The organism is Bradyrhizobium sp. UFLA06-24, from assembly GCF_054967145.1.
Window position 1 is genome coordinate 1 of the sequence record NZ_JADFUE010000011.1, and the last position, 55,192, is coordinate 55,192.

Here is a 55,192-nt window from a genome sequence, read left to right on the forward strand (position 1 = left end):
TTCCGCGCGCTCGATCTCGACCGGCTGAAGACCACCATGGCGCAGCCCATCATCGTCGACCTGCGCAACATCTACCGCCCCGAAGACATGGCTGCCGCCGGCTTCACCTATGAGAGCGTGGGGCGGTCGCCCCAGGCCTGATCCACCACCGCACGTAATTCCGTCATGGCCGGGCTTGCCGTCTTCGCTTAGGCTTCGCCGGCCCGATTCTGTAGCCCGGCGATGCGTTCGCGGAGCCGGCTCCCCGCCATCCACGTCTGTTTTCTAGTCGAAGACGTGGATGCCCGGCACAAGGCTGGGCATGACGAGTGGATAGACCTTGCCCCGTAGCTTCGACACGCCCCTCCCGATCGATGCCGTGCTCGACGACCTCTCGCGCACGCTGGAGGCGCACAATGCGGCCGTGCTGGTCGCCCCTCCGGGCGCCGGCAAGACCACACGCGTGCCGCTGGCGCTGCTCGATGCGCCCTGGGCCAAGGGCAAGAAGATCATCGTGCTCGAGCCGCGCCGTATCGCCGCGCGCGCCAGCGCCGATCGCATGGCCAAGTCGCTTGGCGAGCGCACGGGGGAGACCGTCGGTTATCGTGTCCGGTTCGGTTCGAAGATCTCGCGCGCCACGCGCATCGAGGTGGTGACCGAGGGGATCTTCACCCGCCAGATCCTCGACGATCCCGAGCTCTCCGGCGTTGCGGCAATCTTGTTCGACGAATTCCACGAGCGCTCGCTCGATGCCGACATGGGCCTCGCGCTGGCGCGGGATGCGCAAACCGGTCTGCGCGAGGAACTACGAATCCTGGTGATGTCGGCCACGCTCGACGGTGCGCGCGTGGCCAAGCTGCTGGGCGATGCTCCCGTCGTCGAAAGCGAGGGCCGCGCCTTTCCGGTCGAGACGCGCTATCTGGGCCGCAAGGCGGATGCGCCGATCGAGCGGCAGATGGCGGATGCGATTGCCTCGGCCCTGCGCGCCGACAGCGGCTCGGTGCTCGCCTTCCTGCCGGGGGCGGCCGAAATCCGCCGCACTCAGAATTTCCTCAGCGAGCGCGTGCAGGACGCCAGCACCGAAATTGTGCCGCTGTTCGGCGCGCTCGATGCCGCCGTGCAGGACCGCGCCATCTCGCCTACGCCAAAGGGCATGCGCAAGGTGGTGCTGGCGACCTCGATCGCCGAGACCTCGCTGACGATCGAAGGCGTGCGTATCGTCGTCGATTCGGGGCTCGCCCGCGTGCCGCGCTATGAGCCCGACATCGGCCTGACGCGGCTCGAAACCGTGCGTGCGTCGCGTGCTGCAGTCGATCAGCGCCGCGGCCGCGCCGGCCGCACCGAGCCAGGCGTCTGCTACCGGCTCTGGGACGAGCCGCAGACCGCCTCGCTGGCGCTCTATACGCAACCCGAAATCCTGAGTGCCGACCTGTCCTCGCTGGTGCTCGACCTCGCGCAATGGGGCGTTGCCGATCCCTCCGCGTTGTCCTTCCTCGATCCACCGCCGCAGCCGGCCTGGAAGGAGGCCAAGAGCTTGCTCTCCGAGCTTAATGCGCTCGATGGCGATGGCCGCATTACGGCGGAAGGCAAGAGCCTGCGCGCGCTGGCGCTGCCGCCGCGGCTGGCCCGCATGATCGTGGATTCGCATCGTGCAGGCTGCGGCGAAGAGGCGGCCGAGATCGCCGCCATCATCACCGAGCGCGGGCTCGGCGGCGACAGCGTCGATCTCGAGCACCGGCGTGACCAGTTCCGCCGCGACCGCTCGCCGCGGGCGGCGAGTGCGCGCGATCTCGCGCGACGCTGGGCCTCGCAGGTCGCAGCGTCCGAGAAGCCGGGACCGCAGGAGGATCTCTCCACCGGCCTGATGCTGGCCTATGCCTTCCCGGACCGCGTCGCCCGCAACCGCGGCAACGGTAGTTTCGTGCTCGCCAACGGCCGGGGCGCCGCGGTGGAGCAGAGCTCTTCGCTCGCGCGAGCGCCTTACATCGCGATCGGCGAGATGACCGGCACGGCTGCGAGCGGCCGCATCCTGCTCGCGGCGCAAATCGCCGAGGACGATATCGAGCGGCATTTCGCCGAGCATATCGAGAGCGCCGACGAGATCTCGTTCGACCGCGGCGCGATGGCACTGCGCGCCCGCCGCAAGCGCATGCTGCACGCGATCACGCTGTCCGACGCGACGCTTCCTGTATCGCCATCGGAGGATACTGCGCGCATCTTCGCAGATGGTCTCATCGCCGCCGGCCTCGACCGGCTGCCATGGTCGAAGGCCGCAAAACAATGGCGCGATCGCGTGATGTTCTTGCGCAAGGCCGAGGGCGAGAGCTGGCCCGATCTCTCCGATAGCGAGCTGATCGCGCGGCGTGACGATTGGCTGGTGCCTGTTCTCTACGACAAGATCGCGCTGAAGGACATTTCCGCGGGCGACCTCTCCGATGCGTTGATGGCGCTGTTGCCGTGGGAGATGCGCGCGCGGCTCGACCGCGAGGCGCCGACCCATTTCGAGGCGCCCACGGGAAGCGTGCTCGCGATCGACTACGAGGCCGAGCAGGGACCGACTATCGCGGTGCGGCTGCAGGAACTGTTCGGCCTCAACACCCATCCCTCGATCGCCGCCGGCAAGGTGCCGCTAGTGCTCGAATTGCTGTCGCCGGCGCAACGCCCCGTGCAGGTGACGCGCGATCTCCCCGGCTTCTGGCGCGGCAGCTATGCGGCGGTCCGTTCCGACCTGCGCGGCCGCTATCCGCGCCATCCCTGGCCGGATGATCCGGCCAGCGCGATGCCGACCCGGCGCGCAAAGCCGCGCGGCACCTGAAGCCATTAACCGTCCGCTCATCCTTTTCGTCAAAATAGCGCCGGCTCCGCCGGGCGTTCGCTCGCGGGCGGGCGTGCCGCGTGGTGAAATCGAGCTCTCCGGCTCGGAAGTGGTGTGATGCGTAACATTATGATCTTCGCGGCCATCATGATCGGCCTCGGCACCTTCATGGCGCAGATGGCGGACAGGGTGAGCTCCGCGTCCGCCACCTCAGTGCCACGCACGACCGTTGCGGTCGCGGCGACCGCGCCAGCTGGCGGCCGCAGCCTCAACATCCCCCGCGACATTCGCGGCCACTTCCAGGCCGAAGGCCGCATCGACGGTCAGCGCATCGGCTTCATGGTCGACACCGGCGCCTCCGTTGTGGCGCTGAACGAGACCTCGGCCGCGCGCTTCGGCCTACGTCCCTCGCGCAGCGAATACAACGCCACGGTCACCACCGCGAACGGCACCATCAAGGCCGCGCGCACCCGCATCGCGATGCTTGATGTCGGCGGCCTCATCGTGCGCGACGTCGATGCCATGGTGCTCCCCGACGCGGCGCTGTCGGAGAACCTGCTGGGCCTCTCCTTCCTGTCGCGTCTCAGGCGTTTTGAATACGCCAACGGCCAGATGGTGCTGGAGCAGTAGGGTCGGGCAGTAGCGCCCGGATAGTTTGGTCTTGCGCTGACCATCCGCGGGCCCCGCTTTTCGTTGCCAAACTGCCGCAATTGTCAGCCATAAGCCTTTATTCCTGCCTTCCGCTGCGGCCCGGCATTCGCTAAGGCTGCACCAATTCAAGCCCCTTTCACGAGACCGTCTCCATGTTTCCCAAGCCGAAATCCGTGCTTTTGCCCAACACCTACGCCTTCGAATCCGAACCGATGGTGAAGCCGACCGGTTTTCGCGAATACGACGCGCGCTGGCTGTTCCAGAAGGAAATCAACCTGATGGGGATCCAGGCGCTCGGCATGGGGTTGGGCGCGCTGATCGCCGAGCTCGGCGTCAAGCCGGAGATCGTCACAGGCCATGATTTCCGCGGCTATTCGGCCTCAATCAAATATGCGCTGATCTCCGGCCTGATGGCCGCGGGCTGCAAGGTGCACGACATCGGGCTTGCGGTGACGCCAATGGCGTATTTCGCGCAGTTCGACCTCGACGTGCCCGCGGTCGCCATGGTGACCGCCTCGCATAACGACAATGGCTGGACCGGCGTGAAGATGGGCGCCAACCGTCCGTTGACCTTCGGCCCCGACGAAATGACGCGGTTGAAGGAAATCGTGCTCAACGCCGCGTTCAAGAACAAGGCGGGCGGCTCCTACCAGTTCCACGAGAATTATCCGGCGCGCTACATCGCCGATCTCACCAATCGTCCGAAGCTCAAACGCAAGCTCAAGGTCGTTGCGGCTTGCGGCAACGGCACTGCCGGCGCGTTCGCGCCGCAGGTGCTGGAGGCGATCGGCTGCGAGGTGATCCCGCTCGACACCGAGCTCGACCACACCTTCCCGAAATACAATCCGAACCCCGAAGACATGGAGATGCTGCACGCGATCCGCGATGCGGTGCTGCATCACAAGGCCGATGTCGGCCTCGGCTTCGATGGTGACGGCGATCGCTGCGGCGTCGTCGACAACACCGGCGAGGAGATCTTTGCCGACAAGGTCGGCGTGATGCTGGCGCGCGACATGTCGGCGATCCACAAGGACGCGCAGTTCATCGTCGATGTGAAGTCGACCGGCCTGTTCATCACCGATCCGGTGCTGCAGAAGCAGGGCGCCAAAACCGCCTATTGGAAGACCGGCCATTCCTACATGAAGCGCCGCACCAACGAGACGGGCGCGCTCGCGGGATTCGAGAAGTCCGGCCACTTCTTCTTCAACAAGCCCTACGGCCGTGGCTATGACGACGGCCTGGTTTCGGCGATCGCGATCTGCGACATGCTCGACCGCGCGCCCGGCAAGTCGATGGCGGACCTGAAGAACGCGCTGCCAAAGACCTGGTCATCGCCCACGATGTCACCGCACTGCGCCGACGAGGTGAAGTACAGCGTCATCGACAAGGTCGTGAAGCACTTCGAAAGCCTGCAGGCCAAGGGCGCCAAGATCGGCGGGCAATCGATCCGCGATCTCGTCACGGTGAACGGCGTGCGCGTCACGGTCGAGGACGGCAGCTGGGGGCTGGTGCGTGCCTCCTCCAACAAGCCCGAACTGGTGGTCGTGGTCGAGAGCCCCGTCTCCGAGCAGCGCATGCACGACATGTTCGAGATGGTGAACAGCGTGCTGCGCACCCATCCCGAAGTCGGCGAGTACAATCAGAAGATTTGAGGTGAGGGAGGCGTGATGCAGGCCTCTCACACCGCTGTCATGCTCCGGCTTCACCGGGGCATCCAGTACGCTGCGGCTTCTCCGTATCCCCGCACTGTCTCTGGAAGACCGGATCGTCCGGTCTTCGCCGGGCGATGACAGCATCTGTATGGTGCGCCTTACGCCGCCACCACGGCAGGGATCGGCAGCGTCGTCACCGACTTGATCTTCTCCATCGCGAAGCGCGAGGTGACGTTCTTCAGCGGCACGGCGGCGATCAGCTTCTTGTAGAAGACGTCGTAGGCCTGCATGTCCGCGACCACGACGCGCAGCATGTAATCGACGTCGCCGGCCATGCGATAGAACTCCATCACCTCGGGCATCGCGCTGACCGCCTCGGCGAATCTCTTGAGCCAGGCGTCGGAATGATCGGAGCTCTCCACCGACACGAACACGGAGATACCCAGCCCGATCTTGTTCTGATCGACCAGCGCGACCCGTTTCAGGATCACGCCGTCCGCCTCCAGGCGCTGGATGCGCTTCCAGCATGGGGTCGAGGACAGGCCAACACGGTCGCCGATTTCGGCTACCGACAGGGAGGCATCCTCCTGGAGTACCATCAGGATCTTGCGGTCGATGGCATCGAGGCGGCGGCTGGTCTCAGGGATCTGGACGGCGGCATCGGTCATTTGAAGAACGTTGTTCCAATATGATGGCTGATTTCCGTCATATAGAGGAAAATCTTCTATCGCAAGCCCATAATCTCAGCGCGCCCCTGCAAAGGCTCTAACGGCGATCACATAAAAACTGTTCAACTTCAATGCGTTGGGGCGCGGCGGTGCCGCCGCCATGCCGGGTGCATTTCAGAGCTGCGGCGGCCGCGGCGAATCGCAGCGCGTCCGGCACCCCGGCGCCCTCGGCGAGCCGAAGCGTGAAAGCGCCGTGGAAGACGTCGCCGGCCCCGAGCGTATCGACCGCCTCGACCGGAAAGGCCGGCGTCTCCTCCAGCGTGCCCGTCTCGTTCAGCCAGATCGTGCCGCGTGGGCCGCGGGTGGCGGCGAGGAAGGCTGGCGTCAGCTTGGCCAAGCGCTTCAAGGCTTCGGCGTCGCCGGCGACGCCGGCGGTTTCCTGCGCCTGCTCGCTGGCGAACAGCAGATGCGAGGCGGCCTTCAGCAGGACGTCGGTCAGCGCCATCGCCCGGTCGACACCGACGATCACGGGAATGCCGCGCCGGTGCGCCTCGGTGCAAATATCGTTGCAAAAGGCGCCGCAGCGGCTCTCGACCAGGACGGCCTGGCAATCCGCGAGGAGTTCGGCTGCATCTGCTAGCTTCACGGTCCACAGCGCGGGATCGCGATAGATCGTCAGCGTTCGTTCGCCTGATGCGTCGATGATGATCGCGGAGACGGGTGTCGCCGCGCGCGGTATGCGCACGATATGTGCGGTGTCGATGCCCTCAGTCGCCATCTGGTCGAGAATGAAGTCGCTCGACGTTTCCCGCGCATCGCCCATCGGTCCGGCAAACGCGACGCGCCCGCCGAGCCGCGCGATGGCGATCGCAGCATTGAGCGCGTTGCCACCGCAGATCTCGGTCATATGCGTCGCATTTGCCTTGCTGCCGCGCGCCGGCACGACCTCCACACGAAAGGTGAGGTCGCGCACGGGCATGCCCACGCAGAGGATGCGCGGCGCGATCTCGGATGGCGCCATCGCCGGTCAGCTCTTGTCGTGCACCCAGCGGCCGAGCAGGTGATGGGCGATGGCAAACGGATGCGGGCCGGCGAGCCCGTCCGGGTGCGTCCGCTTCAGCATCAGGGCCGCTTCCTCGCGCGAGAACCAGCGCGCATCTTCCAGCTCCATGCGATCAACGACGATGTCCTCGCTCACCGCCCGCGCGCTGCAGCCGATCATCAGGGATGACGGATACGGCCAGGGCTGCGTCATGTAGTACTGCACGTCGGTGCAGCGAATGCCCGACTCTTCGAAGATCTCGCGGCGAACCGCGTCTTCGATGGTTTCGGCGGCCTCGACGAAGCCGGCGAGGCAGGAATACATGCCCGGCGGAAACTGCTTCTGTCGGCCGAGCAGGCATTTTTCGCCTGATGCCACGAGCATGATCACAACCGGATCGGTGCGCGGAAAATGCTCGGCCTTGCAGGCGGGGCAGTCGCGTTTCCAGCCACCTTCCTTCATCGCGGTACGCGTGCCGCAATTGGCGCAATAGCCGTGGCGCTGATGCCAGCTGACCATCGACTTCGCCATTGCGATCGCCGAGAGCTCGTCAGGCGGGATCGCGCCCTGCATCGCCATGCCGCGCAGTTCAGTGACGGTGTAGTCCTCGCGGCCGAGCAGCTTCTCGGCGGCGGCCTGGGCGAGACCCATGCCGAATATCGCCGCGCCATCGCGCAGGCCGAGGAAGATCGTGCCGGGATTGGCGCCGCATTTCAGCGCTTCGTCGATCGAGAGCAGCGCGCGCACCTTGTCGCCCTCGCGCTTCACCACGAGCGAGTCGCGGTAGACGACGTAGGCACGCGACGAGGATTTCTGCTCCATCGCGAACAGTTTTTCGTCGTCGCGGCGCAGATGCGCGGCGCGATCGAGGATGTTGGTAACGAAGGCTGGTTGCCCCAGCGGAAACGCGTCGAATGCTGACATTTCTTGTTCTTTCAACCCAACCAGATTTTTCGGCGAAGCGCGCTGATGAAATTCTGAACCTCTGCGGCATCATGGGCCAGCGGCGGCATCACGCCCCAGACCGGCCGCGGCCAGGCGGCATCGCTGGTGCGGCGCGCGATGATGTGGACGTGAAGCTGCGGCACGAGGTTGCCGAGCGCTGCGACATTGAGCTTGTCGCATTTGGTGATCTCCTTCAGCGCGCGCGAGACGCGGGAGATCTCCGTCATCAATTGCGCCTGCTGCACTTCGTCGAGATCGATGATCTCGACTGCATCCACCCGCGGCACCAGCAGCAGCCAGGGATAGTGCGCGTCCTTGATGACCAGCACCTTCGACAGCGGCAGATCGCCGATGTCGATGGTGTCCTCTTTCAGGCGGGAGTGCAGCGACCAGGTGGGTTCGGACATGGATGCTTCCGGATGGCCCGATGGGAGCGGGCGTGTTCGGCTCCGACCATACGATACCGATTCCCTGAGGGGAAGGATCGTGCCCCGCTGTCACCGCATACACGGTCGTCGTACCGGACAAGCGCGCCTCGAGCGCGCGGAATTGTTTCCGAATCGCTTCGAGATGTCGAGCAATGCCATGTCGGCCGATCGCGCCGCCGCTCGACGTCAGCTCCAGCAACACGCGCTAGACGATTGCTTCGGTCATGTCAGGCCTCCGTTGACGTGCCAGACCTGCCCGGTGACGTAGGATGCTTTTGCAGATGCCAGGAAGGCGACGACCGCGGCGACCTCCTCCGGCCGTCCTCGGCGGCGCATCGGGATCAGCGCCTCTGTCGCCGCGATCTGATCCGGCGATAGCCGGCTCTCGCTGGGCTTGTCCTTGACGATGAGGCCAGGCGAAACCGCGTTGACGGTGATGCCGTCCTTCGCGAGCTCCATGGCGGTGAGTCTCACCAGTGCTTCCAGCGCGGAGCGGCTTGCCGCGGTTGCCGCGAACGGCGCGAATTCGGGCCGGATCGCATGCGCCACGAAGGACGACACCGCCACGATGCGCCGGTCTTGTCCGGCACGCAGCAACGGAAGTGCAGCCTCGACCATGCGCGTGAAGGCCAGCGCGGATTCGTCCATCGCCTGGCGGAACTGATTCGCCGGCATGCCGATGGCGCTGCCGCGGCGGGCGTGGCCGCCGACCAGGATCAATCCGTCGAGGCGGCTGAACGCGACTTGCGCGGCGGCGATGGCATTGATGACGGCTGCTTCCTCTGCGAGATCGCCGAGGCACTTTGCAACGACCGCACCCTTTGCTTCGGCCTCAGCCGCGGTGGCATCGAGACCTTCCGCGTTCGCGCGCGTGTGCAACAGAAGCGCGATGCCGGGTGCGGCAAGTAGCTTTGCGGTGGCGCGGCCGATTCCGCTGGCGGCGCCGGTGACGAGATAGACGCGGGTGATGTCTGACATCAGGATGCTGTGATAGCCGGCGGCAGGGCGCCGGTGCGGTGGAAATGGCTGAGGAAGGTGCGCCTCGCCGACTCCTGCGGATTACGCTCGGATGGAGTTCCGGCGGCCGTTCTTAGCAAGGTGGTCCGACCAGCGAAAGCGTAAGCCTATCGGCTGGGCAGGTCAGGAAATGCCCGGATGCTGGGCAAACTCAACCTGTTCAAGCCGATACCCGCTTGCTTTCCGCGTCCTTTGGCCCCAAATAGGGACCGGGAGATTGGCGGTGGACGAGCCACTCGCCAACCGGGTCAGGTCCGGAAGGAAGCAGCCCTAACGAGGTCCGGATCGGGTCGCTCGTCAGTCTCCTACCTGTTTTTTCGAGCGAACCAGCGCCGGCGGGCCTCCCGCCAGCGCGCTCCTTTCCGCAAAAGCCGGCCGAGAGAGATTTCATTGCGGATCGACCGATGACCGACGCTGGCGCCCCTCAAAATCCCGACAGCGCCGGCCCCGCCGGCAACGCACCCTACCGGGTGCTGGCGCGCAAATACCGCCCCTCAAGCTTCGACGATCTGATCGGCCAGGAGGCCGTGGTCCGCACCGTCTCCAATGCGTTCGAGACCGGGCGGATTCCGCAGGCCTGGATCCTCACCGGCGTCCGCGGCGTGGGCAAGACCACCACCGCGCGCATTCTGGCCCGCGCGCTCAACTACGAGATGCCGGACGGCTCGGTGAAGGGCCCGACTATCCACATGCCGACGCTGGGCGTGCACTGCCAGGCGATCATGGAAAGCCGGCACATGGACGTGCTGGAGATGGACGCGGCCTCGCATACCGGCGTCGACGACGTCCGCCAGATCAATGACAGCGTGCGCTATGCGCCGGCCAGCGCCCGCTACAAGGTCTACATCATCGACGAAGTCCACATGCTGTCGACGGCGGCGTTCAACGCCTTCCTGAAGACGCTGGAGGAGCCGCCGGAGCACGCCAAATTCGTGTTCGCGACGACCGAGATCCGCAAGGTTCCGGTCACCGTGCTGTCGCGCTGCCAGCGTTTCGATCTGCGCCGCGTCGAGGCCGATGTGCTGATGAAGCACCTTGCCAACATCGCGGCCAAGGAAAACGTCGAGATCGAGCCGGAAGCGCTCGGCATCATCGCGCGCGCCGCGGAAGGCTCGGTGCGCGATTCGCTGTCGCTACTCGATCAGGCGATCGCGCATGCGGCGGGGCAGGTGAAGGCCGATGCAGTCAGGCAGATGCTGGGCCTCGCCGACCGCACCCGCGTCATCGACCTGTTCGAGTCGCTGGCGCGCGGCGATATCGCCGCGGCCTTCAAGGAATTCCGCGATCAATACGACGTCGGCGCCGATCCCATCGTTGTGCTCTCGGACCTTGCCGAGTTCGTCAATTTCGTCACCCGCGTGAAGATCGTGCCTGCTACGGCCGACAACGTCGCCTATGGCGAGACCGAGCGTGTGCGCGCCAAGGAATTTGCCGCGAAGATCTCGATGCGGGTGCTCTCGCGGATGTGGCAGATGCTGCTCAAGGGCATCACCGAGGTCCAGGGTGCGACGCGCCCCGCCGCGGCCGCCGAGATGGTGCTGGTGCGCATCGCCTATGTCGCCGACCTGCCGGCGCCTGACGAAGCGATCCGGATGCTGGAACAGAACGGCGGTGGCTCGCCGGTCGTGAGCGGAGGCGGTGCGGCACGCAGTAACGCGCCGTCTGCGCCGATGGCCTCAGCTGCATCCGTTACGTCAGCTGCGCCAGTTCGCATGCCGACGTCATCGCCCTCAGCGTTCGGCGGTGCCGCGCGGCCGCAAATGGCGGCGCCCGCGCCGGATCCGCAAGGTGCGGCTCCCCAGCTGCGCATCACGAGCTTCACCCAGCTCGTCGCGCTTGCCAGTCAGAAGCGCGACGTCATGACCAAGGCCGCGCTGGAAGGCGACATGCGCCTCGTCCGTTTTGAGGAGGGCCGGCTCGAAATCGCGCTCGAGCCGAACGCCTCGAAGGCCATGGTCACCGAGCTTGCGCGGAAATTCGAGACGTGGACCGGCCGGCGCTGGACCATCATCGTATCCAACGAGCAGGGCCAGCCGACGCTGCGCTCGGTAAACCAGGCGGCGAAGCAGGAACATGCGCGCACGGCAGAGGCCGACCCGCGCGTGCAGGAGGTGCTGTCGCGCTTCCCCGGTGCAAAGGTCGTCGAGGTCCGCAAGCTTGCCCCCGAGACGCCGGAATCCAATATTAACGCGGACTATGGCAGCGACGATCCGATCGACGGTTCCGACGACGATCTCTGAGCCACTCTTTCCAAGGACGAATACCCATGGCTGATTTTCTCGGCATGATGAAGCAGGCGGCGCAGCTGCAATCCAAGATGCAGGAGATGCAGGAATCTCTCGCCAATGTGGAGGTCGAAGGCATCTCGGGCGGCGGCCTGGTCTCCGTGCGCATGACCGCGAAGATGGACGTCAAGGGCATCAAGATCGATCCCTCGCTGATGAAGGCCGAAGAGCGCGAGGTTCTGGAAGATCTGCTCGTCACGGCGCTCGGTGATGCCCGCCGCAAGGCCGAGACCGCGATGCAGGAGAAGATGCAGTCGCTCACCGGCGGGCTCGGCCTGCCGCCGGGGCTGTTCGGCCAGTAACATGGGCGCGGTTGCAGGTCCTGAGATCGAGCGGCTGGTTCAGCTTCTCGCACGGCTGCCGGGCCTGGGTCCGCGCTCCGCGCGGCGCGCGGCGCTGCATCTGATCAAGAAGCGCGAAGCGCTGATGATGCCGCTGTCCTCCGCCTTGCAGGTCGCGCTCGACAAGGTCCAGGTCTGCAAGACCTGCGGCAACATCGACACGCAAAATCCCTGCACGGTCTGCACGGATCCGAAGCGCGACCCGGCGATCATCGTCGTCGTCGCCGACGTTGCCGATCTCTGGGCGCTGGAGCGAGCCAATGCGACGCAAGGGCGCTACCACGTGCTGGGAGCGACGCTGTCGCCGCTCGACGGCGTCGGTCCGCAGGACCTGACCATCCACGCGCTGGTCGCGCGTGCGCATGCAGCCGAGGTGCACGAGATCATCCTGGCGCTGAATGCGACCGTCGACGGCCAAACCACCGCGCATTACATCACCGACCTTCTTCAGGACGCCAACGTCAAAATAACCCGGCTCGCGCACGGTGTACCTGTCGGTGGCGAGCTTGATTATCTCGATGAGGGCACCCTATCGGCAGCGATGCGGCAGCGGACCCTGTTCTAGAGCGTTTTCGAGCGAAGTGGATCCCGGTTCGCGTGAAGAAAACGCGTCAAAACGAGAATCTCCATCCAGACTTACGGAACGGACGACATGACGAAACTTTTCGCCACACGCTTTGCTTTGGTCGCGACGATGCTGCTGCTGGTGACCCCGGCGATCGCCGCGCAGCAGGAGGACGAGGCGCCGCCGCCCCCGAAGCCCGGCAAGCCGATCAGCGCCGGCGAGGTGCTCTCGGGCGAGCTGAACGCCATGAAGATTCGCGACGTCAAGAACGCCGGCAAGCGGATAGCGATGTACCAGATCACCTCCGAGCCGCGCCGCCTGCCGGCGCCGAACGGGCTGTGCGATCTCGAGACCGGGCCCGAGACGTTCCAGCTCGTCACCTCCAGCGACGCGCAGGCCTCGCAGCTGAAATCGTTCGTGGGCAAGGAGATCTCGGTCAAGGTGGACGAGATCACCTGCGCCAGCGATCCCGGCCAGATGAGCGAGGCCGTGGTGACGAAGTGGAGCTTGGTGAAGAAGTAGTAGGGAGCGAACCGCTCTCTCCCTGTCATTGCGAGGAGCCCTTGCGACGAAGCAATCCAGAGTCTTTCCGCGGATGCATTTCTGGATTGCTTCGCTTCGCTCGCAATGACAAGGGAGAGCGCCGCGTCACACCCTCACTGGCCCCAGCGCCTCGAAGTGCCCGCGCTTCTGCAGCCAGGCCAGCAGCACCAGGCTCGGGATCGCCACCAGCACGCAGATCACGAAGAACAATGGCCAGCCGGTTGCGCTGGCGACGAAGCCGGCGCCCGACGAGAGATAGGTCCGTCCCACCGCCGCAAGTGCGGTGAGCAGCGCATATTGCGTCGCGGTGTGCAGCGGGTTCTGACACAGGGCGGAGAGATAGGCGACGAAGATCACGGTGCCGACTGCGCTGGTGAAGTTCTCGGCGCAGATCGCGAGCGCCAGCGCCCATTGATTGGTGCCGACCACCGCGAGCCAGGAGAAGGTGAGGTTGGCCAGCGCCTGCACCACGCCGCCCAGCCAGAGCGAGGTCGCCAGCGAATAGCGCCGCGCGACGAAGCCGCCGGCAAAACCACCGATCAGGGTGGCGGCGAGACCGACGCCCTTCACGATCGCCGCGTAATCGTTGCGGGTGAAGCCGAGGTCGATCACGAATGGCGCCGTCATGGTGCCGGAGAACGCGTCGGTGAACTTGAACAGCACCACGAAAGCGAGCGCGGCGAGCGCATCCTTGCGCGACAGGAATTCCGAGAAGGCGCCGATTGCCGCGTGCAGCACGCGCGTGAACGCGGTCTCGTCGTGCGTCGCCGCTTCCGCCTGCACGGATTGCTCAGGCTCGGTCGCGACCAGCGCCGTGACCGTTCCGATCAGCACCATCGCCGCCATCACCACATAGCCCCACATCCAGGCTGACGGACGTGGAATGCCGCTGCTCTCGAAGCCCGAGACGATGAACAGCGCACCCGCAGTCGAGACCAGCATGCCGATGCGATACGCCGCGACGTAAGACGCCATGCCGGCCGCCTGCTCGCTCTCCGGCAGGCTCTCGACGCGGAAGGCATCGACCACGATGTCCTGGGTCGACGACGTCGTCGCCACCAGCAGCGCGCCGAGTGCAACGTAGAATGGCGAACTGGCGGGATTGGTCATCGCCAGCAGCAGGATCGCGACGATCAGCAGTATCTGCGAGAACAGCAGCCAGCCGCGCCGCCGCCCGAAGGCGCGGGTGAACAGCGGCACATGCAGCGCATCCACCAGCGGCGCCCACAGGAATTTCAGCGTGTAGGGCGTGCCGACCAGCGCGAACAGCCCGATGGTCTTGAGATCGACACCGGCCTCGCGCATCCACACCAAGAGCGTCGATCCCGACAGCGCCAGCGGCAGCCCCGAGGAGAATCCGAGGAACAGCACGATCAGCACTCGCGGTTGCAGATAAACGGCCAGGCTGTCGCGCCAGGACGTTGCGGGGGCATCGGTGCCGGCGGGCGAAGTCGCGTCGGGTGCAGTCATAGGAAGGTGTTAGCAGATTCTGGGGGCGCTGCCTCATCTCCCTCTCCCCGTTCTTACGGGGAGAGGGTTGGGGTGAGGGGCATCTCTCCACACGGGAGGCGACGACGGACCTGTACCCCCTCACCCGGATCGCAAGAGCGATCCGACCTCTCCCCGCAAGCGGGGAGAGGTGAGCGGCTCACTCCCCCGCCTGGAGCTTCCTTGGAAACAGCTCGCCCGCTCCCGCCACCAGCCGCGGGCCCTCCGCCGGTGTGTCGGTCTTGCTGAAATCCAGCTCCTCGATCCGCCCCGCGCGCTTCTCGATCTTGTCGGCCGAGATCAGGATCTGTCGGACATCCTCGTTCGCGTCGGCGAAATGCTTCTGCAATTTCAGCACGCGGTCGCGCAGGCGGCCCAGATCATCGCCGAGCTTGATCACCTCGGTCTGGATCAGGTCGGCGGCGTCGCGCATGCGTGCATCCTTCATGATCTGCTGCATCACCTGGATCGCGAGCATCAGCAGCGAAGGCGAAACCAGCACCACGCGGGCGCGATAGGCTTTCTGGATTACGTCGTCGAAACCGTCATGGATCTCGGCGTAGACCGATTCCGACGGCACGAACATGAGCGCCATCTCCTGGGTTTCACCGGTGACGAGGTATTTTTCGGCGATGTCGCTGACATGCTTCATCACGTCGCCGCGCAGCCGTTGCGTGGCAAGGCGCTTCTCCTCGTCGGTGCGGGCGTCGTGCAGCGCGGTCATCGCTTCCAGCGGGAATTTCGCGTCGATGCAGAGCGGGCGCTGGTCGGGCAGGAATACGACGCAGTCCGGCCGCTTTCCGGTCGAAAGCGTGAACTGGAATTCGTAGGACCCTTTGGGAAGACCGTCCTGGACGATCGCCTCCATCCGGGCCTGGCCGAAGGCGCCGCGCGACTGCTTGTTGGCGAGCACGTCGCGCAAGGTCGTCACCTGCGTAGTGAGGTCGGTGAGGTTCTTGTGTGCGCTGTCGATAATTCCGAGCCGCTCATGCAGCGCGCGCAGGCTCTCCATGGTGTTGCGGGTCGAATGTTCCATGGACTGGCCGACCCGATGGGTCACCGAATCCAGCCGCTCGTTGACCGCCCGCGCCATCTCCGCCTGCCGGCCGGCCAGGGCCTGGGTCATGGCATCGACCCTGCCCGAGGCTTCGCTCTGGGCGTGCAGGACCTGGGCGAGCCGCTCCTCCAGCTCGTCGGCCCGGATCGCACTCGCCATCGCGAGTTCCGCGCCGCGGCGCCCGGATCGCGCGATCACGACGGCAATCACCACCAACAGGATGAGGACGAGCGCGCCGAAGCCGATCAGCGCATCGATCGTGCGCACCGGCCAGTCGCCCAGCATGAAAATGATATCGTTCATGGCTGCCCTTCTAGCCGATTCGGCGGCCAAGGGCGAACGAAGAGGGAACGGGCTCGGTTAACGGTCCCCTCGTTTTTATGGTTAACGAAAGCTGAAGTTTTATGGTTAGCGGAGCGTTAACGTGTTCCCGGCCGCATTGACCGCTTGTCGCGCGCGGCTTAAATCGCCCGCCATGGCCCTCAGAGAAATCATCATCCTGCCCGACAAGCAGCTGCGTCTGGTCTCCAAGCCGATCGAGAAGGTCACCTCGGAGATCCGCAAGCTTGCCGACGACATGTTCGAGACCATGTACGACGCGCCCGGCATTGGCCTGGCGGCGATCCAGATCGCGCAGCCGCTGCGGCTGATCACCATGGACCTCGCCAAGCCCAACCAGGACGGTGAGACCAAGCCGGAGCCGCGCGTCTTCATCAATCCGGAGATCCTCGCCTCGTCCGAGGAGCTCTCCACCTACGAGGAAGGCTGCCTGTCGATCCCTGAATATTACGAGGAGGTCGAGCGGCCGGCGAAGGTGCGCGTGCGCTTCACCGACCTCGACGGCAAGGTGCACGAGGAGGACGCCGAAGGCCTTTACGCCACCTGCATCCAGCACGAGATCGACCATCTCAACGGCGTGTTGTTCGTCGACTATCTGTCAAAGCTCAAGCGCGACCGCGTGATCAAGAAGTTCGAGAAAGCCGCCAAGCGCGCTGAGTGAGTCAATTGTAACCGACTGGTGTTGTCCCACGCTCCCCTGCGCTCCCTCCCCCTTGTGGGGGAGGGTGGGGGAGAGGGGTAGACCAGCAAATGGTGCTCTCGATTCTCGGAGTGCCAACAACAAAGCGCCCGCGCTCACGGCGAGAGAGCGCGTCGTGTGGCACCCCTCTCCCCCACCCTCCCCCACAAGGGGGGGGAACGCAGCGAGTTCTGTTGATGCCCCTCCGCCTGATCTTCATGGGCACGCCCGATTTCTCGGTGCCGACGCTGCTCGAACTGGTCGCGCACGGCCACGAGATCGTGGCCGTGTACACCCGTGCACCGAAGCCGGGCGGCCGGCGCGGGCTGCAGATGCAGCCGACCCCGGTCGAGGAGGCCGCGCGAAAGCTCGGCGTGCCTGTGCTGACGCCGAAGACGCTGAAGACGGAGGAAGCGCTGGAAGAGTTTCGTGGGTTCGACGCCGATGCGGCCGTCGTCGTCGCCTACGGCATGATCCTGCCGCAGGCGATCCTCGATGCGCCCAAACTCGGCTGCTACAATCTGCATGCCTCGCTCTTGCCGCGCTGGCGCGGCGCCGCGCCGATCAACCGCGCCATCATGGCGGGCGATGCCGAGAGCGGCGTCATGGTGATGAAGATGGATATCGGCCTCGATACCGGCGACGTCGCCATGGCCGAGCGCCTTGCCATCTCGGACAACATGACCGCGCTCGATCTGCATGATCGCCTCTCCCGCCTCGGCGCCGATCTGATGGTGCGCGCGATGGCCGCGCTCGACCGCGGCGGGCTCCAGCTGAAGAAGCAGAGCGAGGACGGCGTCACCTATGCGGCCAAGATCGACAAGGCCGAAGCGCGGATCGACTGGAGCAAGCCCGCGCACGCGGTGCTGCGCCACATCCACGGCTTGTCGCCGTTCCCCGGCGCCTGGGCCGAGCTTGAGAACGCTCGGGTAAAAATCCTGCGCTGCGAGTTGGCCAAAGGCTCGGGCGATCCGGGCACGGTGCTGGACGATCAGCTCACGATCGCCTGCGGGGAGGGCGCCATCCGCGTTCTCGAGCTGCAGCGCGAAGGCAAGGCGCGGATGCAGGCCACCGACTTCCTGCGTGGCGTCCCTGTGAAGCCGCCGATGCGGCTTTCCTGATGCCGCGCTACAAGCTCACCATCGAATATGACGGCGCGCCGTTCTTCGGCTGGCAGGTGCAGGACACGCTGCCCTCGGTGCAGGGTGCACTGGAAGCGGCCGTGAAGGCGATGACCGGCGCCGATCTGCGGGTGCACGGCGCCGGTCGCACCGATGCCGGCGTGCATGCGCGCGGCCAGGTCGCGCACGTCGATGTCGAGAAGCAGTTTCCGCCGGGGCGCTTTCGTGATGGCTTGAACGCGCATCTGCGCCCGCATCCGATCGCGGTGCTCGAGGCGGAGATCGTGCCCGACAGCTTCGAAGCGCGTTTCTCGGCGGTGAAGCGGCACTATCGCTATCGCGTCGTCAACACCCGCGCCAATCTCGCGCTCGACGTCGGCCACGCCTGGCGCGTGCCGCGCAAGCTCGATGCCGATGCGATGCATGCAGCAGCGCAGCGCCTGCTCGGCAAGCACGACTTCACCACCTTCCGCGACACCGAGTGCCAGGCCAAATCTCCGGAGAAGACGCTCGACCAGCTCGACGTGATGCGCGACGGCCGCGAGATCATCATCGTCACGTCGGCGCGCTCGTTCCTGCACAGCCAGGTGCGCTCGATGGTGGGCTCGCTGGTCTGGGTCGGCGAAGGCCGCTGGACCGCAGACGACCTCTCCGCAGCACTCGCCGCGCGTAACCGCTCAGCCTGCGGCATCGTCGCTCCGCCAGAGGGGCTGTATTTGATGAAGGTGGATTACTAGAGAGGCGCAAGCTGGCGCAGCCTTCTCGGTGTCATGCCCCGCGAAGGCGGGGCATCCAGTACCCCGCGCCCTCTCGGTTCTATCACTGCCGTCTCGGAGTACTGGATCGCCTGGTCAAGCCGGGCGATGACGGTGGTGGTCGATGCGGCAGCAGCGCCTCACCCAAAATACCGCGTCAGAATCCCGCGATAGACCTTGGTCAGCTTCTCCAGATCCGTCACCGGCACGCGCTCATCGACCTGGTGCATGGTCTGGCCGACCAGGCCGAACTCGATCACCGGGCAGTAGCTCGAGATGAAGCGGGCGTCCGAGGTGCCGCCGGAGGTCGACAGCTCCGGCTTGCGGCCTGTCACCTCCTCGATCGCCGACACCGCGAGATCGGTGAACGGGCCGGGCTTGGTGACGAACACGTTGGAGTTCGACGGCTCCCAGACGATGCGGGCCTTGATGCGGTTGCCGCAGGCTTTGGCGAGGCGGGTCTCGACCAGCTCGCGCAAGGACGCTTGTGTGTGGTTGTCGTTGTAACGGATGTTGAACCTGGCGCGGGCCTCGCCGGGGATGACGTTGAAGGCCTTGTTGCCGACGTCGACCGAGACGAATTCGAGATTGGAAGCCTGAAACTGCGCGCTGCCATGGTCGAGGGGCTCGTCCGAGATCGCCACGATGAGCCGCGAAATATCTGGCACCGGATTGGCCGCGCGGTGCGGATAGGCGACATGGCCCTGCACACCGTCGACGTAAAGCGTGCCCGATTGCGAGCCGCGCCGGCCGACCTTGATGGTGTCGCCGAGCGACTCGACATTGGAGGGCTCGCCCAGCACGCAATGATCGAATTTTTCGCCGCGCTCGGCGGCCCATTTCAAGAGCTTGATGGTGCCGTTGATGGAGACGTCTTCCTCGTCGCCGGTGATCAGGAACGAGATCGAGCCTTTACCATCCGCGCGCGGTTTGCCGCCGTTCGCCGCAAGATGCTCCAACACCGCGGCGACGGAGCAGGCAATGCCGCCCTTCATGTCCACAGCGCCGCGGCCGTGCAGGAAGCCGTCCTTCACCTCGCCGGAGAACGCGCCGACGCTCCAGGCGCTCTCGTCGCCCGGCGGCACCACGTCGGTATGGCCGGCGAAGGTGATGTGCGGTCCATCGGTGCCGATCCGCGCATAGAGATTGTCGACGTCGGCGGTGCCTTCCTCGCTGAAGGTCACGCGGTGACAGGTGAAGCCGGCTGCGATCAAGGCTTTTTCAAGCACGCCGAGCGCGCCGGCGTCTTGAGGGGTTACCGAGGGGCAGCGGATGAGGTCGCGGGCAATGGAGAGAGCATCGGTCATGCTTCCGGCTTAACACGCCATTGCGGCGGCGGGCCAGCCTTCTGCGCGGACATTTCGAGCTCGCGTTGCTGATCCCAACCCGGCTTGCCCGCGGGCGAGACGTAGAGCGGATCGGCGCCGAAGCGGTTGGTCTTCCTCGAGCCGCGGAAGAACAGCAGTTCGATCCCGCCCCAGGTCGCGAGCACGAATGAGATCAGGGCCAGCGCGAAACCGATATAGCCGTTGCCGATCCGGTCCACGAACTGGTTGATCAGTCCGGGAAGGACGAAAAAGGGCAGCACCCACCAGGCGCTCTTGTCGCGGTCATGCAGCCGCTTGATGGACGTTGCGGCGAACACCCACGCAAACAGCGGCGTGCCGATCACCTTGGCCACGACCAACGGGAGGTCGGTGCGCGACAGCGTGCGATAGTTGTCGGGATCGACGGCCTTGAAGATGTCGTCGACCGCGAAACCGAACGAGCGGGCACCGAGCGCCGCCACGATGGCCGCCAGGAAGATCATCCAGCAGACGATGATGAGCCCGGCCAGCCAATATTTGGCCCGGTTGATGCGGCCCTCGAAGCGGAAGAGATACCAGGTCCAGTCCATGCGAAAGGCTCCGGGCGAGAGAAAGCACCCAGGAATTGGTCGCGATGGAGGGAGAGAGGGTTCGATGAAGAAGGCCGCGCGGGCTTGCTTTACCTCGCCCCGCTTGCGGGGAGAGGTCGGATTGCTTTGGCGCGCGACTGCGCGCCTGAGCAATCCGGGTGAGGGGGTACAGGTCTCGTGGCCATCTCATTCGTTGAGAGAGGCCCCTCACCCCAACCCTCTCCCCGTAAGAACGGGGAGAGGGGGTGGAGGGAGGCTCAGTCCCGCAGCAGCTCGTTGATGCTGGTCTTCGAGCGCGTGCGCTCGTCGACGCGCTTGACGATCACGGCGCAGGCGGTGCTCGGGCCGATCTGGCCGTTCTTCATCGGCTTGCCGGGCAGCGCGCCGGGCACGACAACCGAATATTCAGGCACTTCACCCATGAAGACTTCGCCGGTCTCGCGGTCGACGATCTTGGTCGAGGCGCCCAGGAACACACCCATCGCCAGCACCGCGCCCTTGCGTACGATCACGCCTTCGGCGACCTCCGAGCGCGCGCCGATGAAGCAATCGTCTTCGATGATCACGGGCTCGGCCTGCAGCGGCTCGAGCACGCCGCCGATGCCGGCGCCGCCGGAGATGTGCACGCGCTTGCCGATCTGCGCGCAGGAGCCGACGGTGGCCCAGGTGTCCACCATGGTGCTCTCATCGACGTAAGCACCGAGATTGACGAAGGACGGCATCAGCACGACGTTCTTGGCGATGAAGGCCGAGCGGCGCACCACCGCGCCCGGCACCGCGCGGAAACCGGCGTCGCGAAAACGGTTGGGCCCCCAGCCTTCGAACTTCGAGGGCACCTTGTCCCACCAGTTCGCCTGGCCCGGGCCGCCGGGAATGACGTCCATGTCATTGAGGCGGAAGGACAGCAGCACGGCCTTCTTCAGCCACTGATTGACCTTCCACTTGCCGTCGGTGCCGCGCTCGGCGACGCGCGCCTCGCCCCGGTCCAGAATCTCCAGCGACTGGTTCACGGCGTCGCGCACCTCGCCCTTGGTCGAGGTCGAGATGGTCTCGCGCGCGTCGAAGGCGCTGTTGATGGTGGATTCCAGGGCGGACAGGGACATCGGAGGGCTTCCTCGAAACCGGAGTTGTCTTAGGGGAAATCGAGGGGGCTTTTTCGGGATTTGGGCCGAGAGAGTCAAGAACGCGACCCGCTATGTTCCGGGGACCTGTCGATGCACCCGGAACATGGCCGCTTCAGCGGGTCTTCAGAAGCCCAGGCCGCCGACAATGGCCTCGAAATTGCCGGCCAATTCCTCGCCGAGCGCCGTCAGCGCGGGCGAGCCGTATCGCGCGAAGGCCCGGGCGGGATCGAGCCAGCGCAGCTCGGTTCGTCCCTCAGGGAAGCCGTAACCGCGAACTTCAGAGGCGCCTCAAGCAGCGCTGCCGAATCGGCTGCCAGCAGGCGAGACATCAGGCGCGGGTGGAAGAAGAGGATTTGCCGTACCGGGCCGATATCATAGCCGCCGCGATGCAGCAGCATCTGCGGATCGATCTCGTGCAGCACCCAGAGGTCGGCTGCAATGATCTTTTCCTTGAGGCGTGCCACGACCTCCTCGACCGGCAGCGTGCCGACGCGCACGTGCTGGAACGAAGCGGCCATGCCGCCCGGCTCGGAAAAGCCGACAGCCTGAAGTCGAGGCTCCGTCATTGGACAGCCCCTTCGTTCTGCTTCGCTGTCCTGTTGGCCTCGAATGCGTCGAGCGTCCGGGCCGAATAAACCAGCGCAGCTCCGGCCCCGATCGCAATCGCGACGCCCAATGCTTCCGCCAGCTCCTCGCGGCTGGCGCCGTACTTCGCTGCGGCGTCGGCATGCACGGCGATACAGCCGTCGCAGCGCGCGGTTACGGCGGCTGCGAGTGCGATCAGCTCGCGAGTCTTGTTGTCGAGCTGACCGGTCTGTGCGCCGGCAGCGCTGAGGGCACGATAGCCCTTGACTGTGTCGGGGCTCAACTTGCCGATGTCACCGATACGCGCAAGCAGCTCGCCTTGATAGTGTTTCCAGTCCAACATCTCGGATCTCCTCGATCATAGTGGCGTCGGAGAACAGATAGTCGGCAATCGTGGTGACGCCCATCGGCTGCGGCCGTATGGCCACCATACGTCGGCAGGAGGTCATCAGCTGAGGTGAGGCATCCGTTCGGCCAGGAAGTCCACGACGCTGCGTACCCGCGGGATTGCGCGCGTATCGCGGTGAAATCCAAGCCACACGTCACGGCTGGGAATTGGTGTAGCTGTCGCGATGGCGCGCAGGGCCGGATACGCCCGGGCGAGACATTGCGGCAGGCATGCAAGGCCGGCGCCGTTCGCTGCGGCCGCCGCCTGGCCGTCGCGGCTGTTGCTGCGGAAGGCAATGTGGGCATTCGGAAAATGCTGGCGCAGCCATTTTGTCTCGGCGACCGTTTCGGCGAGTGCCGCATTCATGGCGATGAGGGCCACGTCGGCACCGCCTTGCTTGAAATCCGGGAAGCCGCGCGCCTTGAGATAGCCAGGGGAGGCATAGAGTCCGAACGGAAGACTGCCGATCTTCCGTTGCACCAATCCTTCCTGCTGAAAGCGAACGAAGCGCACCGCGATGTCGACCTCGCGCCGGGTCAGGCTCAGCGCTTCGGCATCCGTGACGAACTCGACACTCATTCCGGGATGCATGGTGCAGAATTCCGCGAGCAGCGGCGAGAGAACTCGCGCGCCGATCCACTCGGCCGATGTGAGGCGGACGGTGCCCGTGATTCCGGCGCTGCTGCCGGTCGCGATTCGCTGCGCGGCAAGCGCAGCCTCTTCCATCCTTGCTGCATGGTCGAGTATTTGCCGTCCGGTGTCGGTAAGCTCAAGGCCGGATGGCTTGCGTTGAAACAGCACCGCGCCGAGTTTCTTTTCGAACAGCTCAAGCCGGCGACTCATGGTTGGCTGCGTCGTGCCGAGTTTTCGTGCGGTGCCGGATAGGCTCTTCTCGCGGGCAAGGTTCAGGAAATAGCGCAGATCGTCCCACTCGATGTCGGACAGGCCCGTGGCAGGTAACTCTGGCGGCTTGCGGGACACCTTTGCTCCTCGCGTGGTTGCACTCAGTCGGTGAGCGATCGCAGGAATCCTGCCAGATTGTCCGTGACGTGATCGACATGGGCCGCATCGCGGCCCTCCAGTTCCCAGTCCTCACGCACCACGTCCTTGGTGCCGTCAGGCACCACCAGCACGGTGGTCATGCCGAGCTCGTGCGGAACGGTCAGGTTGCGGGCGAGGTCCTCGAACATCGCCGCGCGCGTCGGGTCGACCGCATGATCGGCGAGGAATTTCCGGTAGGTCTGCGCCGCCGGCTTGGGCTCGAATTCGGCGGCGATGATGTCGAACACGCCGTCGAAATGGCTGGCGAGACCAAGCCGCGCCAGCACCGCATCGACATGGTCGACCGAGCCGTTGGTCAGGATCAGCTTGCGTCCGGGCAGCTTTGCGATGGCTTCGCCGAGGGCCGGGTTCGGCTCCAGCGGCGAATGGTCGATCTTGTGGACGTAAGCGAGATAATCGTCGGCGCGAACGCCATGCAGGGTCATCATGCCGCGCATGGTGGTGCCGAAGCGCCGGTAATAATCCTTCTGGATGTTGCGCGCTTCTGCAGGGCCAACGTTCAGCCAATTGCACACGAACTCGCCGATTCTGGCGTCGACCTGCTGCCACAGATTGACGTGATGCGGATACAGCGTGTTGTCGAGATCGAACACCCAGGTGTCGACGTGAGCGAACGTGCGGGGGGATTTCATCGGAACGCTCTCAATCAGGGCAACGCAAAGCGCAGCGTCTTGCCGCCGCTGCTCATATCCACGGGCCCAAAACCGGTCGCGGCAAATCCGCGCGCGCCGCAATCGGCCTGCTCGGTGGTCTCGAACTTGGTGTCGCGGGTGCAGAGCTGCTTGTCGCCGCCCCAGTTCAGCGGTCTGTCCTTCAGCTTGATGGCGCGGTTGTCGGCATCGACGGCTTCCGCGAAGCTGAAGATCTGCTTGGGCTGGCCGGCAATGTCAGGGTGCAGGCATGTCTTGGGATCGATGCGGTACCAGCCCCGGCTGGTCACGGACTTGCCGTCGTCGGTCGCGATGGCCGCCATCACCTTGTGAGGCGTGTCGTTGCACCAGGTGAGACCGCTGGTGGACGGCGTCTGCGCCGCATCGACCATGGTCTTGAAGAAGTTCGGCGAGCCGACCACGTCCGAGGACAGCCCGCGGCTCTTCAGGAATGCGGCGAGTGCTCCTTGCGTCTTCGGTCCGTCGACGCCGTCGATCGCGCCGACGTCATAGCCGGCGATCACCAGCAGCCGCTGGATACCGGCAAGCCGCGCCTGCTCGTCGTCATATTCGGAGTCCTCGGCGAGATAGGCGACGAGATTGCCGTCGTCGGCCTGCGTCGGCGTCACTTGTGTGAACGGTGCCTGCGTCTGACCGCTACGGCACTGCCGCGCGGCCGCGATGACGAAATTGTCCTGGGCCACGCACAGCATGTCGCGGCCGTTCTGCGGAATCGGTGAGGCGCCATAGACGCCGAGCGCGCGGGCATTGAGCAGGATGCGGTCGGCGGTGAGCGTGCCCTGCACCACCACGCGACAGGTCGCAGGATCGATCCTGAACCAGCCCCGCGTCGCCGTCGCCGCCTTGTCGTCGATGCCGATCGCGGCCTCGACGACATAGGACATGCGGTTGCAGATCTTCAGATCGGCCAAGGCCGGCGCGGAGGAAAAGACGAACGAGACGGCGGCGGCCGGCAGCGTCATCAGCAGACGCGTGAGGGGCGAGCGGCTGGGGTACCGCGCCTTCGGCCCGGCGATCCCCGTCGCTCCTGTCGTCTTGTCGGTCACTTGTGGATCAGCGTTCCCGTGCCCTGGTTGGTGAAGAGCTCGAGCAGCACTGCGTGTTGCATCTTGCCGTCGATGATGACGACGCCCTCGACGCCCTGCTCAAGCGCGTAGATGCAGGTCTCGACCTTCGGGATCATGCCCCCGGAAATGGTGCCGTCGGCAATCAGCTTGCGTGCGTCCTTGACCGACATTTCGGGGATCAGCTTCTTCGACTTGTCGAGCACACCGGGCACGTCGGTGAGCAGCAGCAGGCGCTTGGCCTTCAGCGCGCCCGCGATCGCGCCGGCAAAGGTGTCGCCGTTGACGTTCAGCGTCTGGCCGTCATGCGACGTGGCAAGCGGCGCCAGCACCGGGATCAGCTCGTAGCCGATCAGCTGGTTGAGCAGGGTGAGGTCGACCTTTTCGGGGTCGCCGACGAAGCCGAGATCGACCACCTTCTCGATGTGCGAATCCGGATCGACCATGGTGCGGGTCGTCTTCGACGCCTTCACCATGTTGCCGTCCTTGCCGCAGAGGCCGACGGCCTTGCCGCCGGCATCGTTGATGTAGCCGACGATCTGCTTGTTGACCGAGCCGGCCAGCACCATCTCGACGACCTCGATGGTCGCGGCATCGGTGATGCGCAAGCCCGCTGCGAACTCCGATTGAATGCCGAGGCGCTTGAGCATGGTCGCGATCTGCGGCCCGCCGCCATGCACCACGACCGGATTGATCGCAGTCTGCTCGAGCAGCACGATGTCGCGGGCAAAATTCTTCGCGGTCTCCTCGTCGCCCATGGCATGGCCGCCATATTTGATGACGATGGTTTCTTCGTCGTACTGCTGCATGTGCGGCAGCGCTTCGGACAGGATGCGGGCCTGGTCGAGCGGGGAGATGTCGGTCATGTCACGGTCTCGCTGGCGGGACTAACGCGGGTTCGCCTTCTATCCGATTGGCGGGCGAGGCGCAAAGCGTGGCTGGCATGCTGCTCTCATGTCCCGGACGCGGTGCGGCGCGTAGTGCCGCGCCGCTGAGCCGGGACCCAGAAGCGGCATGGGCCCCGGCTCAGCGGCGCACCGCTGAAGCGCTGCGCCGCGTCCGGGACATGAGACCTACTTCGCCGCCACCACCGCCGCCAGCGTCACCGCCAGCCAGCTCGCAATCATCGCCGTCCCCCCTGTCGGCGCCGCGAACGGAAACAGCGAATGCCCGGCATATTGCCGCAAGGTGAGATCGCCCGCGAACAGCGCCGCGCCGATCACGAAGCCGAACGCGGCGATCAGGCCAATTCCGCCGTGCAGAAGGCCGCGCGCGAGCAAGGCCGCCACCGCCAATATGGCAGTTGCATGAAACAGCAGCATGGCGCTTGCGGAGGCAAGCCGGCTGGCGTCGGTGCCGTGAGCGGAGGCGGCGGCCAGCGCGACGCCGGCGGCGCCCATTAGGCCGGCGAGCGCAATCAGCAGGCGCGCCATCACGAGCTTCGCTCTTCCAGCAGCTTGGCCATGGCGGCGCGCAGCTCGGCCATCCCGCTCGACGAGCGCGACGAGGTCGCGATGACGTTCGGGAACGCAGCCGGATGCTTGGCGAGCGCGGCTTCGGTCTCGGCGATGCGTGATTGCAACTCGGAGGCCTTCACCTGGTCGGCCTTGGTCAGCACGATCTGATAGCTGACGGCGGAGCGGTCGAGCGTCTTCAGCACCTCGAGGTCGACATCCTTGAGGCCATGGCGCGCATCGATCAACACGTAGACGCGCGCGAGCGAGGCGCGGCCCAGCAGGAATGTATCGATCAGCTCGGTCCAGGACGCGACCTGGCTCTTGGGCGCCTTGGCATAGCCATAGCCGGGCATGTCGACGAGGCGAAGGTCGGTCTTGCCGGGGACCTCGAAGAAGATCAGCTCCTGGGTGCGCCCCGGGGTATGCGAGGTGCGCGCCAGCGCATTACGCCCGGTCAGCGCGTTGATCAGGCTCGACTTCCCGACATTGGAGCGGCCGGCAAACGCAATCTCCGGCCCCGCCATCGGCGGCAGCGTCTCGATCGAGGGCGAAGCCCAGATGAACTGCCAGTCGCGCGCGAACAGCTTTCGCCCGGCCTCGATCAGCTTCGCATCTTTGTCGTCGGTCATGCGAAGGCTCGCTGTTTCCTTGCGTCATTGCGAGCAAAGCGAAGCAATCCAGGAATGTATCCGCAGAGGGGACTCTGGATTGCTTCGGAGCTTCAGTGCAAAATTGCTTTGCAATTTTGTCACGAGCTCCTCGCAATGACGGCTACGTCGCTTTCCTCGCGAACGTCGCTTTGAGATTATCGAACAGCTCCACCTTCACACCGTTGCGGCGCATGATGAAGCTCTGCTGGAGCACCGAGAGCGTGTTGTTCCAGGCCCAGTAGATCACGAGGCCCGCGGGGAAGCCCGCCAGCATGAAGGTGAAGATCAGAGGCATCCAGTTGAAGATGATCTGCTGCGTCGGATCCGGCGGCGTCGGGTTCAGCTTCATCTGGAACCACATCGTGATGCCCATGATGATCGGCCAGATACCGAGCGCGAGATAATGGCCGAACACCGGCAGCGTGGTCGGATCGAACGGGATCAGCCCGAACAGCGTGAACAGATTGGTCGGATCAGGCGCGGAGAGGTCCTTGATCCAGCCGAAGAATGGCGCGTGCCGCATCTCGATGGTGACGAACAGCACCTTGTAGAGCGAGAAGAACACCGGGATCTGGATCACCACGGGAAGACAGCCGGCGACCGGATTGATCTTCTCCTTGCGGTAGATCTCCATCATCTCCTGCTGTTGCTTCACCTTGTCGTCGGGATAACGCTCTTTCAGCGCCTGAAGCTGCGGCTGGATCGACTTCATCTTCGCCATCGAGGCGTAGGACTTGTTCGCCAGCGGGAAGAACAACAGCTTCACGATGACGGTGACGAGCAGGATCGAGATGCCGAAATTGCCAAAGAAACGGTAGAAGAAGTCGAGGCCGAGGAACATCGGCTTGGTGATGAAGTAGAACCAGCCCCAGTCGATCAACAGGTCGAAATGGTTGAGGCCGAGCTCCTTGTTGTAGCCGCCGAGGCCTGCGAACGGGAACACGCCGACGACGCCGGCTTCCTTGGCGCCGGCGAACAGCCGCGCATTTGCGGTCGCGGTGCCGCCGATCGCGACGGTGACGGGATCGAGCAGATAATCGGTCTGATAGCCCCGGATGTTGTTGGCGAGGGTCGACGAAAAGCTCGCCTGGAGCTGGGCATTGGTGTCGGGCAGCAGCGCCGAGGCCCAGTACTTGTCGGTGATGCCGAGCCAGCCATTGGTGGCCTTGAAGTCGACCTTCTTGGCTTCGTCGATCTTCTTGTAGGCGTATTCCTGCAAGCCGTGGTCGCCGAGATAGCCGATCAGGCCTTCATGCAGGATGTAATAGCCCGAGACGTGCGGCGTGCCGTGGCGCGAGATCAGCGCGAACGGATAGAGCGTGACCGGTGCGTTGCCGACATTGCTCACCTCGTCCTTGATGCTGAAGAGGTAATGGTCGTCGACCGAGATGGTGCGGCGGAAGGTGAGGCCTTCGCCATTGTCCCATTTCAGCTTCACCGGCGTGGTCGGCGTCAGGCTGCCGCTGCCGTCCTGCTGCCAGAGGGTTTGGGCATCAGGCAGCTTGGCCGTCACGCCCGTTGCCGGCACCCAGCCGAACTCGGCGTAATAGGGCTCAGCCGTACCAGACGGAGAATAAAGAATGATCGGCGGCGACTTCGGATCGACGGTTTCGCGGAATTGCACCAGCGCGATGTCGTCGATGCGCCCGCCCTTCAGCGAGATGCTGCCGGCAATGCGCGGTGTGTCGATCTTGACGCGCGGGGTCGCTGCGATCGCGGTCTCGCGGCTCACGGTCGGCTGGGCTGGCTGGTTTGCGCCCGGAGCCGCTGATGGCTGGGTCGCGCCGCCCGCTTGCTGCGATGTGGTGCCAGGCGTCGCGGAGGCCGTCGGCTGCGGATTGGCCTTTTGGAGCTCCGCCTGCGCCTGCTGCTGGGCGCGCTGCTTCTCCATCGCCGGCACGTTGTAGAAGTACTGCCAGGCGATCAGCACCAGGCCGGACAGAATGACGGCGAGGATGGTATTGCGATTGTCGGTCATCTCGATGGTCTCGTCATCAATCCGGTTTGCGGCTGGTCGCCGGGGTACGGCTCTGGCCGCGTCCCTTGTGCGTATGCCGCGCGGGCTTCGTGAACGCTATGCGCAGATCGTCGAGCATGGTGGCGAAGTCGCGCGACAGCGCGTCCCTGCGACCAACCAGCACGTAATCATGATGGGGTTGCATCGACACCGGATCGAGCCGCTTCACCAATTCGCGAAGTCGGCGCCGGATGCGATTGCGCTCGGGGGCGTTGCCGTTCTTTTTGGTAACGGTGAAGCCGATCCTGACAGGACCAACATCGTCGCGACGACGGCTTTGCAGGACGAACGCAGGACTATTCGCCCGCGCGCCATTGGCAACGGCGAGGAAATCCGCTCGCTGCCTCAGCCGTTCCATGATGAAATCCCGGAAAAGGGGGTCCGGCTCAGGCGCTCAGACGCTTGCGGCCGCGGGCGCGGCGGGCGGCGAGGACCTTGCGACCGCCGGCAGTGGCGAGACGGGCACGGAAACCGTGACGGCGCTTGCGCACCAGTTTGCTGGGTTGATAAGTCCGCTTCACGGGTTTTTCTCCGCTGACCGGGCAATTTGCCTGTAGAATTGAAGGTAAAGTCCGGAAGATGCGACCCAAAACGGGCCGTTTCCGGCCCCAGAAGAGCCGCTCCCGGTATCGCACCGGGTCATCGCGGACAATTTGCGCGGCTTATAAGGGAGCGTCTTGTTTTCGTCAACGCCGCAGGTCCGCGCAGTTCCGGTGAATATCGCTGTTTCCTTGCCTGTTTCCTGGGGGTTTTTACCCCTGAGGTGGCGGATAGCGATATCAGCACCTACATCCCACCTCGGCAGATTAGCGATCCGTAATTTGACCACCCCTAGGGTCGGGTCGCATCCTCCGTCAGCCGAACTCTATCAGAAGGCCAGCAGGGGCGAATTTCGTGGCAACGACAGACCTCCAGCAGCTGACCCAAGAGCTGGATCCGGATCAGCCGATGGTGCGGTCGCGCGGTTCGGGTGGGCTTGGCCTATCCGGAAAATTGCTGCTGCTGACCGTGCCCCTGGTGATGATTGCGGCCGTCCTGCTCTATGTGCCCGCGATCGCGAACTTCTGGGTCAACCGGCTCAACGACCGCGTCGCCGCGGCCAACACCGCGGCGCTGGTGCTCGATGCCGCACCGCTCGGCATGGTCCCCGATTCGCTGTCGCGCGAGATCCTGAAGAGCATCAATGCGCGCGCGGTCGCGATCAAAATGGGCCAGCAGCGCCGCCTGCTCGCCAGCGACAATCTGCCTGCGACGATCGAGCACGACATCGACCTGCGCGACATGACGGTATGGGAGGCGATCACCGGATCGTTCCAGATGATGCTGGAGACCGGCAACCAGCCGATCCGCATCGTCGGCCCCGGCGTCGGCAATGCCCAGTTCATCGAGATCGTGACCGACGATCTGCCGCTGCGGCAGTCGATGTATCGCTTCTCCCGCAACCTCGTGGTGGTTGCGCTCATCATCGGCATTTTGACCGCCGGTCTGGTCTATCTCGCGCTCCATTACCTGTTCGTGCGGCCGATGCGGCGGCTGACAGCGAGCCTGGTCGGCTTCCATGAAAACCCCGAGAGTTCCGCTCGGATCATCGTGCCGAGCCAGCGCAGCGACGAGATCGGCGTTGCCGAGCGCGAATTGTCGGACATGCAGCGCGACCTGATGTCGATGCTGCATCAGAAGAGCCGACTGGCCGCGCTTGGCCTCGCGGTCTCCAAGATCAATCACGATCTGCGCAATCTGCTCGCCTCGGCGCAGCTCTTGTCCGACCAGCTCGCCAGCGTGCCGGATCCGCGGGTGCAGCGCTTTGCGCCAAAGCTGGTGCGCTCGCTCGAGCGCGCCATCGCGTTCTGCCAATCGACGCTCTCCTACGGCCGCGCGCAGGAGGCCGCGCCCGACCGCCGCATGATGCTGATCGAGCCGGTCGTGCAGGAAGTGCGCGAGACCGCCGGCCTTGCCAGCGACGCCTCGATCGCCTGGGTCGCAGCGATCGAGCGTGGGCTCGCCGTCGATGCCGATCCGGACCAGCTGTTTCGCGTGCTGCTCAACCTCGTCCGCAACGCCGCCCAGGCGCTGGAGAGTCACGCCTCCGGGGACGGGGGGCCGCAGCAGATCCGCATCACCGGCAAGCGCGAGGGTGCGGTCGCCATCCTGGAGGTCTCCGATACCGGTCCCGGCGTGCCGCAGAAGACCCGGGAGCATCTGTTCGAGGCGTTTCAGACCTCCGGCCGCCCCGGCGGCAGCGGGCTTGGCCTCGCCATCGCCGCCGAACTGGTCCGTGCCCATGGCGGCGACATTCACCTGGTCGAAGGCACCATCGGCGCCACCTTCCGGATCGTCATCCCCGACCGCCCCGTGGAACTGCTTTCGATCCGCAACGAGCGGGCCCGGGCGTAATAGGCGGGGCCGACAGTCTCTCGTCGTTTCGGGACGGTCCGCAGGGCCGGAATCCATAACCCCAGCTGGTGGTTATGGATTCCGGCCTCGCGACTTCGTCGCGCCCGGAATGACGGTCGGGTGTGTGAGAATACGCCAAAATCTCCTCATTCCGGACCTTGCCAACGCCGGCAAGAGCGGTTAGTCAGAGCGCTCTTTCGCACCCCTCCGGCGCTGTCCGGAGGCTGCCTGCGGGCTTAGGTCCGCACTCCATGCGAAAAACGCGCCCGTAGCTCAGCTGGATAGAGCATCAGACTACGAATCTGAGGGTCGGACGTTCGAATCGTTCCGGGCGCGCCATTTCCAGGGTTACGGGATTGTTCCGTCCTTGCTTTGCCTGCCAGCGACGGCCGCTTCAAGAAGGTCTTCGCTCCTCACATTCGGATGCAGCGTCAGACGATCCCAAGCTTCCCTCCTCAGGGAGTTCGCGCTTCGAGGGGGGCGGACGTCGGCGTGACCCGGCAATCGGTCACGAACGGTTCGGAAGCTTCGAGGAGTGTGATCCGACTCTGGAGCCGCGCGGCCTCGCCGGAGAGCCAGTGAAGCTCGGCGCACATGTCCATCAACTCGGCTTGGTCTGATTTATCGATGGCGCGCTTGGCGCGGCGTTCGCATTCGTCGGCCTTCTTCCGCAATAGCTCGATCGCCCCGATCATCGCTCGCTCCTGCCCGTTGGATTCACAAGCTTCATTCCTGAGTAGCCGGGTGCAATTCGGTGAACGTCCCAGAAGAAATACGGGATGATTAACGAATGGGTAAGGCTCACCGCTTGTCTCGTATCGCCAACAATACCAGCGCAGGCGGCGGAATCTTTGTCGGAGATCAAGCTCGGGGGCGAATGGCGCCGTAGTTTGTGTCCAGACAAAGAGCTGTCGCCCGTCACGGCCTACGGTGTGTCCAGGCCCAGCTGCCATGGCGCCGATGCAGATGCATCGTGCCGGCTGCAGCGGCTGCGGCTCTCGTTCCGCCGAGACGGAGATCGTCATGTTCGAGAAATTCGGAAGCTTCGCGCTGGTCCTTGCGGCCGTTCTGGCGTTCGTCGGGTCCGCGCCTGGTCTCGCCGATCATGCCGACATCGTCGTCAGCCAGGCCTGGAGCCGTGCCACGCCGAAGGGTGCGAAGGTCGCGAGCGGCTATCTCACCATCGAGAACCACGGCACCGCGCCGGACCGCCTTCTGTCCGCTTCCAGCCCGGCTGCAGCGACGGTCGAGATCCATCAGATGACGCTGCAGGACGGCATCATGACGATGCGTCAGCTCGAGCAGGGCTTGATGATTCCCCCGGGCGAGGTTGTCACGCTTGCGCCGGGCGGCAGCCACATCATGTTCATCTCTCTGGCTGCGCCGTTCGAGGAGGGGCAGCGCATCCCTGTTACGTTGAACTTCCAGCGTTCAGGGGCGATCGAGACGACATTCGACGTCGGCAGCGTCGGCGCCAAGGGGCCCAGGCTTCAGATCGCCTCGACGGAAACCTCAGCCCCGACGCTGCCTCCGACGCCGCAGAAGACGAGCGCTTCTCCTGAGGCGGACGAACCGTTCTTCACCCACATCTGCGGCACGCGCTTGATGGCCGATGTCACCGTCACGCCCGGCCGCACCGGACCCGTCGAAGTTCTGGTTCAGCTCTACGACGGCGACGAGCGGCCGCTGAGCGTCGATGCGCTGTCGGTGACGCTGGCCAACCCTGACAAGGCCATTGCGCCGGTGACCGCATCCGCGACGCGGATCGCGGCCGACAAATGGCGCGTCAGCATGACGACCGCGGCAAGCGGGAAATGGTCGCTGGCGCTCGGCATCGACATGAAGAAGGACGACCGCATCGACATCGCCGCGCCGATCCTGATCGAATGATCCCGTCTAGCCGTCGAGATCGGGAACAGGCGAGATCGGAGAACCGCCGGCTGCGAGCGCCTGACGCACAAGTCCTTTCTTCCGCCGCCTTAGCCTGTCCAGGATCAGATACATCGCCGGCGTCGAATACAGCGTGAACAGCTGGGCGACGACGAGGCCGCCCATGATGGTGATGCCGAGCGGCTGGCGGATCTCGAAGCCCGGGCCGGTGCCGAAGGCGATCGGGACGGCGCTCAGGAAGGCAGCCAGCATGGTCATGGTGATGGGTCGGGCCCGCAAGCGCGCCGCCAGCAGGATGGCCTCGCGCGCGCTGAGGCCGCGATTCCGCTCCGCATCGAGCGCATAGTCCACCATCATGATGGCGTTCTTCATCACCATTCCGACCAGGAGGATGCAGGCGATCGTGGTCACCAGCGTGAACTGGGTGCGCGTCGCCCACAGCGCGACCAGCGCGCCGAACGCGGTCGGCGGCAAGGTCGAGAGAATGGTCAAGGGGTGGACGTAGCTCTCGTAGAGCATGCCGAGCGCGATGTAGATCGCGATCAGCGCTGCTGCGAACAGCGCCGCCTGTTTGGCGATCGACTTGTCGGCTTCCTTGGCCTCGCCGCGGAATTCCGCCTTGATATCGTCGGGCAGCTTGGCGGCAAGTTCCTCCTTGCGGATCGAGGCGATGGCATCGGCGATCGACGTGCCCGGCTTGATATCGAAAAAGATCGTCGCGGCCGGAAACTGCGCGCTGTGACGGACCCACATCGCGGCGTGCGCGCGCTGTGGCCGGGTCAGGGCCGTCAGCGGCACCGCCTTGCCGCTGGCGCTCGGCACGTAGATCTGGCCCATGGACTCGGGACCGGTCGCGGCCTGCGGCTCGACCTCGAAGATCACGCGCGAATAGTTGGTCGGAAAATACAGGAGATTGACCTGGCGCTGGCCGAAGGCGTCGTTGAGCGTGTTGTCGACCGCCACAGGCGTCACGCCGAGCATCGCAGCGCGCAGGCGGTCGATGGTGAGGCCGGCCTGCAGACCGCCGGTCTCCCAGCTCGGGATGATGTCGATGATCTGGGGAATGCCGCGGACGCGGCGGATCATGTTCTCCGCGGCGCGCAGCACCTGCTCCTCGTCGATGCCCCAGAGCGTATATTGAAAGCGCGAGCCGCTGGATTGGACGCCGAGATTGAGATCCTGCAGCGGCACGAAGAACACTCGGACGCCGTCGATCCGGTTCATGCGTTCGCGCAACCGCGCGATAACCTTCTCGATCGGCAGTTTGCGAACCTCGGGTGGCTTGAGCGCCACCAGCATCTGCCCGACGCTGAGTGCGTTGCCGTTGCCCTCGCCGATGTAGGACGTCAAGCCCGAGATCGCGGGGTCTTCGAGGATCGCCTCGCCGACCGCGCGCTGCCGGTCCTCCATGGACAGGAACGAGATGTTCGAGGGCGCAACGGTTCGCACGAACATCACCCCGGTGTCCTGGGTCGGCATGAAACCCTTGGGCAATTGCAGATAGAGCCAGACGCTGGCGCCCGTCAGCGCGGCGATCGCGAGGGCGGTGAGGAAACGATGGCGCAGCGTCCAGTCGAGACTGCTTGCGTAGAACGTGCGGCGTGCGGGATCCGCATCCGGATTGTGCAGCCGTTGCCGGCCGCGATCGAGCAGATGTCCGCACATCATCGGCGTCAGCGTCAGCGAGATCGCCGCCGAGGACACGATGGCGACCACCAGCGTCACGCCGAATTCTCGGAAATAGCGCCCCACGATATCGGGCATGAACAGGATCGGGATCAGCGCCGCGATCAGGGCGACCGTGATCGCGACGACCGTGAAGGCCATCTGCCTGCTACCGTTGATGGCGGCCTGGAGTGCCGGCTCGCCCTCTGACATGTGGCGGATGATGTTCTCGATCATGACGATGGCGTCGTCCACGACGAAGCCGGCGGCGATGGTCAGCGCCATCAGCGAGAGATTGTCGAGGCTGAATCCGCACAGGCTCATCACGAAAAGGGTCGCGGCCAGCGAGACCGGAATCGTGACGCTCGGGATTACGGTCGCCCAGAACCGCCTGAGGAACAGCGCGATGACGAGCACGACCAGCACCGATGCGACCACGAGCGTGAGCTTGACGTCGTTCACGGCGGCCCGGATCAGCGTGGTGCGGTCGTAGATCGTATGCAGCTTGATGCCCGGCGGCAGCCAGCGCTGGATCTCCGGCAGCTGCGCCTTGATGGCATCGACGGTCTCGACGATGTTGGCGTCCGACTGCTTGTAGACGAACAGCACGACGCCGCGTTCGGTGCCGTACCAGCCGGCAAGGCGGTTGTTGATGACGCTGTCGGTCACCGATGCGACGTCGCCGAGCCTGACAGGGGCGCCGTTGCGCCAGGCCAGCACGATGTCGCGGTATTCGGAGGCCTGGAGCAGCTGGTCGTTGGCTTCGATGGTGAGACGCTGGCCATCGACCGAGACCGCGCCCTTCGGCAGGTTCTGCGATGCGCTGATCACGGCGACGCGTGCCGCCTCCAGCGACAGGTTCATCGCGGCAAGCCGGGCCGGCGACACCTGGATGCGCACCGCGCTTCGCTCCGCACCCGTCACGTTGATCCGCGCGACGCCCGGCAGCTGAGACAGTTTCGGCGAGATCACCCCGTCGGCAAGACTATACACCTCGCCCGAAGTGAACACGTCGCTGGTGAGCGCGAGCGCCACGACGGCGGCGCCGGCCGGATTCGCCTTCCAATAGACCGGCGGCCACGGACCCTTGGGCAGGTTCGGTCCCGCCGAGTTGATGGCGGCCTGCACCGCGCCGGCGGCGGCATCGAGATCGACCGAGAGCTCGAACTGCACCGTGATGCTGGTGCCGCCCATCGCGCTGAACGAGGCGATCTCGGTCACGCCAGGGATCAGCGCGAGCGTGGTCTCGAGCGGCTGCGCCAGCGCGTTCGCGACGGTGGCCGGGCTCGCACCGGGGAAGGGCGCGTAGATCCCGATGGTGGGCCGCTCCACCGCCGGGACCGAGGCAATCGGCAGGCGGAAATAGGCGACGCAGCCGAGCAGGAACACGCCGATCATCAGCAGCGTCGTCGCCACCGGCCGCAGCACGAATTGCGCGGTGATGCTCACGGCGCCGGCCGTTCGGCCTGCGGCAAGGCCGTCGCTTCGGATGCGGATCGCCGTCCGAACCGGCTGCGCAGCGAAGCGAAGGCCAGATAGACCACCGGCGTGGTGTAAAGCGTCAGCACCTGCGAGACGATCAATCCGCCGACGATGGCGATGCCGAGCGGCTGGCGCAGCTCGGAGCCGGTGCCCGAGCCGATCGCGAGCGGCAGGGCGCCGAACAACGCCGCCATCGTCGTCATCATGATGGGGCGGAAGCGGAGGATGCATGCCTGCCTGATCGCGTCGAACGAGGACGCGCCGTCCTCGCGTTCGGCGGCGAGCGCGAAATCGACCATCATGATGGCGTTCTTCTTGACGATGCCGATCAGGAGGATGATGCCGATCAGCGAGATCAGGTTGAGGTCCTGCCGGTACAGCATCAGCGCCAGCAGCGCGCCGATCCCGGCCGACGGCAATGTCGACAGGATCGTGATCGGGTGGATGTAGCTCTCGTAGAGCATGCCGAGGATCAGGTAGACCGTCACGATCGCGGCGAGCAGCAGCCACTTCTCGTCGCTGAGCGAATTGGCGAACTCGGCGGCGGTGCCGATCAGCTTGGTGGTGACCGCATCCGGCAGCCCGATCTCGCGCTCGGTCTGGCGCAAGGCGTCGGTCGCTTGGCTCAGCGACACACCGTCGGCGAGGTTGAACGAGATCGTCGTCGCCGGAAACAGGCCCTGATGCGAGATCAGCAGCGGCGCCTGCTGCCGCTCGATCCGCGCGAAGGCCGACAATGGCACCGGCGCGGAGGCCTTGCTGAACGCGCCGCTGAAGCCGCCGGTCTGCTGATCGATGGTGCTGGCCTGGGCCGCGGCGGCAGTGAGGTAGATCTTGCCGAGGATATCAGGGTCGTTGCGCAGCGCCGGATCGACTTCGATGATGACGTGATACTGACTGAGCGGACCGAACACGGTCGCGATCTGGCGCTGTCCGAATGCGTCGTACAGCGTCTGGTCGATCGTGTTCAGGCTGACGCCGTAGCTCGATGCGAGCTGGCGGTTGATGGTGACGGACATCTGCAGGCCTTCGTCCTGGCGGTCGTCGGCGACGTCGGCGAGCTCGCGCCGCTTGCGCAGGCCCTCGACCAGGCGGCGGCTCCAGAGCCGAAGCTCGTCCTCGTCGAGATCCTGCAGCGCATATTGGTATTGCGTGCGCGCGGCGCGCGATTCGATCTGCAGATCCTGCGCCGGCTGCAGATGCAGCGTGATGCCGCGAACGCCCTCGACGGCATGCTGCAGCCGCGCCATGACTGTAGCGGCCGACGACTTCCGCGCGTCGGGACTGCCGATGTCTATATAGAGCCGGCCGCTGTTCAGCGTCGTGTTGACCGAGCCGATGCCGACGAAGCTGCCGACCGTGACGACATCAGGGTCCTCGGCGATAACAGCCGCGAGCTGCTGCTGCCGTTCGGCCATCGCGGCGAAGGAGGTGTCCTGGGCCGCGTCCGTGGTGCCGATCAAAAGGCCCGTGTCCTGCAAGGGCAGGAATCCCTTGGGGATCGCGACGTAGAGCATCCCGGTCGCAACCAGCGTCAGCACGGTGAAGACCAGCGTGAGGTTGCGGTGCTTCAGCACCCAGTCGAGCCCCCACAGATAGAAGCCGGCGCAGGCACCGAAGCCGCGCTCGCTGAGGCGGAACAGAAAGCCGTGCTGCGCGTCCGCGTCCTCGCGTTGCAGCAGCTGGGCGCACATCATCGGCGTCAGCGTCAGCGAGACGAGGCCCGAGATCACGACGGCAAAGGACAGCGTGATCGCGAATTCCCGGAACAGCCGGCCGACCACGCCACCCATCAGCAGCAGCGGGATGAACACGGCGATCAGCGACACCGTGAGCGAGACGATGGTGAAACCGATCTGCCGCGCGCCCTTCAAGGCCGCTTGAAGCGGATCCTCGCCGTCCTCGACATAGCGCGCGATGTTCTCGATCATCACGATGGCGTCGTCGACGACGAAGCCCGAGGCGATCGTCAGCGCCATCAGGGAGAGATTGTCGAGGCTGAAGCCGCACAGCGCCATGACGCCGAAAGTTGCGATCAGCGAGACCGGGAGCGTGACGCTCGGAATCACGGTCGCCCACAGCTTGCGCAGGAAGATGAAGATGACGAGCACGACCAGCGCGACCGTCAGCACCAGCGTGAACTGCACGTCGTGGATCGCGGCCCGGATCGTCGTGGTGCGGTCGCTGACGACCGAGATCTTCAGCGCCGCGGGCAAGGAATCCTGCAGCTTCGGCAAGATGCCCTTGATGGCGTCCACGACCTCGATCGTGTTGGCGCCGGGCTGGCGCTGGATGTCCAGCAGCACGGCGCGCTCGCCCTGGAACCATGCCGCCTGCTCGGCGTCCTCGACGCCGTCGATGGCGCTGCCGACGTCGCGCAGCAGGACGGGCGCACCGTTGCGATAGGCGATCACCGCATCCTGGTACGCCTCCGCGGTGAACAGCTGGTCGTTGGTGTCGACGTGAAACGCCTGCCTCGGACCGTCGAGCGAGCCCTTGGGATTGTCCGCCGTGGTGGCGGCGATGCCGCGCCGGACGTCGTCGAGCGACAGGCCGAGCCCGGCCAGCCGGGTCGGGTTCATCTGCAGGCGCACGGCGCGCGTTTGTCCGCCCTCGATGCTGACGGCGCCGACACCAGGGATCTGCGACAGCTTCGGCACCAGAATGGTCGCGGCGTGATCATTGGCCTCGTGCAGCGCCATCGTCCTTGATGTCAGCGCCAGGATCAGCACCGGCGTATCGGCCGGATTGACCATGCGATAGGTCGGCGGGTTCGGCAGCTGCTCGACCGGGATCCAGCCGGCCGCCGCATTGATCCGCGCCTGCACGTCCTGCGCGGCCGCGTCGATCTTGCGCGACAGGTCGAATTGCAGCGTGATCTGGCTGTAGCCGTAGGAGCTGGTCGAGCTCATGTCGGTCAGTCCGGAGATCGTGCCGAAATAATGCTCCAGCGGCGCGGTGATCGAGGTCGCGACGACATTGGCCGAGGCGCCGGGATAGCGCGTCACCACCTGGATGGTGGGAAAGTCGACATTCGGCAACGGCGCAATCGGGAGCTCACGATAGCCGAGCATGCCCAGCAGCACGACCGCGACGATCATCAGCGTCGTCGCGATCGGCCGAAGAATGAAAGGCGCGGACATGGCGGGCCTCAGTCAACCCGCGGCTCGGAACGCGGCTGAGTGGCGGGCTGCGCCTTCGCCGTCGGCATCGCACCCTCGATCGTGATGTGAACCCCGTTCTCGAGCCGGTAGGTACCGTCGGTCACGACGCGCTCTCCCTTGGCGAGGCCGCGCTCGATCATCGCGCGTCCGTCGAAGACCTGTCCGACGGTGACAGGACGGAAGGCCGCGGTGTCGTCCGCCTTCGCGACCCAGACGAAATCGCCGCGCGGTCCGTGCCGCACGGCAACCGCCGGCGCGGTCACCGCGTTCTTGCGCGTCTCCACGGTGATCCGCCCATTGGCGAAATTGCCGGGCCAGAGTTTCAGCGCCTTGTTGGGAAAGCTCGCCTTCAGCTTGATGGTGCCGCTGGCCTGGTCGACCTGGTTGTCGACCAGCGTGATCGTGCCCCTGTCGAGCTCGGTGGTGTTGTCGGCGGTGAGCGCAACCACCGGCGCTTCGGTCTGGCCGAGGCTGAGCCGGGTCTGGCCGACGGCGGCGGCGGCAAGGGTGAAGATCACCGAGATCGGCTGCAGCTGCGTGACGGTGACGATGGTCGTCGGCGACACTGCGCGCACGTAATTGCCCTGGTCGACCTGGCGGATGCCGAGCCGTCCGCTGATCGGCGCACGGATATTGGTGAAGCCGAGCTGCGTGCGCGCATATTCGATCTGGGCCTCGTCGTTGCGGACCTGCGCCTTGTACTGCTCTACCAGCGCGTGCTGCTGGTCCACGGTCTGACGCGAGATCGCGGCGGTCTTGATCAGCGCGTCGTAACGCTCCATGTCGATCTGGGCGCCGTCCAGCAGCGCCTGGTCCTTCTGCCTGACAGCGATCTGCTGATCGAGCTGGGCCTGGAACGGGCGCGGATCGATCACCGCGATGATGTCGCCTTGTTTGACGTCCTGCCCCTCCTGGAAAAGGATCTGGACGATCTCGCCGTCGACCCGGCTCTGCACGTTGACGGTGTTGGAAGCCTGGATCGTGCCGATTCCGGTCAAATAGATCGGGACGTCCTCCGCCTTCGCGGCGGCGACCTTGACCGCGACCGCGGGCCGTGGCGGAGGTGCGGCAGGGCTTTGCTCGGCCTCCGCCGTCCGCATGAAGGGCAGCGCGAACGGCAGCTTGAGGTCCCGACCGTAATGATAGGCCCCATAGCATGCCGGCACCACGACCAGCGCGCCGATGAAGAGTTTTGCTGCGCGTTTCACGTTCAAACCCATCACCTCGGCCGGGCACCATTTCAGAGACAGTCGTCCCGGGATTGAAACCCACGCGGCATGAAGAGGCAACCGGACGTTGATCCCGGCGGGTGCATACCCGCTACCATTCGTAACACTAGCACGCGTAGCATATCGAGATCAACGGCGCTCGCGCGCGTGAAGGGCGGCTTGGCTGATGGTTTGCCGGCGGCCGGCGGGAATAACCCGCTAGACGACTTCGACAGTGGCCGCGTCGAACTGGGTGCCGGCGCCGCGATGGCGTGCGAGCACCTCGGCCGGCAGCTCCGAAACCTCGTTTTGGGGGGTGCCATCCAGCATCGCTTGAACGCGCTTAGCTGAGGCCTTCAGCACCGCCGGATCGAGCTTGCCTGAATCGACGCCGTCGAGGATCGATTGCGCCAGGAAGCGGGCGCGTTCGGTGTCGGTCAGATGCGAGCAGATCATCAGCATGTCGTTGCCCGCCGCCATGAAGCGCGCACCGGCGTCAGGCGCATCCAGTCGGCCGGCCATCGCACGCATGCCGACGTCGTCGGACACGATCACGCCGCGGAAATTCATCGCCTCGCGCAACAGTCCTTGCGTGATCGCGCGCGACAGCGTGACGGGATCGTTGGGATCGAGCTTGCGGTACAAGATGTGCGACGTCATCATCATCTCGATGCCGCCCTCGATGGCCGCTGCGAAAGGCTTCAGCTCGCGCGCCTTGATCTGGTCGAGATCGAGATCGAGCACCGGGAGTTCATGGTGCGAATCCACCTGCGTGTCGCCGTGCCCCGGGAAATGCTTGCCGCAGGCGCGCACGCCGCGGCGTTCCATCGCCTTCGTGAACGGCAGCATCGATTTGATGACCTCGTCGGCCGTGCGGCCGAAGGCGCGCTCGCCGATCACGGGGTTGGCGGGATTGGAGTGAATGTCGAGATCAGGCGCGAAGTTCAGGTTGCAGCCGAGCGAAGCGAGCTCGACGCCCATGGCGTCGCCGACCTGCTCGGCGGTCGAAGCCCAGCGCGCCGCATAGGAAAACCGCGTGATCGGCGGCGGCGTGCGACACACGCGGCCGCCTTCGTGGTCGATGGCGATGAACTGCTTGTCGCGCTGGGAAGCATCGCGGATCGCGGCGATCAGGTCGCGGTGAACAGACAGCCAGTCCCGATAGGGCAGGTCGTGGCGGAAATTGCTCTTATAGAGGATGACGCCGGCCGGCTTGAGATCCCGCAGCAGCGCGCGGTCGCGATCGTCAAGAACGCTGGTCGGCCGCAGGCCAAGGAAAAAATGGTCGCCGACCGTTGCAAGAAGGGAATCGCTCATCCGCCAGGGCCGTCATGGATCGTTCGAGTTGATTGGGATGGAGCTGGACGCAACGCGAACTCTTAAGCTCCCGTGCGGGCCTTCGAACGGCCTCGCATCGTTACGACGATATTCCAAATTTCTTAACGGAATCAACCTTCGAATAACGGCACAGGCAGCCGCGCCGGCAAGGTCGGAGGTGCGTGCCTTGCCGGCGAGTCGTTATCTACGCCGCAGCCAGCGCAGGCTGCACCGGACGACGGCCGATCATCAGCGACAGCACTGCCGCCACGATGCCGGTCGCGCCGGCGATCATGAAGGCCTGCAGATAATCGCCCTGCGACGAACGCATGAAGCCGGCGAAGAACGCCGCGCAAGCCGCGCCCAGCTGATGGCCGGCGACCACCCAGCCGAAGATCAGCGGCGCGTTCTTGTCGCCGAACGCCTCGTTGGCGATGCGCACGGTCGGCGGCACGGTCGCGATCCAGTCGAGGCCGTAGAACACGGCGAACACCGACAGGCTGACGAAGGAGAAATCCGAATAGGGCAGGTAGATCAGCGACAGTCCGCGCAGGCCGTAATAGAAGAACAAGAGCTTGCGCGGATCGAAGCGGTCGGTGAGCCAGCCCGAGAGTGTGGTGCCGAACAGGTCGAAGAATCCCATCAGCGCGAGCAGACTCGCGGCCTGCACCTCGAAGATGCCGTGGTCGCCGCAGAACGCGATCAGATGGGTGCCGACGAGGCCGTTGGTGGTGAAGCCGCAGATGAAGAAGGTCGCGAACAGGAACCAGAAGGTCGGCGTCCTGGTCGCGCGCAACAAGTTGCTGATCGCGGCGACGAACGGATTTCCTAACGCGGGCGCGGCCGGGTGATCGTCATGCGGGCTGCCATAGGAGCGCAGGCCGATCGCTGAGGGGCGCTCCGGCACCAGGACATACACCAGCGGAATCAGCGCCGCGCAGCATGCGGCGACCGTCAGCACCACGGGCTTCCAGCCGCCCCATTCGACCAACGATGCAAGGCCCGGCATGAAGATCAGCGTGCCGGTGGCGGTGCTGGCCGTCAAAAGCCCCATGACGAGGCCGCGATTGGTGGTGAACCAGCGATTGACGATGGTGGCGCCGAGCACGTTGGCGACCGCGCCCGAGCCGATGCCGGAGAGCAGTCCCCAGGTCAGGAACAATTGCCACGGCGCCGTCATGAAATAGCTCGCAGCCGTCGAGATCGACATCAGCGTCAAGGCGCCGAGCACGGTGCGGCGGATGCCGAAGCGCTGCATCACCGCCGCGGCGAACGGACCGGCGAGGCCGTAGAGAAAGATGCCGATGGCGGCCGACGACGAGATCACGCTGACATCCCAGCCAAAGGCCTTCTGCAGCGGCAGCATCAGCACGCCCGGCGTGGCGCGCAGGCCCGCGGAGGCGAGCAGCGCCAGGAAAATCACGGCAACGACCACGAAGGCGTAGTTTGGGCCGAACGGCCGGCGGGCGACGGCGGAGGATTGAGCGGAGGCGTGTTGAAAGGAGGGTTCGGGCATGTTACTTACCGGTACGTATTGGGGTGCGGTACTAATACGTACCGGTCAGTAACATTGTCAAGCCCGAAGCCAAGCCATGCCTGAGACCAGACGAAGCCGAATGCCGAAAACAGCCGAGAAAGCTGAAAGCGCCCCGCTCCGGGCCGCCGACCGGATCAGAGCCTCCGCCAGCGAGCTGTTCTATCGCGAGGGCATCCGCGCCGTCGGCGTCGACGAGGTGGTGGATCGGGCCGGGGTGACGAAACCCAGCCTGTATCGCGCCTTCGCCTCCAAGGACGATCTCGCCGCCGCCTATTTGCGCGATTACGACCTGAACTTCTGGGAGAATTTCGAGCGGCCCGGCGGCAAGTCCTACAGCAACGCACGCGACCATGTGCTCGCCTATATCGGCCAGCTCGCCCCACGCGCTGTCGCCAAGGGTTATCGCGGCTGCGGCCTCAGCAACGCCGCCGTGGAATATCCGGCGCGGGACAATCCCGCCCGCCAGGTCGCCGAAGCCCACAAGAAAGTCTTCCGCAAGCGCCTGCGCGAGCTTGCCGCGCAGATGGGCGCGCGTCAGCCTGATGTGCTCGGCGATGCGCTGCTGCTGCTGATCGAAGGCATCTACGTCACCGGCCAGCAGTCCGAAGGCGGCCCCGCACAGTCGGCCCTCGCAGCCGCGAAGCTATTGATCGATGCGAGCGTGAAGGCGGGGTGAGGGCGCACCATCGCCGTCGGCAGGTCACGCGCTGCCGTCGTCGGTCGGGATGTGGCGCTGAAGATCCATTCTGTCATGGAGGATGCGCACGACCTCGATCATGCTCTCGGGCCCGACACGGTACATGAGGAAGTGGCTTCCGCGTCGACCGCGCCGTGCAATGTGGAGCGTGCGAAGGCCCGGCGCGATCTCGTCACGGGATTTGGACCCTGCGACCTCCGGGCCCTCGGCGAGTGCGCCAATCGCTTGAACGAGCGTATCTCGATAGATGCGGCGCTTGCCGCGGCCCGAAATTCTCGGTGGTCCATTTCAGAATGTTGGCAAAATCGACTTCGGCGGCGGCGCCAAGGCGGATGCGCCATGGGTGCGGAGCCACGATTTTATTCGACTGTTCCGGAGATGACCTTCTCCGAGAGATCAGTCAGATAGGATTGCAGGTCCTCGATCGTCCTGAATTCCTTGAATTCGCCTCGCTCCAATGACCCGATGCCGAGTCGAGCCGCGGCACGCAACGCCTTGAGCTTGCCGGCATCCTCGGCCTCGCGTTGCTCCACCAGTCGCAGTCCTTCCCGCAGCACCTCGCTGGCGTTCTGGTAGCGGCCGGACTCGACGAGCGCTTCAATGAGTTCCTGTTGACGTTTCGTCAGCACAACGTTTCTCGTCGGCATCGTGGCCTCGCTGTCCCAACCCCTATGGCATAGTATGCCGCAAGCGTTGTCACTTCAACCGCGTTACGGGCCATAGGGCGAATGGCTGGGGCCCGCGCATCATCGAATTGTCACTGCCCCGTCATTCGCGCTCTATTGATTGCGGCTCCTTTCGCTGCGCATGCATAGAGGCTGACATGACTCTCACTGACACGATTTCGTCCAACCGCCGGTCGATCCTGAAAGGCCTCGCGGCCGCGGCGATGGCCCCGCTGGCGTCGCCCGCGATGGCGGCCGAAGCCCTGTCGCCGGCGCCGGCCGGATCGGCGGCCGACATCGCCATGGACAAGGCTTATTGGGCTGACGTCAAGCGGCTCTATGCCGTGACGCCTGATATCGTCAATTTCGAGAACGGCTATTGGGGCATCATGGCCGAACCGGTGAGGCGCGAGTTCATCCGCCAGTCCGACATGATCAACTTTCAAAACACCTATTACGCGCGGCAGCGCGTCGGCGCGGATTTCGAGGCGGTGCGCGCCAAGGTCGCGGAGGCGGTCGGTGCCGCGCCTGAGGAGATCGCGCTGACGCGAGGGGCGACCGAAGCGCTGCAGCTCCTGATCGGCGGCTACAACAGGCTCAAGCCCGGCGATGCCGTGCTCTACGCCGACCTCGACTATGATTCGATGCAATATGCGATGAATTCGCTGAAGGCGCGCCGTGGCGTCGACGTCGTCAAATTCGACATTCCGGAGCCGGCCACGCGTCAAGCGGTCCTCGACGCCTATGCCCGCGCCATCGAGGCGAACCCGAAAGCGCGGCTGCTCCTGCTGACCCATGTCAGCCATCGCACCGGCTTCGTCATGCCCGTCGCCGAGATCGCCCGTATGGCAAAGGCGAGAGGTATCGATACCATCGTCGATGCCGCGCATTCCTGGGGCCAGATCGATTTCCACGTCAACGATCTCGAATCCGATTTCGTCGGGTTCAATCTGCACAAATGGATCGGCGCGCCGCTCGGTGTGGGCTTCCTCTACATCCGGAAGGACCGCCTCGCCGCCATCGACCGCGCCATGGGCGACGAGGACTTTGCAGAGACCGACATCCGCTCGCGCGTTCACACCGGCACCGTCAATTTCGCCACGGTGCTGTCGGTGCCGGCGGCTGTCGCGCTGCATCAGCAGATCGGCGCCGCGGCCAAGCAGGCCCGCCTGCGCTATTTGCGCGACTATTGGGTGAGCCGCGCCCGCGGCTTCAGGGATATCGAGATCCTGACCCCGGATGAGGTGGGCTCCTACAGTGCGATCACGTCGTTTCGTCTCGCCGGCAGGACCGGCAAGGCCGACAACGAGGCGATCGTGGCGAAGCTGCGGGACAACCACAAGATCATGACGGTGCGCCGCGCCGGCGTCGCCAAGGGCCAGTGCATCCGCGTGACGCCGGCGCTGTTCACCGACGAAGCCGATCTCGACCGCCTCGTCGAGGCGCTGGCCGTCGTGACCGGGACGAAGACCGGATAGGCCGCGTGCGGCCGGTCCAGATCGCCCGCTGCGTCATCGGCTCCCATCGTGCGCCACCGGTGCCGCGAGGGGCGATGCCTCGCCGCGGGGCGGACCGATCAGGCAGGCGAGCCGGTCACGCCAGGACTGCGAACGCCAGAGATCGCGCAGCAGCGCCGCCCATTCGTGAGACGCAATGACAATCGGATTGTTGGAGCGCAGCGGCGTGACGAGCCCGTAGCGGCACGGCAGATCGTCGCGCTCCGCAACGAAGGTGCCGAACATGCGGTCGAACAGGATGAAGATGCCGCCGTAATTGCGGTCGAGATATTCTGCGTTGCAGGCGTGGTGCACGCGATGATGCGAGGGCGTGTTGAGCACATATTCCAGCCAGCCCAGCTTCGGAATCCACTCCGCGTGCAGCCAGAACTGGTAGAGCAAATTGACGGAGGCGGCGGTGAACACCGGGCCCGGGGCGAAGCCCAGCCAGATCATCGGCACGAAGAAGATCGCAGCGCCGGTCAGCCGCCCGGTCCAGCCGAAGCGATAGGCGGCGGCGAGATTGAAGTCGTTCGAGGAATGATGGATCGCATGTGTCGCCCAGAACCAGCGCACGCGGTGGCTGCAGCGATGGAACCAGTAGTAGCTGAAATCCTGGGCAATCACGAGCACGGCCACGGCCAGGGGACCATTCAGCGGCAGGGTGAACAGCCGATGCTTCCAGGCCAGTTCGACCAGCGGCTGCGCCAGGCTGAGCGGCACGATCGCGTAGACGACATACTCCCGGCCGAGCGCGTCGGCCAGCGAAGCCAGATAGGCGCGCCAGTCGTAGGCGCGTCGCATCACCAGCGCCAGAACCAGCCCTTCCAGCGTCGCGATCACGATCAGGGCGGGAAGGGCGAACTTGAGCACCTGGAACAACAGCGTCATGGTAATCTCCGCATTTGCAGGCGCGTGGCCTGCCCGGAGCAAAGCTGGCATGCCGAAGATGTCGCGGCGCGCCGATTCCTGCGGGCGGATTGGCCGATTCCCGCAAACGGCCGCCCGGATTCAGAAATCGGTCAGGTCTCGGCCAAACTCGGCCCGGCGGCTCCTGCCGCGCCGGCAAGCCGCGCCCGCCGGTACTCGGACGGCGTCAGTCCGGTCTGGGCCTTGAAGGCGCGATTGAACGGGCCGATCGAGCCGAAGCCCGCATCGAGGGCGATGGTCAGGATCGGGACGCCGGCCTGCGCGGGATCGCTCAGCGCGGCCTCGGCGTCGGCCAGCCGGTAGCCGTTGACGAAGGCGCTGAAATTGCGATGCCCGAGCTGACGGTTGATCAGGTGTCGCAGCCGGTACTCGGGAATGTCGAGCTTTTGCGACAGGGACGCGATGCTCAAGTCCGGCTCGCGAAAGACCTTGTCGTGCTCGAGCAGGTGCTGAAGCGCCAACAGTTGCGCCGAATCGGGTCCGGCAGCCGGCGCGGCCTGGGAATCGAATGCAGGCGCCGACGGCCTGGATTGTACGGCGGCGGGCGCCAGCTGCGTCTCCGCCGTCATGATCGAGCCCTGTACGGCGAACAGAAAGATCAGCGCCGTCAGGGCGGCTGCATTGGCGAGGCTGACCGAACTCGCCGAAAGGCCGCCGGGCCAGAGCCAGTCCGCCGCGATCGAGACCAGCGCATAAAGCACCGTGACGGCAGCGTACCAGACGCGAAGCCTCCGCCGCCCTTCAACCAGGTCGATTCCGCGCCCCGACCATGCATGCCAGGCGCCGAACAGCAGGAAGATCACCGACAGGCCGGTGCGTGCCACGTCGACGGACATCGGGTGCTTGAACTGGTCCATCACGGCGAGCGCCACCAGCGCCAGCCAGCCGAGCGCATGGGACCAGCGCGGCCGAAACCCGTCGGTGAACATCGCGCCCATGGCGATCCAGAACGCGGCCGGCAATCCCGCGCTGACCATTGCAACCGGAATGCGCAGGCGCAGATCAAGCGCACCGAAGCCCGGTGCGGACTCGACGATAAAGGCTGCGATACTCGCGTTCAGCAGCGCGGCATAACGGCTCACGGGGTCGCGCCGCGCATTGCGAGCGGCGACGGCCGCGCGGAGAAGAAGGATGACGACAGCTCCTCCACGCAGTGCAGCTTCCAGGGTCGACATGCAATTCAGGGGTCCGGCAGTGATCGGCTTCGACGGAGAATTGCATCAGGAGCAGTCCTGTCAACAGGATGCATGACGCCGTACAGGAACTTCCATTTTTTCCCGGCGTTGGACCTGCGGCGCGCAGCAGCGGCCGGCCATGAGATGAAGAACTTTTCCAACGCCGCATTTTCCCCCGAGGTGATCGAGCTGATGACCAGCGCCCTTGACGCTGCGGTCGCGACCTTGCCGGAGCCGGTGCATTCCTCGCATGTCACCGCGCTCGCCGAATCCATCCTGCGCACCGCGAGTGCCGGCGAGCGCGATGTAGCGAATTTGCAGAGGATCGCCTTGCTGGAGCTGCAACTGGCGCCGCGCAATTGATGAGGTCGACATGAAGACGATAGCCGCCGTCACACTTGCACTCCTGGTCGCCTCGCCGGTTCTTGCCCGGGCCGAGTCCTGGACCGCCTACCGCATTCCTCAATCCGGGACATCGGTCGACATTCCGATTTCGATCTTCACGGAACAGGCCGGCGAGCCGGACGGCTACGGCCGGAAATTCCGCACGCCCGACGGCGCTGCCGATCTCACGGTGCAGGCCGTTGCTCGCGAGCAGGGGATTTCGCCGGCCGCGTTCCTGGCCGCCAAGCAGCCGCCTGCGGGCATCGTCTACAAGCGGATTGCGCAAAACTTCTTCGTCGTGTCCAGCATCAGGCACGATAAGATCTGGTACGACCGCTGCAACTTCACCAGCCGCTACGTCCACTGCGTGCTGATCAATTATCCCGCGGCCGAGAAGCGGCGATGGGACGCGATCGTCACGCGCATCAGCCAGAGCCTGAGCGGCGGCTGAACCGGCGCGCCAGCAAAAGAGCTGCCCGATCGGATCGGGCAGCAGGTCGTGAGGATCGAAGCGTTCTCGGCGCTCAGCGTGCCGTCGTCGAGGTGGTCGACATGGTCGGCTTCGAGCCCGGCACGTGCGACATCGTCTTGGTGGTCGAGCCCACTTCTTCGCCGGCCTTCACCTTTGTGCGCGTGTGCGAACGGCTGAACGTGCCGCCCTCATGCGCTTGCGCGCGGGCGTTGGAATTCAGCACCGGTCCGTTGCCCTTGTTCATGCTGACGCCGGTCTGGGTCTTGCCATTGACGGCGGCGGCGCTTCCACCAGCCGCGATCGAGGAGCCCGTGCGGCCGCTTGCCGAGGTGGACGTGCCGCCGGTGCCGACGGTGGAGGCGGAGGTGCCGCCTACGGCGGCCGAGCCGCCTGATCCCCCGGTGATGCTGGTCTGCGCCAGCACAGGTGAGGTGGCGGCAAGCAGAAGTGCGACCGCCGAGGTCGTGATGAGTGTTCTCATGTTGCAATCCTTTGTTCAGGGTGACGAGGTCGAGATCGTGCAGCCGTTGACGGTGATGGTGCTGGCGCTGGTCGAGCCGGGGCCACCTGCCGTCGATGACGAGCTTGAAACGTTGCCGCCACCGGCCTGCACATGCACCGACGATCCGCCGGCCGAGCTCGAGCTCGACAGCGAACCGCTTGATGCCGTCGATCCGGTCGTGCCTGAGCTGGACGAGCCGAGCGCAGTGATGCTGCCGTCGGGATGTTTTTCGACCGTGACCTTGCAGGTGTCGCCGGAGGCCGTCTTGCCGGTCTTTTCGGTGGTTTCGGCCAGAGCGGTACTCCCCATCAAAGCCAATGCTGCAATCGCAATGATCGATTTGTTCATGGCAGTTCTCCTCCAACACGGACGAAGGAGCGGCATCGCTGCCGCTCCGTGGATCAAGGCGTCAATCCTTGTCTTTCTTCATCTCGTCCTTGTGGTGGCCCTTGCCCTTTTCCATGCCCATCTCGCTGGCATGGCTGCCGGACTTGCCGGCGTCGTCCATGTCGCGGGATTTCGACGAGCCGGACTGACCGACGGTCGAGCCGCCCGCTGCCGAGCCGCCGGTGCCGACGCTGGACGAGCTCTTGCCGCTGCCCGCCGACGAACCGCCGGTGCCGAGCGTGGAAGCCGAGCCGCTGCCCGAGCCGCTGCCCGCTGCCGAGCCACCGGTGCCGACGCTGGACGAGCTCTTGCCGCCGCCCGCCGACGAACCGCCGGTGCCGAGCGTGGAAGCCGAGCCGCTGCCCGAACCGCTGCCGGCCGCGGAGCCGCCGGTCCCGACACTCGAGCTGCTGGTGCCGCCGCCCGCCGACGAGCCGCCGGTGCCGAGCGTCGACGCCGAACCCGAGCCGCTGCCACCGGCCGACGAGCCGCCGGTGCCGATGGTCGAATTGCTGGTGCCGCCGCCGGCGGACGAGCCGCCGGTGCCGACCGTCGAGCTCGATTGCGCAACGGCAAACGCCGTGCTGGCCAGCAGAGCGGCCGCAACTGCGGAAAGCTTCACTATCCTCATTGTCGTCTCCTCCAGTTTCCAAAAATCGCCAAATCAGGCTCGGGATAAATTGGCAATCGCGCAAACGTTCCTTTGCATGCGCGCTGTTCGCAGCTGATCCGCTGCGTCTGCAGTTTCGCGGTGTGTGGGCAAACATCGAGAGCGTCTATTCATCTGCGGTTCATGCGTGCGCGGCTCTTCGCGCAGCGCAGAGTCACGATCTTGGGCAGGGCGTGTGTGCGGAGCGAACGCGAATGATGGTTCGCTCGATCTCGTCGGCTGTCGAAGGTGCGGCGGTCGGCGGCAGATTTCTGGACTACAAAAGCAGCGCGACGATCAGTGCGCGTGCGAGCAGAATTATTGAGTGACGGGCATCGGCGCCCTGCAATGAACCAAGCGCATCCGCGGCGGGCCGCCCCACGGCCCGCCGCGAGCGGGGTTAGTCGACTTCCTGGACGACCATGCGCGATTCCGGATCGACCAGCATCACGTGGCTGCCGGAATAGACGTAGCGATACTTGGTGAGCGAGGGACCCCAATCGCTCGGGACGGTCGCGAGCTCGACGTCGCGCGGGACCGGCGAGCCGACCACGATCTTTTCGTGCGTCTCGACCGGGCGGATCTTGTGCTCGGTGACGTAGGAATGGATCCTGGTGCGATACTCCGGCTCGATCTGCACGGTAGCGCCGTGCGCCGCGCCGGTCGTGGTCGTCGTCACAGTGGTCTGCGCCATCGCGCCCGTCGACACGAGCAGCGCGGCGGCTGAAATCAGCATGAACTTCTTCATCGCGTTCTCCCTCGCCGCTGGATGCGGCGCTGCGATGAACTCGGTGATCCAGCCGGGTGTTCCCCTGGGAACAGGAACAATTGCCTGTTTTTCCTCTTTTCGGTTCCGCAAGCGCATTCGCGTCTGCAACGATGTTGGAACGCAGCCTTCGGCTACCTGTTGAACCGGCATGAAGTGGCTCGCCGCCGCGCTCGCCGTCGTGGCGCTGTGTCTGCTCGTCTATGCAGGTACGGCATTCGTGTCTCTTGCCGGGCTGGTCGCGGCTGCGCGCAGCGGCGATGCCGATCAGGTGCTCGCCCGGACCGACCTTCCGCGCGTGCGTCACGCCTTGGTCGATCAGCTCATCGATGCCTATCTGCGTCGCCTCGGACGCGAGCGCCCCGTCAAGCCGTTCGAGCGCCTCGCCATCAACACGTTCGGCGCCAGCGTCGCGGATGACCTCGCAAGCAAGCTGTTGACCCGGGACAACATCGCCGTTCTGCTTCAGACCGGGACGGTGCGAGGCAACGTCGAGTTCGGCAGCATTCCGCCGCTCGCTGAGATCGACGTCTCGAACATACCTGGGATCATCCGGCGCTTCACTCTCATCAAGCCCGTCGAGTTCTCGTTGCGGCTGGGTGCCAGTCGCGAGGCCGGCAGCATCAGCATGCATTTTGCCGGCGATGGCTGGCGGCTGTCGGCGGTTAACCTTCCGGCCGCCGTGTTGGCAAAGCTCGTGGAGCGACTGCCGACGCGCTAGAGAATGATCAGCAGGCTCACCGCCACCCCAGCGCCGGCGCGACATGCGTCAGGATCGCCTCGATCGCGTGCGCGCAATAATCGACGCCGAGCTGGTTCGGGATCGTCAGCAGCAGCGTATCGGCCTCGGCGATCGCCTCGTCCTGCCTGAGCTGCTCGATCAGCACGTCAGGCTCCGCTGCATAGGAACGGCCGAAGATCGCGCGGGTGTGCGGGTCGATGAAGCCGATCTGGTCTTCGCCGCCGCGCTCGCCGCCGAAATAGGCGCGGTCGCGATCGTCCATCAGCGCGAAGATGCTGCGGCTGACGGAGACGCGGGGCTCGCGGCTGTGGCCGGCCTCCTTCCACGCCGCGCGAAACTTTCGGATTTGCGCGGCCTGCTGCACGTGAAAGGCTTCGCCGGTCTCGTCGTTCTTCAGCGTCGAGCTCTGCAAATTCATGCCGAGTTGTGCGGCCCACACCGCCGTCGCGTTCGAGCCGGCGCCCCACCAGATCCGTTCGCGCAGGCCTTGCGCATGCGGCTCGAGCCGCAACAGGCCCGGCGGATTGGGAAACATCGGCTGCGGATTGGGCTCGGCAAAACCCTCGCCGCGGAGCAGATCGAGAAACACTTCCGCGTGGCGCCGCCCCATGTCGGCATCGCTCTGGCCCTCGGCCGGGCGATAGCCGAAATAGCGCCAGCCGTCGATCACCTGCTCCGGCGAGCCGCGGCTGATGCCGAGCTGCAGCCGCCCGCCGGCGATGAGATCGGCGCTGCCGGCATCCTCCACCATGTAGAGCGGGTTCTCGTAGCGCATGTCGATCACGGCCGTGCCGATCTCGAGCTTGCTGGTCCTGGCACCGACCGCCGCGAGCAGCGGGAAGGGCGAGGCCAGCTGCCGCGCGAAATGATGCACGCGGAAATAGGCGCCGTCCGCGCCAAGCTGCTCGGCCGCGACCGCAAGCTCGATCGACTGCAGCAGCGTATCCGCCGCCGAGCGGGTCTGCGATTGCGGCGAGGGTGTCCAGTGTCCGAACGACAGGAATCCGATCTTTTTCATGGGCGCAAGGTAAGCGTGACCACGGCAATTTGCGATAGCCGGCCTGAAAAGAATGGCCCCTTGATCGGACCGGGCGATCTCACATAGACTGTCTGGGCGGGATCAAGCAGACTCCCGGCGAGACTTCGGTCCAAGCTCTGCGCAGCACGCAACACGTGGAGCTTGCGCATGAACACCGAACGACGATCCTCATCCCGACCAAGCGTTGCCATCCTCTCGCGAGGCGATGCCGTCGCCCGTCGAGAGGCCACCTCGAAAACTGGTCGCTTCGCCGACGTGTTCGCGGCGCTTGATGCCATCGGCGTCGAAGCTCAGCCAGCGATTTACGACGAGAGCTTCGCGGACGCCGTCCGCGAGCAACTGCTCGGAGTGGATGGCGTGCTGGTCTGGGTCAACCCGATCCAGGACGGTCGAAACCGTGCCGGCCTCGACGCCCTGCTGCGCGACGTCGCCGCGCAGGGCGTCTGGGTGAGCGCGCATCCCGATGTCATCCTCAAGATGGGCACGAAGGAAGTCCTCTATCGGACCCGCGCGATGGGCTGGGGATCGGACACGGCGCTGTATCGGACGGTCGAGGCGATGCGTGCCGGGCTGCCGGCGCGGCTTGCTGCCGGCCCGCGCGTCATCAAGCGCAGCCGCGGCAACGGCGGTCAAGGCGTATGGAAGGTCGAACAGCTCAAGACCTCGCCCATGGTGAAAGTGCTGGACGCGACGAAGGAGGCCTCCGAGGAGCTGACGCTGGACGATTTCATGCGGCGCTGCGCGGAGTATTTCGAGAGCGGCAGCGTGATCGATCAGGCATTCCAGCCGCGCCTCCACGAGGGCGTGGTGCGCTGCTACATGGCAGGCGATCGCTGCGCCGGTTTCGGCCATCACAAGGTCAAGGCCCTGGTCGAATCGCCGGCCGCGCGTTCCGAAGCCGGACCGCGGCTCTACACGTCGAACGCGGACCCACGCTTCCAGCGGCTGCGCCTGATGATGGAGGACGAGTGGACGCCGCAGCTGACCTCGCTGCTCGACATCGCGCGCGGTGACCTGCCCGCGATCTGGGACGCGGACTTCATGCTCGGCCCCGTTCAGCCCGACGGCAGCGACAGCTACGTGCTCGGCGAGATCAATGTCAGCTCGGTGCATCCCTATCCGAAGGAGGCGCCGGCGGAGATCGCAAGGCGCGTCGCCGATCGGTTGCGGCTCAAGACTTGACGCATGTTGACGGTCCGCGCACTCAAGCGCCTGCACCTCTGCGTGTCGTTCGAGTTGCAGGGCGGCGAATGCGTCGCCCTGCAAGGACCGTCCGGCGTCGGCAAGACCCTGCTGCTCCGCTCCATCGCGGATCTCGATCCCAACGAAGGCGCGGTCATGCTGCA

Annotated in this window: 56 protein-coding genes, 1 tRNA gene, 1 other RNA gene and 2 pseudogenes (1 of these 60 cut by a window edge); 23 read left to right on the forward strand and 37 right to left on the reverse strand. The window is 65.3% G+C overall.

What is annotated here, in order from left to right; all coding sequences use genetic code 11:
• The 4 genes and pseudogenes from IF809_RS11680 to IF809_RS11695 form a co-directional block, all read left to right on the forward strand.
• Window positions 1-141: pseudogene (locus tag IF809_RS11680) on the forward strand (UDP binding domain-containing protein); the annotation flags it as partial.
• A gap of 178 nt (window positions 142-319) precedes the next feature.
• Complete coding sequence (gene hrpB / locus IF809_RS11685) at window positions 320-2,794, forward strand: ATP-dependent helicase HrpB (RefSeq protein ID WP_462837650.1); 2,475 nt, start codon at window positions 320-322, stop codon at window positions 2,792-2,794.
• Between the two features lie 117 nt (window positions 2,795-2,911).
• Window positions 2,912-3,424 (forward strand): TIGR02281 family clan AA aspartic protease, encoded by a 513-nt coding sequence (locus IF809_RS11690; RefSeq protein WP_462837651.1) that lies wholly within the window; start codon window positions 2,912-2,914, stop codon window positions 3,422-3,424.
• Between the two features lie 173 nt (window positions 3,425-3,597).
• Window positions 3,598-5,097, forward strand: a complete 1,500-nt coding sequence (locus IF809_RS11695; RefSeq protein ID WP_128963788.1) for a phosphomannomutase/phosphoglucomutase — start codon at window positions 3,598-3,600, stop codon at window positions 5,095-5,097.
• Window positions 5,098-5,255: 158 nt separating this feature from the next.
• Here IF809_RS11695 and IF809_RS11700 read toward each other — a convergent pair whose 3' ends face one another.
• The 6 genes and pseudogenes from IF809_RS11700 to IF809_RS11725 form a co-directional block, all read right to left on the reverse strand.
• Entirely contained in the window at window positions 5,256-5,765 is a 510-nt protein-coding gene (locus IF809_RS11700) for an Lrp/AsnC family transcriptional regulator (RefSeq protein WP_128963789.1), read from the reverse strand.
• 97 nt (window positions 5,766-5,862) lie between these two features.
• Window positions 5,863-6,786 carry a sugar kinase gene (locus tag IF809_RS11705; RefSeq protein ID WP_128963790.1) on the reverse strand — a complete coding sequence of 308 codons (924 nt, stop codon included), beginning with the start codon at window positions 6,784-6,786 and terminating at the stop codon, window positions 5,863-5,865.
• Window positions 6,787-6,792: 6 nt separating this feature from the next.
• Complete coding sequence (gene nudC, locus IF809_RS11710; protein ID WP_462837652.1) at window positions 6,793-7,731, reverse strand: NAD(+) diphosphatase; 939 nt, start codon at window positions 7,729-7,731, stop codon at window positions 6,793-6,795.
• 11 nt (window positions 7,732-7,742) lie between these two features.
• Window positions 7,743-8,159 carry an HIT family protein gene (locus tag IF809_RS11715; protein ID WP_128963792.1) on the reverse strand — a complete coding sequence of 139 codons (417 nt, stop codon included), beginning with the start codon at window positions 8,157-8,159 and terminating at the stop codon, window positions 7,743-7,745.
• A gap of 243 nt (window positions 8,160-8,402) precedes the next feature.
• A complete protein-coding gene (locus tag IF809_RS11720; RefSeq protein WP_128963793.1) occupies window positions 8,403-9,158 on the reverse strand; it encodes an SDR family NAD(P)-dependent oxidoreductase in 756 nt (251 codons plus the stop codon).
• Window positions 9,158-9,241, reverse strand: a pseudogene (locus IF809_RS11725) (amino acid ABC transporter ATP-binding protein); the annotation flags it as partial. The pseudogene IF809_RS11725 and the gene IF809_RS11720, both read right to left, overlap by 1 nt.
• A gap of 168 nt (window positions 9,242-9,409) precedes the next feature.
• Between IF809_RS11725 and ffs the strand changes: the two are divergent.
• The 5 genes from ffs to IF809_RS11750 all read left to right on the forward strand — a co-directional run bounded on the left by ffs (window position 9,410) and on the right by IF809_RS11750 (window position 12,910).
• Window positions 9,410-9,506: signal recognition particle sRNA small type (gene ffs, locus IF809_RS11730), an RNA gene on the forward strand.
• A gap of 95 nt (window positions 9,507-9,601) precedes the next feature.
• A complete protein-coding gene (locus IF809_RS11735) occupies window positions 9,602-11,437 on the forward strand; it encodes a DNA polymerase III subunit gamma/tau (protein ID WP_128963794.1) in 1,836 nt (611 codons plus the stop codon).
• Window positions 11,438-11,463: 26 nt separating this feature from the next.
• The gene (locus tag IF809_RS11740) at window positions 11,464-11,784 is read left to right on the forward strand and encodes a YbaB/EbfC family nucleoid-associated protein (RefSeq protein ID WP_128963795.1); all 321 of its coding nucleotides are present in this window, start codon (window positions 11,464-11,466) and stop codon (window positions 11,782-11,784) included.
• Between the two features lies 1 nt (window position 11,785).
• On the forward strand, window positions 11,786-12,388 hold the full coding sequence (gene recR / locus IF809_RS11745; protein WP_462837653.1) for a recombination mediator RecR: 603 nt from the start codon (window positions 11,786-11,788) through the stop codon (window positions 12,386-12,388).
• A gap of 87 nt (window positions 12,389-12,475) precedes the next feature.
• On the forward strand, window positions 12,476-12,910 hold the full coding sequence (locus IF809_RS11750; RefSeq protein WP_128963797.1) for a hypothetical protein: 435 nt from the start codon (window positions 12,476-12,478) through the stop codon (window positions 12,908-12,910).
• Window positions 12,911-13,036: 126 nt separating this feature from the next.
• Here the strand turns inward: IF809_RS11750 and IF809_RS11755 are convergent, their stop codons facing one another.
• Together IF809_RS11755 and IF809_RS11760 are read right to left on the reverse strand one after the other, a co-directional pair.
• Window positions 13,037-14,401, reverse strand: coding sequence for an AmpG family muropeptide MFS transporter (locus IF809_RS11755; protein WP_128963798.1), 1,365 nt, complete (start codon window positions 14,399-14,401; stop codon window positions 13,037-13,039).
• A gap of 178 nt (window positions 14,402-14,579) precedes the next feature.
• Entirely contained in the window at window positions 14,580-15,779 is a 1,200-nt protein-coding gene (locus tag IF809_RS11760; RefSeq protein WP_128963799.1) for a DNA recombination protein RmuC, read from the reverse strand.
• 172 nt (window positions 15,780-15,951) lie between these two features.
• Here IF809_RS11760 and def point away from each other — a divergent pair, with 172 nt between their 5' ends.
• From def to truA, 3 genes are all read left to right on the forward strand, one after another.
• Window positions 15,952-16,476: a peptide deformylase gene (def, locus tag IF809_RS11765; protein WP_092292773.1), complete on the forward strand. Its 525-nt coding sequence runs from the start codon at window positions 15,952-15,954 to the stop codon at window positions 16,474-16,476.
• A 215-nt stretch (window positions 16,477-16,691) separates the two neighbouring features.
• Complete coding sequence (gene fmt / locus IF809_RS11770) at window positions 16,692-17,615, forward strand: methionyl-tRNA formyltransferase (RefSeq protein WP_128963800.1); 924 nt, start codon at window positions 16,692-16,694, stop codon at window positions 17,613-17,615.
• Complete coding sequence (gene truA / locus IF809_RS11775; RefSeq protein ID WP_128963801.1) at window positions 17,615-18,352, forward strand: tRNA pseudouridine(38-40) synthase TruA; 738 nt, start codon at window positions 17,615-17,617, stop codon at window positions 18,350-18,352. The genes fmt and truA overlap by 1 nt, the downstream gene beginning before the upstream one ends.
• Window positions 18,353-18,510: 158 nt before the next feature.
• On the opposite strand, the gene dapE is transcribed toward truA, so the two are convergent.
• The 14 genes from dapE to rpmH form a co-directional block, all read right to left on the reverse strand.
• Window positions 18,511-19,677, reverse strand: a complete 1,167-nt coding sequence (dapE, locus tag IF809_RS11780) for a succinyl-diaminopimelate desuccinylase (RefSeq protein WP_128963802.1) — start codon at window positions 19,675-19,677, stop codon at window positions 18,511-18,513.
• Window positions 19,674-20,267, reverse strand: a complete 594-nt coding sequence (locus IF809_RS11785; protein WP_462837654.1) for a DUF805 domain-containing protein — start codon at window positions 20,265-20,267, stop codon at window positions 19,674-19,676. Before IF809_RS11785 ends, dapE begins: the two co-directional genes overlap by 4 nt.
• Window positions 20,268-20,524: 257 nt before the next feature.
• Complete coding sequence (gene dapD, locus IF809_RS11790; protein ID WP_453981645.1) at window positions 20,525-21,370, reverse strand: 2,3,4,5-tetrahydropyridine-2,6-dicarboxylate N-succinyltransferase; 846 nt, start codon at window positions 21,368-21,370, stop codon at window positions 20,525-20,527.
• A 206-nt stretch (window positions 21,371-21,576) separates the two neighbouring features.
• Complete coding sequence (locus IF809_RS11795) at window positions 21,577-21,957, reverse strand: DUF302 domain-containing protein (RefSeq protein ID WP_462837655.1); 381 nt, start codon at window positions 21,955-21,957, stop codon at window positions 21,577-21,579.
• A complete protein-coding gene (locus IF809_RS11800) occupies window positions 21,954-22,319 on the reverse strand; it encodes a carboxymuconolactone decarboxylase family protein (RefSeq protein ID WP_128963806.1) in 366 nt (121 codons plus the stop codon). Before IF809_RS11800 ends, IF809_RS11795 begins: the two co-directional genes overlap by 4 nt.
• A 105-nt stretch (window positions 22,320-22,424) precedes the next feature.
• Entirely contained in the window at window positions 22,425-23,345 is a 921-nt protein-coding gene (locus tag IF809_RS11805; RefSeq protein WP_453981646.1) for a LysR family transcriptional regulator, read from the reverse strand.
• A 23-nt stretch (window positions 23,346-23,368) separates the two neighbouring features.
• On the reverse strand, window positions 23,369-24,058 hold the full coding sequence (locus IF809_RS11810) for a pyrimidine 5'-nucleotidase (protein WP_128963808.1): 690 nt from the start codon (window positions 24,056-24,058) through the stop codon (window positions 23,369-23,371).
• Window positions 24,059-24,072: 14 nt separating this feature from the next.
• The gene (locus tag IF809_RS11815) at window positions 24,073-25,059 is read right to left on the reverse strand and encodes a DUF1036 domain-containing protein (RefSeq protein WP_128969140.1); all 987 of its coding nucleotides are present in this window, start codon (window positions 25,057-25,059) and stop codon (window positions 24,073-24,075) included.
• Window positions 25,060-25,139: 80 nt separating this feature from the next.
• The gene (gene argB, locus IF809_RS11820; protein ID WP_128963809.1) at window positions 25,140-26,027 is read right to left on the reverse strand and encodes an acetylglutamate kinase; all 888 of its coding nucleotides are present in this window, start codon (window positions 26,025-26,027) and stop codon (window positions 25,140-25,142) included.
• 207 nt (window positions 26,028-26,234) lie between these two features.
• Window positions 26,235-26,594 (reverse strand): DUF423 domain-containing protein, encoded by a 360-nt coding sequence (locus tag IF809_RS11825; RefSeq protein WP_128963810.1) that lies wholly within the window; start codon window positions 26,592-26,594, stop codon window positions 26,235-26,237.
• Entirely contained in the window at window positions 26,594-27,247 is a 654-nt protein-coding gene (yihA, locus tag IF809_RS11830) for a ribosome biogenesis GTP-binding protein YihA/YsxC (protein ID WP_462837656.1), read from the reverse strand. Before yihA ends, IF809_RS11825 begins: the two co-directional genes overlap by 1 nt.
• 142 nt (window positions 27,248-27,389) lie before the next feature.
• Complete coding sequence (yidC, locus tag IF809_RS11835; protein WP_128963812.1) at window positions 27,390-29,246, reverse strand: membrane protein insertase YidC; 1,857 nt, start codon at window positions 29,244-29,246, stop codon at window positions 27,390-27,392.
• 16 nt (window positions 29,247-29,262) lie between these two features.
• The gene (gene rnpA, locus IF809_RS11840) at window positions 29,263-29,643 is read right to left on the reverse strand and encodes a ribonuclease P protein component (RefSeq protein WP_462837657.1); all 381 of its coding nucleotides are present in this window, start codon (window positions 29,641-29,643) and stop codon (window positions 29,263-29,265) included.
• A gap of 28 nt (window positions 29,644-29,671) precedes the next feature.
• On the reverse strand, window positions 29,672-29,806 hold the full coding sequence (rpmH, locus tag IF809_RS11845) for a 50S ribosomal protein L34 (RefSeq protein ID WP_008542748.1): 135 nt from the start codon (window positions 29,804-29,806) through the stop codon (window positions 29,672-29,674).
• A gap of 373 nt (window positions 29,807-30,179) precedes the next feature.
• Between rpmH and IF809_RS11850 the strand changes: the two genes are divergently transcribed.
• Both IF809_RS11850 and IF809_RS11855 read left to right on the forward strand, forming a co-directional pair.
• Window positions 30,180-31,679: an ATP-binding protein gene (locus IF809_RS11850; RefSeq protein ID WP_462837658.1), complete on the forward strand. Its 1,500-nt coding sequence runs from the start codon at window positions 30,180-30,182 to the stop codon at window positions 31,677-31,679.
• A gap of 262 nt (window positions 31,680-31,941) precedes the next feature.
• Window positions 31,942-32,018: transfer RNA gene (locus tag IF809_RS11855), tRNA-Arg, on the forward strand.
• Between the two features lie 116 nt (window positions 32,019-32,134).
• Here the strand turns inward: IF809_RS11855 and IF809_RS11860 are convergent.
• Complete coding sequence (locus tag IF809_RS11860; protein WP_453994682.1) at window positions 32,135-32,374, reverse strand: hypothetical protein; 240 nt, start codon at window positions 32,372-32,374, stop codon at window positions 32,135-32,137.
• Window positions 32,375-32,702: 328 nt separating this feature from the next.
• Here IF809_RS11860 and IF809_RS11865 point away from each other — a divergent pair, with 328 nt between their 5' ends.
• Window positions 32,703-33,569: a copper chaperone PCu(A)C gene (locus IF809_RS11865; RefSeq protein ID WP_462837659.1), complete on the forward strand. Its 867-nt coding sequence runs from the start codon at window positions 32,703-32,705 to the stop codon at window positions 33,567-33,569.
• Window positions 33,570-33,575: 6 nt separating this feature from the next.
• Here IF809_RS11865 and IF809_RS11870 read toward each other — a convergent pair whose 3' ends face one another.
• From IF809_RS11870 to IF809_RS11890, 5 genes are all read right to left on the reverse strand, one after another.
• Entirely contained in the window at window positions 33,576-36,683 is a 3,108-nt protein-coding gene (locus IF809_RS11870; RefSeq protein WP_462837660.1) for an efflux RND transporter permease subunit, read from the reverse strand.
• Complete coding sequence (locus IF809_RS11875) at window positions 36,680-39,859, reverse strand: efflux RND transporter permease subunit (protein WP_462837661.1); 3,180 nt, start codon at window positions 39,857-39,859, stop codon at window positions 36,680-36,682. Before IF809_RS11875 ends, IF809_RS11870 begins: the two co-directional genes overlap by 4 nt.
• Window positions 39,860-39,867: 8 nt before the next feature.
• Window positions 39,868-41,088, reverse strand: coding sequence for an efflux RND transporter periplasmic adaptor subunit (locus tag IF809_RS11880; RefSeq protein WP_462837705.1), 1,221 nt, complete (start codon window positions 41,086-41,088; stop codon window positions 39,868-39,870).
• Window positions 41,089-41,307: 219 nt separating this feature from the next.
• Window positions 41,308-42,405 carry a glycoside hydrolase family 3 N-terminal domain-containing protein gene (locus tag IF809_RS11885; protein WP_462837662.1) on the reverse strand — a complete coding sequence of 366 codons (1,098 nt, stop codon included), beginning with the start codon at window positions 42,403-42,405 and terminating at the stop codon, window positions 41,308-41,310.
• A 205-nt stretch (window positions 42,406-42,610) separates the two neighbouring features.
• The gene (locus IF809_RS11890) at window positions 42,611-43,921 is read right to left on the reverse strand and encodes an MFS transporter (RefSeq protein WP_128963821.1); all 1,311 of its coding nucleotides are present in this window, start codon (window positions 43,919-43,921) and stop codon (window positions 42,611-42,613) included.
• Window positions 43,922-44,021: 100 nt separating this feature from the next.
• On the opposite strand from IF809_RS11890, the gene IF809_RS11895 reads away from it, so the two are divergent.
• The gene (locus tag IF809_RS11895) at window positions 44,022-44,618 is read left to right on the forward strand and encodes a TetR/AcrR family transcriptional regulator (protein WP_128963822.1); all 597 of its coding nucleotides are present in this window, start codon (window positions 44,022-44,024) and stop codon (window positions 44,616-44,618) included.
• A gap of 24 nt (window positions 44,619-44,642) precedes the next feature.
• Here the strand turns inward: IF809_RS11895 and IF809_RS11900 are convergent, their stop codons facing one another.
• Both IF809_RS11900 and IF809_RS11905 read right to left on the reverse strand, forming a co-directional pair.
• Window positions 44,643-44,912 (reverse strand): type II toxin-antitoxin system RelE/ParE family toxin, encoded by a 270-nt coding sequence (locus tag IF809_RS11900; protein ID WP_347339913.1) that lies wholly within the window; start codon window positions 44,910-44,912, stop codon window positions 44,643-44,645.
• An 86-nt stretch (window positions 44,913-44,998) separates the two neighbouring features.
• Window positions 44,999-45,286, reverse strand: coding sequence for a type II toxin-antitoxin system ParD family antitoxin (locus IF809_RS11905; RefSeq protein WP_128963823.1), 288 nt, complete (start codon window positions 45,284-45,286; stop codon window positions 44,999-45,001).
• A 176-nt stretch (window positions 45,287-45,462) separates the two neighbouring features.
• Here IF809_RS11905 and IF809_RS11910 point away from each other — a divergent pair, with 176 nt between their 5' ends.
• Complete coding sequence (locus IF809_RS11910) at window positions 45,463-46,782, forward strand: aminotransferase class V-fold PLP-dependent enzyme (RefSeq protein ID WP_462837663.1); 1,320 nt, start codon at window positions 45,463-45,465, stop codon at window positions 46,780-46,782.
• A 33-nt stretch (window positions 46,783-46,815) separates the two neighbouring features.
• On the opposite strand, the gene IF809_RS11915 is transcribed toward IF809_RS11910, so the two are convergent.
• Window positions 46,816-47,691: a sterol desaturase family protein gene (locus IF809_RS11915; protein WP_462837664.1), complete on the reverse strand. Its 876-nt coding sequence runs from the start codon at window positions 47,689-47,691 to the stop codon at window positions 46,816-46,818.
• 131 nt (window positions 47,692-47,822) lie between these two features.
• The gene (locus IF809_RS11920) at window positions 47,823-48,812 is read right to left on the reverse strand and encodes an AraC family transcriptional regulator (RefSeq protein ID WP_462837665.1); all 990 of its coding nucleotides are present in this window, start codon (window positions 48,810-48,812) and stop codon (window positions 47,823-47,825) included.
• A gap of 237 nt (window positions 48,813-49,049) precedes the next feature.
• Here IF809_RS11920 and IF809_RS11925 point away from each other — a divergent pair, with 237 nt between their 5' ends.
• Together IF809_RS11925 and IF809_RS11930 are read left to right on the forward strand one after the other, a co-directional pair.
• Window positions 49,050-49,268, forward strand: a complete 219-nt coding sequence (locus IF809_RS11925; RefSeq protein WP_128963827.1) for a hypothetical protein — start codon at window positions 49,050-49,052, stop codon at window positions 49,266-49,268.
• Window positions 49,269-49,278: 10 nt separating this feature from the next.
• Window positions 49,279-49,740 (forward strand): hypothetical protein, encoded by a 462-nt coding sequence (locus tag IF809_RS11930; RefSeq protein WP_128963828.1) that lies wholly within the window; start codon window positions 49,279-49,281, stop codon window positions 49,738-49,740.
• A gap of 73 nt (window positions 49,741-49,813) precedes the next feature.
• Here IF809_RS11930 and IF809_RS11935 read toward each other — a convergent pair whose 3' ends face one another.
• The 4 genes from IF809_RS11935 to IF809_RS11950 form a co-directional block, all read right to left on the reverse strand.
• Window positions 49,814-50,242 (reverse strand): hypothetical protein, encoded by a 429-nt coding sequence (locus IF809_RS11935; RefSeq protein WP_128963829.1) that lies wholly within the window; start codon window positions 50,240-50,242, stop codon window positions 49,814-49,816.
• Window positions 50,243-50,257: 15 nt separating this feature from the next.
• Window positions 50,258-50,611 carry a hypothetical protein gene (locus IF809_RS11940; RefSeq protein ID WP_128963830.1) on the reverse strand — a complete coding sequence of 118 codons (354 nt, stop codon included), beginning with the start codon at window positions 50,609-50,611 and terminating at the stop codon, window positions 50,258-50,260.
• A gap of 61 nt (window positions 50,612-50,672) precedes the next feature.
• Entirely contained in the window at window positions 50,673-51,281 is a 609-nt protein-coding gene (locus tag IF809_RS11945) for a hypothetical protein (RefSeq protein ID WP_462837666.1), read from the reverse strand.
• Between the two features lie 418 nt (window positions 51,282-51,699).
• Window positions 51,700-52,047 (reverse strand): DUF1236 domain-containing protein, encoded by a 348-nt coding sequence (locus IF809_RS11950; RefSeq protein ID WP_128963832.1) that lies wholly within the window; start codon window positions 52,045-52,047, stop codon window positions 51,700-51,702.
• Between IF809_RS11950 and IF809_RS11955 the strand changes: the two genes are divergently transcribed.
• Window positions 52,034-52,210 (forward strand): hypothetical protein, encoded by a 177-nt coding sequence (locus tag IF809_RS11955; RefSeq protein ID WP_164938423.1) that lies wholly within the window; start codon window positions 52,034-52,036, stop codon window positions 52,208-52,210. The two genes, IF809_RS11950 and IF809_RS11955, sit on opposite strands and share 14 nt — an antisense overlap.
• Window positions 52,211-52,216: 6 nt before the next feature.
• Window positions 52,217-52,786: a DUF2939 domain-containing protein gene (locus IF809_RS11960; RefSeq protein WP_128963833.1), complete on the forward strand. Its 570-nt coding sequence runs from the start codon at window positions 52,217-52,219 to the stop codon at window positions 52,784-52,786.
• A gap of 16 nt (window positions 52,787-52,802) precedes the next feature.
• Here IF809_RS11960 and IF809_RS11965 read toward each other — a convergent pair whose 3' ends face one another.
• A complete protein-coding gene (locus IF809_RS11965; RefSeq protein WP_462837667.1) occupies window positions 52,803-53,825 on the reverse strand; it encodes an LLM class flavin-dependent oxidoreductase in 1,023 nt (340 codons plus the stop codon).
• 168 nt (window positions 53,826-53,993) lie between these two features.
• Between IF809_RS11965 and IF809_RS11970 the strand changes: the two genes are divergently transcribed.
• Both IF809_RS11970 and IF809_RS11975 read left to right on the forward strand, forming a co-directional pair.
• Window positions 53,994-55,028, forward strand: a complete 1,035-nt coding sequence (locus IF809_RS11970) for a Cj0069 family protein (RefSeq protein ID WP_128963835.1) — start codon at window positions 53,994-53,996, stop codon at window positions 55,026-55,028.
• A gap of 3 nt (window positions 55,029-55,031) precedes the next feature.
• Window positions 55,032-55,192, forward strand: the beginning of a protein-coding gene (locus IF809_RS11975) for an ABC transporter ATP-binding protein (RefSeq protein WP_462837668.1). 436 nt of this gene lie beyond the right edge of the window; the window shows 161 of its 597 coding nt (coding positions 1-161); it begins with the start codon at window positions 55,032-55,034; the stop codon falls past the right edge of the window.

What these genes read in the sequence shown, in the direction of transcription:
- IF809_RS11720 (WP_128963793.1), bottom strand. Translation starts at nt 9,158, where the DNA reads ATGTCAGACATCACCCGCGTCTATCTCGTCACCGGCGCCGCCAGCGGA.
- IF809_RS11695 (WP_128963788.1), top strand. Translation starts at nt 3,598, where the DNA reads ATGTTTCCCAAGCCGAAATCCGTGCTTTTGCCCAACACCTACGCCTTC.
- IF809_RS11740 (WP_128963795.1), top strand. Translation starts at nt 11,464, where the DNA reads ATGGCTGATTTTCTCGGCATGATGAAGCAGGCGGCGCAGCTGCAATCC.
- yidC (WP_128963812.1), bottom strand. Translation starts at nt 29,246, where the DNA reads ATGACCGACAATCGCAATACCATCCTCGCCGTCATTCTGTCCGGCCTG.
- IF809_RS11895 (WP_128963822.1), top strand. Translation starts at nt 44,022, where the DNA reads ATGCCGAAAACAGCCGAGAAAGCTGAAAGCGCCCCGCTCCGGGCCGCC.
- IF809_RS11885 (WP_462837662.1), bottom strand. Translation starts at nt 42,405, where the DNA reads ATGAGCGATTCCCTTCTTGCAACGGTCGGCGACCATTTTTTCCTTGGC.
- IF809_RS11785 (WP_462837654.1), bottom strand. Translation starts at nt 20,267, where the DNA reads ATGGACTGGACCTGGTATCTCTTCCGCTTCGAGGGCCGCATCAACCGG.
- IF809_RS11930 (WP_128963828.1), top strand. Translation starts at nt 49,279, where the DNA reads ATGAAGACGATAGCCGCCGTCACACTTGCACTCCTGGTCGCCTCGCCG.
- dapE (WP_128963802.1), bottom strand. Translation starts at nt 19,677, where the DNA reads ATGACCGATGCTCTCTCCATTGCCCGCGACCTCATCCGCTGCCCCTCG.
- IF809_RS11860 (WP_453994682.1), bottom strand. Translation starts at nt 32,374, where the DNA reads ATGATCGGGGCGATCGAGCTATTGCGGAAGAAGGCCGACGAATGCGAA.
- rnpA (WP_462837657.1), bottom strand. Translation starts at nt 29,643, where the DNA reads ATGGAACGGCTGAGGCAGCGAGCGGATTTCCTCGCCGTTGCCAATGGC.
- IF809_RS11705 (WP_128963790.1), bottom strand. Translation starts at nt 6,786, where the DNA reads ATGGCGCCATCCGAGATCGCGCCGCGCATCCTCTGCGTGGGCATGCCC.
- def (WP_092292773.1), top strand. Translation starts at nt 15,952, where the DNA reads ATGGCCCTCAGAGAAATCATCATCCTGCCCGACAAGCAGCTGCGTCTG.
- IF809_RS11735 (WP_128963794.1), top strand. Translation starts at nt 9,602, where the DNA reads ATGACCGACGCTGGCGCCCCTCAAAATCCCGACAGCGCCGGCCCCGCC.
- recR (WP_462837653.1), top strand. Translation starts at nt 11,786, where the DNA reads ATGGGCGCGGTTGCAGGTCCTGAGATCGAGCGGCTGGTTCAGCTTCTC.
- argB (WP_128963809.1), bottom strand. Translation starts at nt 26,027, where the DNA reads ATGACCGACATCTCCCCGCTCGACCAGGCCCGCATCCTGTCCGAAGCG.
- nudC (WP_462837652.1), bottom strand. Translation starts at nt 7,731, where the DNA reads ATGTCAGCATTCGACGCGTTTCCGCTGGGGCAACCAGCCTTCGTTACC.
- IF809_RS11910 (WP_462837663.1), top strand. Translation starts at nt 45,463, where the DNA reads ATGACTCTCACTGACACGATTTCGTCCAACCGCCGGTCGATCCTGAAA.
- IF809_RS11795 (WP_462837655.1), bottom strand. Translation starts at nt 21,957, where the DNA reads ATGACGGAGCCTCGACTTCAGGCTGTCGGCTTTTCCGAGCCGGGCGGC.
- dapD (WP_453981645.1), bottom strand. Translation starts at nt 21,370, where the DNA reads ATGTCCCTGTCCGCCCTGGAATCCACCATCAACAGCGCCTTCGACGCG.
- IF809_RS11950 (WP_128963832.1), bottom strand. Translation starts at nt 52,047, where the DNA reads ATGAAGAAGTTCATGCTGATTTCAGCCGCCGCGCTGCTCGTGTCGACG.
- IF809_RS11965 (WP_462837667.1), bottom strand. Translation starts at nt 53,825, where the DNA reads ATGAAAAAGATCGGATTCCTGTCGTTCGGACACTGGACACCCTCGCCG.
- IF809_RS11760 (WP_128963799.1), bottom strand. Translation starts at nt 15,779, where the DNA reads ATGAACGATATCATTTTCATGCTGGGCGACTGGCCGGTGCGCACGATC.
- IF809_RS11825 (WP_128963810.1), bottom strand. Translation starts at nt 26,594, where the DNA reads ATGGCGCGCCTGCTGATTGCGCTCGCCGGCCTAATGGGCGCCGCCGGC.
- IF809_RS11690 (WP_462837651.1), top strand. Translation starts at nt 2,912, where the DNA reads ATGCGTAACATTATGATCTTCGCGGCCATCATGATCGGCCTCGGCACC.
- IF809_RS11815 (WP_128969140.1), bottom strand. Translation starts at nt 25,059, where the DNA reads ATGACGCTGCCGGCCGCCGCCGTCTCGTTCGTCTTTTCCTCCGCGCCG.
- fmt (WP_128963800.1), top strand. Translation starts at nt 16,692, where the DNA reads ATGCCCCTCCGCCTGATCTTCATGGGCACGCCCGATTTCTCGGTGCCG.
- IF809_RS11700 (WP_128963789.1), bottom strand. Translation starts at nt 5,765, where the DNA reads ATGACCGATGCCGCCGTCCAGATCCCTGAGACCAGCCGCCGCCTCGAT.
- IF809_RS11955 (WP_164938423.1), top strand. Translation starts at nt 52,034, where the DNA reads ATGAACTTCTTCATCGCGTTCTCCCTCGCCGCTGGATGCGGCGCTGCG.
- IF809_RS11865 (WP_462837659.1), top strand. Translation starts at nt 32,703, where the DNA reads ATGTTCGAGAAATTCGGAAGCTTCGCGCTGGTCCTTGCGGCCGTTCTG.
- truA (WP_128963801.1), top strand. Translation starts at nt 17,615, where the DNA reads ATGCCGCGCTACAAGCTCACCATCGAATATGACGGCGCGCCGTTCTTC.
- IF809_RS11925 (WP_128963827.1), top strand. Translation starts at nt 49,050, where the DNA reads ATGAAGAACTTTTCCAACGCCGCATTTTCCCCCGAGGTGATCGAGCTG.
- IF809_RS11905 (WP_128963823.1), bottom strand. Translation starts at nt 45,286, where the DNA reads ATGCCGACGAGAAACGTTGTGCTGACGAAACGTCAACAGGAACTCATT.
- IF809_RS11945 (WP_462837666.1), bottom strand. Translation starts at nt 51,281, where the DNA reads ATGAGGATAGTGAAGCTTTCCGCAGTTGCGGCCGCTCTGCTGGCCAGC.
- IF809_RS11940 (WP_128963830.1), bottom strand. Translation starts at nt 50,611, where the DNA reads ATGAACAAATCGATCATTGCGATTGCAGCATTGGCTTTGATGGGGAGT.
- IF809_RS11715 (WP_128963792.1), bottom strand. Translation starts at nt 8,159, where the DNA reads ATGTCCGAACCCACCTGGTCGCTGCACTCCCGCCTGAAAGAGGACACC.
- yihA (WP_462837656.1), bottom strand. Translation starts at nt 27,247, where the DNA reads ATGACCGACGACAAAGATGCGAAGCTGATCGAGGCCGGGCGAAAGCTG.
- IF809_RS11750 (WP_128963797.1), top strand. Translation starts at nt 12,476, where the DNA reads ATGACGAAACTTTTCGCCACACGCTTTGCTTTGGTCGCGACGATGCTG.
- IF809_RS11800 (WP_128963806.1), bottom strand. Translation starts at nt 22,319, where the DNA reads ATGTTGGACTGGAAACACTATCAAGGCGAGCTGCTTGCGCGTATCGGT.
- IF809_RS11875 (WP_462837661.1), bottom strand. Translation starts at nt 39,859, where the DNA reads ATGTCCGCGCCTTTCATTCTTCGGCCGATCGCGACGACGCTGATGATC.
- IF809_RS11810 (WP_128963808.1), bottom strand. Translation starts at nt 24,058, where the DNA reads ATGAAATCCCCCCGCACGTTCGCTCACGTCGACACCTGGGTGTTCGAT.
- IF809_RS11890 (WP_128963821.1), bottom strand. Translation starts at nt 43,921, where the DNA reads ATGCCCGAACCCTCCTTTCAACACGCCTCCGCTCAATCCTCCGCCGTC.
- IF809_RS11915 (WP_462837664.1), bottom strand. Translation starts at nt 47,691, where the DNA reads ATGACGCTGTTGTTCCAGGTGCTCAAGTTCGCCCTTCCCGCCCTGATC.
- IF809_RS11970 (WP_128963835.1), top strand. Translation starts at nt 53,994, where the DNA reads ATGAACACCGAACGACGATCCTCATCCCGACCAAGCGTTGCCATCCTC.
- IF809_RS11755 (WP_128963798.1), bottom strand. Translation starts at nt 14,401, where the DNA reads ATGACTGCACCCGACGCGACTTCGCCCGCCGGCACCGATGCCCCCGCA.
- IF809_RS11960 (WP_128963833.1), top strand. Translation starts at nt 52,217, where the DNA reads ATGAAGTGGCTCGCCGCCGCGCTCGCCGTCGTGGCGCTGTGTCTGCTC.
- IF809_RS11935 (WP_128963829.1), bottom strand. Translation starts at nt 50,242, where the DNA reads ATGAGAACACTCATCACGACCTCGGCGGTCGCACTTCTGCTTGCCGCC.